Source organism: Bradyrhizobium sp. STM 3561 (assembly GCF_045571455.1).
GTDB classification, from domain to species: Bacteria; Pseudomonadota; Alphaproteobacteria; order Rhizobiales; family Xanthobacteraceae; genus Bradyrhizobium; species Bradyrhizobium vignae.
The window spans coordinates 692,060-749,730 of sequence record NZ_CP120695.1; the positions used below are offsets into that span (position 1 = coordinate 692,060).

Sequence of the window (57,671 nt, forward strand, 5' to 3'; positions counted from 1 at the left end):
CGAGCCCGCTAAAGTCGAAGGAGTCGTGGAGCACGATTGTCCCGGTGGCTCCGGCATCAAGCGTTATCTTGGTCGATGAGGCGGCTCCGAATTCGAACGTGGCTACGCCGTCCATCAAGGCGGTGCCGCCGCCAGTGACGCTGCCATTGACGGTGATGTTGGCTCCATGCGCCCACAGCAGCCCAGAATTATCGAGGTTGCTGTCGATGACCATCCCGCCGCTTCCAGTCGCCTCAAGGGTTCCGGAATTGACGATCGCGTTTGTCCCGGTATCGATATCGAGCACATTGACGCCGGTGGCGACAATCGTGCCTTTGTTGACCAGTCCCATCATCCCGTCCCCGAGGTGGCCCGCGCCGGCGATCGTGTTGTCCACATTCGTCAGCGTGACGTCGGAGGTCGTTCCGGTGATCAGGTTCTGATCGCTGTCGGACAGCGCGACCTGCCCATGCCCCTGGAGCGTGATGCCGTGTTCGATCAGTTCCAGGCTTGTCCTGTTTCCGGTCGAGTTCAACTCAATTGTACCCCTGTTGTCGATGGTGCCGCTCAACGGAAGCAACGCGCCGTCGCCTATCACCAGGCTGCCGGAATTTTCCGTAACGGGGGTTTGATCGAACATGAAATTGCTCGATGTGAGCGATGTCGGATCCAGACCTTGCAAAGTGATCGATTGGCCTTCTCCCAACTCGATCACGGCGTTGCCGCTGGCGTCGCTCACAGTATGCGCCTGAACGTCGGCGAACGAGGTGAAGGTGGCGTAATCGATCAGATCGATTTGGTCATGCATCGCGTCGAAGTTATAAACCACGTCATGACCGATCGGCTGCGCGAACACCAGCAGGTCGTTCCCGCTCGAAGCCGTCAGATGATCGTCGCTCGACACAGCAAAGATGGGTGATCCCTTCGCATAGGCTTCGACATTGTCGGCCACGGTTGCCGTTCCCGTAGTGCCATCGGTGTTCGTCCAGGTCTGCGTGACGTTCAGCACCACGGCGCCTGCGAAATCCAGCGGCGAAGTGATTGTCATCGACTGCACATCATTTGTGTGAGCAGTCCAGGTGCCATCGCCGTTGTTCGTAGCGTTACTAAGGCTCCAGCCCAAGGGCACCCCGCTGATCGTGACGGTGATGACGTCGTTGGGATCATCTGAGGGATCGCTCAGAGCCAGGTAGATGGCCTCGCCAGCAATACCGGCAGGCGCAAGGACAGTGGCGCCGCTCCCTTTCACGATCGTGACGGTGTCAGTATCGGCGAGGCCTCCTCCGTCGGTCGTTGTCATGGTCAAAGTCCGCGTGGTGTTGTTTGACCCGCCACTAAACGTCACGCCAGCCAAGGCCGCGTTGATGTCGGAGATCGAACCGGAGAACGTCATCGTTTTGGTGCCGTTGGCACCGGAACTGAATGTAAGGCCTGATGTGGTGGAGAGCGTCAAGATGCCGGTCGATGTTTGCGAAGAGCTGCCCAGTGAGAGTGAAACAGTCTCGATGCCGTTGTCGACATCATTGACTCTCAGCGTGAAAGTGGCTGTTGAGCCACCACCGCTACCGTTTCCAACGGCCTGCTGCCCCGGAACGGTGTTGACCGGCGCGTCATTGGCGCCGCTGATGGTAACGGTTAGCACCGCTGTGTCGGTTAGGCTGCCGTCAGTTACGGTGTAGTTGAAGGTGTCGGTCGTCGACTGGCCGACGTTGAGCGCCTGCACGGTTGCGTCGTTCTCGTTGACCACGTACGTGTAGCTGCCGTTAGCGTTGAGTGCCAGCGTGCCATGCGCGCCCGCCAGGCCGACGCCCAAAGTGCCGGCCGTGCCGGCCCCCTCGATGCCGCCGGTGCGGATCGCACTGACCGTCAGGCTGCCGCTGTCGACATCGGTGTCATTGGTCAGCACATTGCCACTGCCGTTGATGCCCCCCGATCCGTTCGCCGTGCCGCCTTTCTCGGTCGCTGCCGTGGCACCCGGACTGGCACTGGTGTCATTGACGGCGATCGGCGCATCATTGGTCCCAGTGATGGTCACCGTCACGGTCCCGGTGGCGGTGCCGTCCTGGCTCACCACCGTGAACTGGTCCTGCACCTGCTGGCCGGCGGAGAGCTCATTGTGGGCGCCGTTGCCGGTGTAGCTCCAGGTGCCATTGGCATCGATGTTGAAGTCGCCGTAAGTGCCGTGGACGTTGGTCTGCGCCAGGACATGGGCCTGACCGGTATCCGGATCGGTGATGGTCAGCTGGCCGGAAGTGTTCAGCGCGGCGGCAGTATTGCCTTCGGTGACGGACTTGGAGTCCGATGAGACCGTGGCCGCATCGTTGGTGCCGGTGATCGTCACCGTGACGGTGCCGGTGGCGGTGCCATCCTGGCTCACCACCGTGAACTGGTCCTGGACCTGCTGGCCGGCGGTGAGCTCGTTGTGGGCACCGTTGCCGGTGTAGCTCCAGGCCCCGTTGGCATCGATGCTGAAGTCACCGTAGGTGCCATGAACGTTGGCCTGCGCCACGACGTGGGCTTCGCCCGTGTCCGGGTCGGTGATGGTCAATTGCCCGGAGGTGTTGAGCGCAGCGGCGGTGTTGCCCTCGGTGACGGACTTGGAGTCGGACGAGACGGTCGCGGCATCGTTCGTGCCCGTGATCGTCACCGTGACGGTGCCGGTGGCGGTACCGTCCTGGCTCACCACCGTGAACTGGTCCTGCACCTGCTGGCCGGCGGTGAGCTCATTGTGGGCGCCATTGCCGATATAGCTCCAGGCGCCATTGGCATCGATCGAGAAGTCGCCGTAGCTGCCGTGCGCGTTGGTCTGCGCGATGACGTGGGCTTCGCCCGTATCCGGATCGGTGATGGTCAGCTGGCCGGAAGTGTTGAGCGCGGCGGCAGTATTGCCTTCGGTGACGGACTTGGAGTCCGAGCTGACGGTCGCGGCATCATTGGTCCCGGTGATGGTCACCGTGACGGTGCCGGTGGCGGTGCCATCCTGGCTGGTCACGGTGAACTGGTCCTGCACCTGCTGGCCGGCGGTGAGCTCATTGTGGGCGCCGTTGCCGCTGTAGCTCCAGGTCCCATTGGCATCGATGTTGAAGTCGCCGTAAGTGCCGTGGACGTTGGTCTGCGCCAGGACATGGGCCTGACCGGTATCCGGATCGGTGATGGTCAGCTGGCCGGAAGTGTTCAGCGCGGCGGCAGTATTGCCTTCGGTGACGGACTTGGAGTCCGATGAGACTGTCGCCGCATCATTGGTCCCGGTGATGGTCACCGTGACGGTGCCGGTGGCGGTGCCGTCCTGGCTCACCACCGTGAACTGGTCCTGCACCTGCTGGCCGGCGGAGAGCTCATTGTGGGCGCCGTTGCCGGTGTAGCTCCAGGTGCCATTGGCATCGATGTTGAAGTCGCCGTAAGTGCCGTGGACGTTGGTCTGCGCCAGGACATGGGCCTGACCGGTATCCGGATCGGTGATGGTCAGCTGGCCGGAAGTGTTCAGCGCGGCGGCAGTATTGCCTTCGGTGACGGACTTGGAGTCCGATGAGACCGTGGCCGCATCGTTGGTGCCGGTGATCGTCACCGTGACGGTGCCGGTGGCGGTGCCATCCTGGCTCACCACCGTGAACTGGTCCTGGACCTGCTGGCCGGCGGTGAGCTCGTTGTGGGCACCGTTGCCGGTGTAGCTCCAGGCCCCGTTGGCATCGATCGAGAAGTCGCCGTAGGTGCCGTGGACATTGCTCTGCGCCACGACGTGGGCTTCGCCAGTATCCGGGTCGGTGATGGTGAGCTGGCCGGAGGTGTTGAGGGCGGCGGCTGCATTGCCCTCGGTGACGGACTTGGAGTCCGATGAGACCGTGGCCGCATCGTTGGTGCCGGTGATCGTCACCGTGACGGTGCCGGTGGCGGTGCCATCCTGGCTCACCACCGTGAACTGGTCCTGGACCTGCTGGCCGGCGGTGAGCTCGTTGTGGGCACCGTTGCCGGCGTAGCTCCAGGCCCCGTTGGCATCGATCGAGAAGTCGCCGTAGGTGCCGTGGACATTGCTCTGCGCCACGACGTGGGCTTCGCCAGTATCCGGGTCGGTGATGGTGAGCTGGCCGGAGGTGTTGAGGGCGGCGGCTGCATTGCCCTCGGTGACGGACTTGGAGTCCGAGCTGACTGTCGCCGCATCATTGGTCCCGGTGATGGTCACCGTGACGGTGCCGGTGGCGGTGCCGTCCTGGCTCATCACCGTGAACTGGTCCTGCACCTGCTGCCCGGCGGTGAGCTCATTGTGGGCGCCGTTGCCGGTGTAGCTCCAGGCGCCGTTGGCATCGATGCTGAAGTCACCGTAGGTGCCATGAACGTTGGCCTGCGCCACGACGTGGGCTTCGCCCGTGTCCGGGTCGGTGATGGTCAATTGCCCGGAGGTGTTGAGCGCAGCGGCGGTGTTGCCCTCGGTGACGGACTTGGAGTCGGACGAGACGGTCGCGGCATCGTTCGTGCCCGTGATCGTCACCGTGACGGTGCCGGTGGCGGTACCGTCCTGGCTCACCACCGTGAACTGGTCCTGCACCTGCTGGCCGGCGGTGAGCTCATTGTGGGCGCCATTGCCGATATAGCTCCAGGCGCCATTGGCATCGATCGAGAAGTCGCCGTAGCTGCCGTGAACGTTGCTCTGCGCCACGACGTGGGCTTCGCCGGTGTCGGGATCCGCAATCGTCAGTTGGCCCGAGGTATTGAGTGCCGCGGCCGTGTCGGCCTCGGTGACGGCCTTCGAATCCGAGCTGACCGTTGCCGCGTCATTGGTCCCGGTGATCGTCACCGTGACGGTGCCGGTGGCGGTGCCGTCCTGGCTCACCACCGTGAACTGGTCCTGGACCTGCTGGCCGGCGGTGAGCTCATTGTGGGCACCGTTGCCGGTGTAGCTCCAGGCGCCGTTGGCATCGATGGAGAAGTCGCCGTAGCTGCCGTGGACATTGCTCTGCGCCAGGACATGGGCTTCGCCGGTGTCGGGATCGGTGATGGTGAGCTGGCCGCTGCTGTTGAGCGCGGCTGCGGTGTCGCCTTCGGTGACGGACTTCGAGTCAGAGCTAACCGTCGCGGCGTCGTTCGTGCCGGTGATGGTCACCGTCACGGTGCCGCTCGCGGTGCCATCCTGGCTGGTCACCGTGAACTGATCCTGCACCTGCTGCCCGGCGGTGAGCTCATTGTGGGCGCCATTACCGATGTAGCTCCAGGCGCCATTGGCGTCGATCGTGAAGTCGCCGTAGGTGCCGTGGACATTGCTCTGTGCGACAACGTGGGCTTCGCCGGTGTCAGGATCGACAATCGTGAGCTGGCCGCTTGCATTGAGCGCGGCGGCGGTGTTGCCCTCGGTGACGGACTTCGCGTCGGACGAGACGGTCGCGGCATCGTTGGTGCCGGTGATGGTCACGGTCACGGTGCCGCTCGCGGTGCCATCCTGGCTGGTCACGGTGAACTGATCCTGCACCTGCTGGCCGGCGGTGAGCTCATTGTGGGCGCCGTTGCCGGTGTAGCTCCAGGCCCCGTTGGCATCGATCGAGAAGTCGCCGTAAGTGCCGTGGACGTTGGTCTGCGCCAGGACATGGGCTTCGCCGGTGTCGGGATCCACAATCGTCAGTTGGCCCGAGGTATTGAGTGCCGCGGCCGTGTCGGCCTCGGTGACGGCCTTCGAATCCGAGCTGACCGTTGCCGCGTCATTGGTCCCGGTGATCGTCACCGTGACGGTGCCGGTGGCGGTGCCGTCCTGGCTCATCACCGTGAACTGGTCCTGCACCTGCTGCCCGGCGGTGAGCTCATTGTGGGCGCCATTACCGATGTAGCTCCAGGCGCCATTGGCGTCGATGGAGAAGTCGCCGTAGCTGCCGTGAACATTGCTCTGCGCCACGACATGGGCTTCGCCAGTGTCGGGGTCGGTGATGGTGAGCTGGCCGCTGGTGTTGAGCGCAGCCGCGGTGTTGCCTTCGGTGACGGACTTGGAGTCAGAGCTGACCGTCGCCGCATCATTGGTCCCGGTGATGGTCACCGTCACAGTGCAGGTGGCGGTGCCGTCCTGGCTGGTCACCGTGAACTGGTCCTGGACCTGCTGGCCGGCGGTGAGCTCGTTGTGGGCACCGTTACCAATGTAGCTCCAGGCGCCATTAGCATCGATCGTGAAGTCGCCATAGGTGCCGTGCGCGTTGGTCTGCGTCACGACGTGGGCTTCGCCGCTATCCGGGTCGGTGATGCTGAGCTGGCCGGAGGTGTTGAGCGCGGCGGCGGTGTTGCCCTCCGTGACGGACTTCGAGTCCGATGAGACCGTCGCGGCATCGTTCGTGCCGGTGATGGTCACCGTGACGGTGCCGGTGGCGGTACCGTCCTGGCTCACCACCGTGAACTGGTCCTGCACCTGCTGGCCGGCGGTGAGCTCATTGTGGGCGCCATTGCCGATATAGCTCCAGGCGCCATTGGCATCGATCGAGAAGTCGCCGTAGCTGCCATGAACGTTGCTCTGCGCCACGACATGGGCCTGACCGGTATCCGGATCGGTGATGGTCAGCTGGCCGGAAGTGTTCAGCGCGGCGGCAGTATTGCCTTCGGTGACGGACTTCGAGTCCGACGAGACCGTGGCCGCATCGTTGGTGCCGGTGATCGTGACTGTGACCGTCTGGGTAGCTGTCGAGCCGTGGCCGTCATTGATCGTCACCACGAAGCTCTCGGTGACGGTCTGGCCCGCAGCGAGGTATTGGGCAGCCGCGTTGTTCAAATTGTAGTGCCACTGCACCGAGCCGTTCGCGGCATTGGCCGCCTCGTTGACCGGATCGAGCGAAAACGTGCCAAGCGAGGTCGTATTCGCGGGCGACGCTACAAACGTCGCTGTGTGGGTATCACTCAGATCCACATCGGTGAAGCCGATGCTGCCTGCGGTATTCAGGGAATCCGACGGGTCCGGTTTCGACGGCGCGTCTTCCACCACCGAGCCGCTCTGCGGGCTGGAGGTCATATAGACCGCGTCGTTCACGCCATTGAACTGGAGCGTCACCGTCGCCCAGCTCAGCGTGCCGTTGCCCATCTGAATGGCGTAGGTGAATGTATCGGTCAGCGTTTGTCCGGCCGCCAGCGCTTGAAGCTGAGCGTTGATATCGCCCTTGTCGTAATGAACGGTGCCGTCCGACTCGATCCAGATGCGCGCACCGAGCGCGCTGCGGTCACCGGTTCCGGCCATGCCGGCCGCGTCGCTGCTGTACGCCACATCCTTGACCAGCAAATCCGCAGGGGCGTAGCTCTTGGTGGACGCGGAGGCGCTCGTTCCGTCGTCCAGCGAGAACAGCGTCTTGGCCGCGCCGCCAAGATCGTTTGCCAGCACGTTCAAGATGAGAATGTTGCTGGCGTCTTCCGTAAACGAGAAAACGTCGGCGTTGGCCTGCGGAGTATTTCCAAACGAAACCGTGCTGCCGCCGCCCGTGGTCTGCGTCGCCATAGCTAAATCCTCCGGATGATACGCCGTCCGCGTTCACGGACCTGGAATTGCACAATTGCGCGGTGATAGTCGGCCGATGCCTTGCCTACACCGTTGAAGAAAAATGCTCTGCTGCCGAGCAAGACTGTCGTCATGCTGAGGGCTGAGAAAATCTGCAAAGAATGCATGCGACGAACTCAAGCTTGTCTGGAGCTGGCGTCGCTCCGAGCTCGCAATAGGAGATCGCGGCCTGACAGGAACGAGAGATTGTCCTTGGGCGCCGGACCGTGCGCGACGGGATCGTTCGCGAACGGCACCCTGCGCGCGTCGAAGGATCACACGCTGACAGAAAAGAACGTGGAATCGCCTGAAGATCGGCTTCAATTTGAGCCCGGCCGAAGATGGTCTCGGACTCCCACACAAAACGCACGCGTCTCAATCTCATTCGCGGGCCCTCGTCTGCCAATGCAGAGCAGAGAGTGTCGCCGCCACATCAATTCACGCAACCGCGAGCGTTCGCTCGGACGAATGACATGTCCGCTCGTTAGCGCCGATCTGGCCCACCTGCTGCCAAGTTACGCGAAAAGATTTAGAGCTGTATTCCCCCTGCCCATTCGTGTGCGGTCCTCGTCCGCCCACGTTGACAATATTGATCTGCAGCATTCTTCATTGATCTGCAGCATTCTTCAGCTCCCGAGTGCCGTCCGTGATCAGGAGCGATCACGATCGTTTGGCTCGGGATTTAATTAAACCTAGATTAAAATAATGCGACGGTCCATTTATTTATTCATCCCCTGCATTTAATGATTAATGCATGAGAATCAGCAGCAAAGAGACGCTTGCGTCGCTTCCGGCAGGAAACACCGGATTCATACGGGCGTTATCCGACGTCGCGGTCGCTGCTCGGACCAACGCCGGCACAGGATCTTGCGAGGTCGTGCAAGCCGACGACATCGCGCTTAAATGATAAACTCGAGCTTGATTGATAATGGTGCTGACCTCGGCATATAATCAAAAAATATGCTTGGGGAAAATGGGAGGTTGGAATGGAAGCTGCCCGCCGCTTTCGCGCCATGGCGCTACTTTGCCGACAGACCGCCGCGCGCCAACCCGAGAGAAGCTGGAAACTGCTCGCCGAGGCAGAGTACTGGGAGCATCTGGCGGCTGCGGCCTTGACTCAGTGAGCTTGGAGTGAGCGATTTTTCGTTGCTTGCCCTTTCATCGCCTTCTTAGTTCAAGTCATAGTTCGAGGCGGTCATGTCCAGTCCGCGTCAGGTTTACAGCTGTGCCGTTCTGAGTGAACGTCGCCAAGCGCTTGTGGTGGAGCTTAGAGAAGTGGAGAAGCTTCGAACCAAGCTCCGGCGTGTAGAAGCGAGAACAATCGGCAGAAGACGGTGTGTCAAAGCGGGCAACAGAACAAGCGCCGTGTACTAACTCGGCGGCGAGACCGGCCTTTTATTCAGGACAGAACGGCCGCACCGATTTCCGTTCGACGCGGCACTTTGAAAAACCGCAACGAGCCGGTCACCCTCCCAAAGCTCCACGTCGTGCTCGCCAGACATTTGCCCGGCTCGATGCCGTGCTGCCTGCTCGTCGATGCAGTCGAGCTTTGCGGCGCAGATCACTCGGCGGCTGCTGTCCACCACGAACACTTTGTACCGCATGATGGTAGTCCGATCCCAAGAAAGGGGACCGTCATCGTAATCGAATGTCCGTCCAAGTCAGGGAGAAACTCTGTGGCGGTGCGCGGAACCTTTGTACGTGTGGCAATTCAGCTATAGCCCGCGTGAACTCATCGACTTCGCGGTGAGCGTCAGGGTCAGCAGTGTGGCACGCTTCAGTGGCGCAATCTCACCGCCTGTCGAAGCGTGCGACTCGCGCTTAAGAGCGAGAAGCCCCCGAGCGTCATCAGCAGCACACCGAGCCAAGTTACCGTCCGGCTGCGCGCCTCGTCGGGCGCCTCTTCATCGCGCGCGCCCATCGGCATAGCTGGAGATAAGTCGGCTCGCGCGGCAGCGGAAAGCTTCTCCACGTCAACTTGGGGCGGCGTGGAACGCTTGGGCGTGAGTTGGTCGCTGGAAGGATCCGAGATGGGTGCCGCCGGCATCAGGATCGGCGTGCCCGCATCGACGACAGAAGCAGCATCAGCCACCCTCACCTCGCGTGCCGGCGGAGTCGGCTGAGCCTCGCCGGCCGTCGCGGAGCTTAGTACCTCGGCGCGCGCATCGCTCACCGGGCTCCGCCGTTGCCGCGCGGCCACCTTCTCGTCGGGCCTGACGGTGCGGTTCGCGATGCGACTATGAACCGGTTTTCGCAGCGTCGCGACGCCCTCGGCCAAGAACCAGCATTTGCGGCGGCCGTCCCGCCGATAGACCCAACGCTGGCCGGCGCCGGGCGGGTTGCCGGGCTTTGCCAAGCATTCCGGCTGCGCCGAAGACGTTGCAGCGGGCTCGCGAGCAGGATCGAACAAGTCTGTGAATGGATTGGAGAGCGCAGGTGTCGCGGCAAGACCTCCAAGAAGAACCAAACTGGCGAAATAACATCGCAAATGACCGGACATCGGAAACTCCCGGTGATACGCCCACCCGGCACGAGCCTTCGCAGCGATATGGGCTCCGATACGACTTAAATCTGGCAGCGCAATGAATTAATTGTGTTGCAGGCCGGCCGAATTAATAAGCCCGCCCAGCACTCCCGGGTTGCAGCACGGGGCTACGAGCCCAATTAAAGGGCCAAAGCGCAGCTGGCGGGCCGCAAGTTTCTGGATGTCATGATCCCGATCGCGGCCTCAACGCGTTACCCCTCACGGTAAATTAAATGCTCCGCCATGATGTTACCGCCGTCGGCCCCGCTCTCTGCAATCTCCCGAATTTAAATGTGGATTATGCGGCTTGGATCTAACTGATGGCTTGTCTGCGCCGTCATTCCCGATTTGTCTGCCTGCGCCTTCTCTCAGGAATTCGGATCAAGCCATGAATACCGCGCATTTCAATTCGCTCTCTCTCGAGGAGCTGTGCATACTTCACCAACAGGTGGCCGCCAGCCTCGTTCAAAGAATTTTGGTGCGGCACGCACGGCTGGAGGAACGGCTCCAGAAGATTGGACGGGCCGACGAGGCCACACGGTTTGATCGCAAGCGCCGTCCCTATCCGCCGGTGCGTCCCAAATATCGCAATCCGAAGAACCCGGCGCAGACATGGTCGGGCCGCGGCAGGCTGCCCCGCTGGCTGCGGCCGCAACTGCGAGGGGGGCGCAGGCTGGACGATTTCCTAATCGACCAGGCTTTGGTCCAAAAGCGGCAGCCCAATTGAGCGCCGCAGTCGCGATCGCGCCGGGAACAAGGCCAGAATTGATCGCCGGCGGCCTCTTACATTTTGGGGCGGGCGTTCTTGAATTTGGATGTGAATAAAATAAAGGCGCGTCATTTAATGTGGTCGAAACGGAGAGGGCTCGCGTGATCTGCGGCTGCTGTCCGTATTATTCCGGTGAATCTCAATGATTAATGGTTAATCCGCGTAAGCAACTGTAACAAAACGAATTTATGGATCACCTGTCAGATTCGCCTGGTGAGGGACTCGAAAATTTAAAATCAGCAACATATTAATTATTGACTAAATATAATATTTAATGAAGAGTTTTCGAGTGGCGGCGTTGTCGTTCGCAGCCGCTGAAATTTGCCAAGGGTGTCCTGCAATCCATCTTCAAAGAAAGGCTTTCCCTATGCTGCACTATTATATCAAGACCACCGAAGCCATGAAGCGTCTGCGCGCCGACCAGGAGGGCGTGGTTTCGTTCGAGTACATTATCGTCGCGGTTTGCATCGTTGGCGCAGTCGGCGCTGTGTTCGGCGGTGGAGCTGGCGGTCAGATCGGCTTGGCGCTGCAGAACGGGATCGGCCAGATCACCGCCACTTTCGCTAATGCGATCGCTGGTTGATACGGCCATTTGAACCCGGAAGGGGGGCAACCCAGTGCGCCCCCCTTTGCTCGAACTCCCCCTATCTCGTGCGCGTTCCACTTTTCTGAGGCGTGCATTTCATGAGTTGGATTGCTCCCACAGCCTCGTTTCTTGAAATCGTATTGTTGCTCTACGTCGCAACGATCGACGTCGCGACGCGGCTGATCCGAAACGAAATGTGTCTGGCCCTGGCGGCCCTCGGGATCGCCAGTCAATTGGCCAATCCAATGCAAGTTGCCGAGTCGCTGATATCGGCCGCGATCCTCTTTCTGCTATTGTTCGTCCTATACGCGCGCGGAGGGATTGGCGGCGGCGATGTCAAATTGCTGACTGCGTTGGCGATCGGATTTCCCCTGACCGGCCAGATTCAGCTCGTGACCATAACTGCGCTGGCCGGCGGCGTTCTTGCCATGGTGCATCTGATGATGCGCCACCTCCCTCATCCGAAACTGGCACCCACCAGATCGTCACTCCCACGCCGGGTTTACGCGATCGAACGTTGGCGCCATTTGCGACACGCCCCGCTGCCCTACGGAGTTGCAATAGCGTGCGGCGGCATCTGGACGATTTTGAGCAAAGGATTGTGAGATGTCATCTGCGTTGCGTCTGTCGATCATCATGGTGCTTCTGCTCGCAACCACGGCGTTCGCGCTCGTCGCCTATAACATGAATCTGCCGAAGGCGCCCGCTCCGGCCCCGGCGCAAGTCACGGAGACGGCTCCGGCACCGGCGCCTGCCGGCGGATACTTCGTCGCGGCGCGTTCCTTGCCGAAGGGGACTTTGGCCCGCGAAGAAGATTTCACCGTGCGGTCGGTGCCACCGGAGCGCATTCCCCAGGGCGCGATTCTTGAAACACCGGAGTCCAAGGCCGGACTTCCCGGTTCTCTGATCCGCAGGTTCGTTGAAGCAGGTAGTCCCGTGACGTTGCAGGACATCCTGCGTCCGCGGGATCGAGGCTTCCTGGCCAGCGTCCTGGCACCGGACAGCCGTGCCATCAGCATCAAGGTTGACGAGGAGGCGGGTGTCTCCGGCCTGATCAGGCCGGGTGATCACGTGGACGTCGTGTTGACCCAGGTGTTCGAGAAGGCCGACACCGCACGTCGAGCCCTGAGCGAGACCGTTCTGCGCAACGTTCGGGTCATCGCGATCGACCAGGAGATCGTGCAGGGTGCACGACCGATTGGCGGAATGGCAGGCAAGCAAACGCAAACCGTGTCCCTGGAGCTTGCACAGGAGCAGGTCAAGAAAGTCACCGTGGCAAAGCAGCTCGGAACACTGTCTCTGGCCGTGCGTGCAGCAGTCGATCAATGGGACAAGGCCGACACTGGCGCGATGTCCAGCTGTGATGTGTCCCCGGAACTGGCTCGCCAGTACGCAATCGCACGTCAGAGAACGGCAGTCGTCATTCATTCGGGCGGCGAAGCCAAGCAATACACGGTCAGGAAGCAGGACGAGGACGCTCTCGTCAGCTGCGAGGGGACCCCGGAAGTCGTGCACCAGACCGCAACGGCCGAAAGTTATGACAACAGGTTTTCGGAGAAACGTTGATGAACATTGCCCTAGCCGTTCCGCCCGAAGAATCGACATCGATCGTCACGCGTAACCGCATCGTTTGTTTCGTAAACGACGAGATCAGCGCCGCGGCCTTGCGCAAGGGCCTCGAAGGCGCCAACCTCTCGATCAGGCGCGGCACGATCCGCAATGCGATACGGATGCTGGAATCCGACACAGACCTGTTCGCGCTGGTAACAGACATCAGCGGCATCGATGATCCCTTCACTGAACTGGAAAGGCTGGCCGGCGTCTGTCCGCCCGACGTCCGCGTAGCTGTGATTGGCGAGAACAGGGAGATCACCTTCTACCGTGAGCTTCTGGAGCTCGGCCTGGCCGAGTATCTGCCGCGGCCGCTCACGCGCGATTTGGTGCTGGACCAGTTGCGCCCCAAGCTGCTGGGCGACGTTGCCGCCAATCAGATCGATCGTGGCGGTCACGTGGTTTCGATCTGTGGGGCGCAGGGCGGGGCCGGCGCCACGAGCATCGCGATCAATCTGGCACTGCAACTCGCCGAAACCACCAAGGCCAAAGTGGCGCTGCTGGACCTTCACCTGCAGGGCGGCGAAGCCGCCGTGATGCTGGGTGTCCGTCCCGGGCCGGGGCTGCGCATCGCCCTGGAGAACCCGATGAGGGCGGACACGCTGTTCCTCGAGCGGGCGGCAATCGAAGTCAACGAGCGGGTCTGTCTGGTCTCGGCCGACGAGGATCTCGATGCGCAGCTCGAAATCACGGAAGCCGGCGTACGACACGTGCTGGGTCTGCTCCGTCAACGATTCAACTACATCGTCGTCGATGTGCCCGTCCCGTTTCCCCCGTCGATCTATCCGGTAATCAAGCTTTCCCGTCACGTGATGGTGCTGCTCGAAGCCGAGGTGACCGGACTTCGCAATGCCCACGCACTGCGCACTGCCGTCGTCAACATCGCCGGCAAAGATCGGGTCTTTACCTTGCTCAACCGCGCCGGTCGTCCCGGTGGACTCCCGAGGGAGGCAGTTGTCAAGGCGATGGGCGCAGAGCCGGACATCGTCGTTCCCGATCTCGGCAAGGGGATGACCGAAGCGCTCAATCTCGGAATTCCCGCTCTGAAGCACGTCAGGAAATTGCGACGTCACCTGGCACCGATTGTACGGGAGATCAGCGGTGTCGGCGCCGAGCGGAAGAGCTGGTGGAGGAGGGTGCTCACAGCACATCTGCGATGAAAATATTTGGAAGACGTGAGGAAGAGGCGTCCGTTCTTGTAGCTGCATTGGGGACTGAGCTGCCTGGTCCTCCGGCAGGCTTGCCTCCGTCGATGCCCAACGTTGCTGTATCTGCGCCAAGCGCGCCTCCACCTGTGTCAAGCCTGCCCGCATCCGCGTCCAGGCGCGACGAACTCCCGATCCACCACCCGATAATACCGGATTCGTTGCGTGAACGGGTCATCGAGCAGATCGAGCCCGCGGTGGCGGCAACCGTCTCGCGCGAAGTTCTTCGGCGGCAGATCGAGGAAATCATCCATCAAATCGCCAACCAGGAGCGGCTCGAGCTATCGGGGCGCGAGCAGCTTCAGCTCGCGGACGAGATTGCCGACGACATGACGGGGTACGGGCCGCTCCGTCCGCTGCTGCTCGATCAATCGATCAGCGATATCATGGTGAACGGTCCCAGCAACGTCTACGTGGAGCGCAGCGGCAGGCTGGAACGAATTGCGGTGCGATTCCGCGACAATGACCATATCGCCTCCGTCGCTCAGAAGATTGCCGCGCAGGTTGGCCGGCGCGTCGACGAATCCAGCCCGATGGTGGACTGCCGCCTGCTGGATGGCAGCCGCGTCAACATCATTCTCCCGCCGCTGGCGATCCATAGTCCGTGCATCTCGATCCGGAAATTTCCAAGCCACCGTTTGGATATCGCCGGATTGATCGAAAATGGCTCAATGACCGCGGCCATCGGAAAACTGCTGGAGATCGCCGCCCGGTCTCGGCTCAATGTTCTGGTCTCCGGCGGTACCGGCTCCGGCAAGACGACGCTCCTGAACGCGATGAGTCAATTCATCGATCACAGCGAACGCATCGTAACGATCGAGGATGCGGCAGAGTTGCAGCTTCAGCAGCCGCACGTGATCAGCCTGGAGACCCGGCCTCCCAGTCTGGAGGGCACGGGGCAGGTGACGCAACGGGATCTGCTGGTGAACGCCCTGCGCATGCGTCCCGACCGGATCGTCGTTGGCGAGGTCCGCAGCGCAGAAGCTTTCGACATGCTGCAGGCGATGAACACCGGCCATGATGGTTCGATCTCCACGGTCCACGCGAATAGTACCCGGGATGCCCTGACCCGCATCGAAAACATGGTGCAGATGGGACAGGTCAACCTGCCGTCGCGCGCCATTCGAGCTCAGATTGTTGCTGCGCTGGATCTCATTGTGCAGGTCGAACGCATGCGGGACGGACAGCGCCGTATCGTTCAGATCAGCGAGGTCATCGGCCTCGAAGGGGAGGTGATCACCACCAATGACATCGCAGCCTTCGAATACAAGGAGGAGGATGAGCAGGGTCGCCTATCGGGCACCTACAGGTGCAACCTTGCCACTCCGAAATTCAAGAGCCGTCTTGTCTATTATGGACTGGATGGAGCATGGGCCGAGGCAATGAGGCAAATATGATGCCGGAGTCGGTAATCGCGTCTTTTCTGGCGCTCGCGATGTGCGCAGCAGCCATTGCGCTGTGGCTCGACGCTCGGGAGCGACGCATCAATCGCCGGCTGGCGGTTGCTCTGCCAGCTTCCCATCCGGCCAACCTACCATCCATTCGCCGGTTGGAGGCCGGGTCTCCGTCGCTGTTGCTCCATCGGTTGGCCAATTACAATCGCGAGATACCTTACATCTGGCATCCAGCCTATGTGTTGCTGGCCGGTGCCATCGCAGCAGCAGCGATCCTCTACACCAATCGCCTGCTGGGATTCTCCATTCTCTACCTGTCCGTCGCGGCGGCCATTGCAGCCATAGTCGTGGTTCGCGGCCTCTTTGGATGGCAGCAGCGCCGCTTTGCCAGGCAACTTTTTCGACAGCTGCCTGATGCGATCCAGCTGGTGACGAGCACCGTTCGATCGGGTCTGCCCGTGCACGAAGCTTTTCGCGCCCTCGCGCGCGACATGCCACAGCCAACGGCTGGGCAGTTTGCCATCGTATGCAGCGAGGTGAATCTCGGAAGATCTCCCGAGGACGCCGTCCAAAGTGTCTATCGGCGAACCCAAGTGGCGGAATATGCGATGTTCGCGGTGACCCTTGCGGTTCAGTTGAAGTCGGGTGGTAGCCTTGCGGAGACCTTACAGAACCTGGGAGACACCGTGAGGCAACGCGTTGCACTGGCCGCGCGGGCCAAGGCCCTGGCGGGAGAGGTGATCTTTTCCTCGCGGGCGCTGACAATCTCGCCCTTGCTCGGGGGCGGGGCGCTATACGCAGCCAATCCGCAAACGGTCGATCTGTTGTTCACTGATCCGGTTGGAAACAAGCTGCTGGCTTACGCGGTGGTCTCGGTGCTTGTCGGGGCCTTGGTGATAAGTTGGATGGTCAGACGGGAAACGGCACTATGACTCTTGGCCTTGGTCTGGTGGCCCTCGCATTCGCAGCCGGTGCTGCGAGCTGTGTGTTGATCATCCGCGAAATGCACATTCGCGCTTTGGACGTGCGGGTGTCGAACGCCGTGATGGGCGTTGCCGGACGATCGGCGCCGTTCCAAGACATGACGGGTTGGTTCTCGTCGCTCGGCATGCGGTACCGCCGCTTCTACGCGGAGGAAAATCTGGATCAGCTACGCGCGATTCTTCAATCAGCCGGTTTCAATCATCGTCGAGCCCTGCCGACCTGGATCGGCGTCAAGGCCGTCAGCATGTTCTTGTGCCCGATCATCGCCGGAGGGGTCGCTCAGCTCCTGGGAAAGCCGTTGCTGGACGTGCTGGTCTTCACGCTGATCGGCATGGCGGTCGGAATCGTGGGACCGCGGTTGATCCTGGCCGCACTGAAGCGGCGGTTTGATGCTGCCATTCGTCTGGGCACCCCGGATATGATCGATTTGCTGGTCGTGTGCAGCGAAGCGGGAATGGGCCTGGAGAGCGGGCTGGCACGCGTTGCGCAGGAAATGGACGAGACCAATCCCTCCATAGCTGGGGTCTTGAGGAATCTTCTTGATGATCTCCGGGTACTGCCTAGCCGCAGCGAGGCGTTCGAGAAGCTGGGAGCTACGTCGGATGGGCTGCGCCGGTTCGGAATCATGGTCGCCCAAAGCCTGCAATACGGGACGCCGATCGGTCAGGCGCTGCGGAGCATCGCCGTCGATCTCCGCCGAGAGCGTATCACCAAGCTCGAGGAAAGAGCGCACAAGTTGGGCGCCAAGCTGACCATTCCGATGGTGTTGTTCCTGCTTCCAGCCATGTTCGTCATTCTGGGAGGCAGCCCCATCCTGCACCTCGTACGTTCATTTGCCAGCTTCGGTAAGTAGCCATGAGCACAATCGTCCTGTCGAAAACCTCCGCTTACGACCGGGCCATGCAATTGTTCGGCGGCATGTGGTTCATGTTGCTGGCACTTGGCGTGGCCATCAAGCTCGGATCGTCGGCTGGGGATCCCTGGCCGTCGCTCCTGTCGAGTTTTTGCCTCGCCGTCTTCTACGTGCTGCTGGCGCTGTTGACCATCACGCGGTCGCCGGCAAAGGCGCAAGCGGATGGCCTCCTCCCGAGAATAGCGGCGTTCGTCGGCACCTACATGCCGTGGACAATCGCCTTCTTCGGCAAGACCGACCAAGCGCTGCCAAACCTGGCGTCCACCGCTTGCGTGCTGATCGGCATGATCATGATGCTGATCACCATCAGGCATCTCGGCAGGTCGTTCAGTCTGGTGCCGCAGGCGCGTAACGTGGTGCAAACGGGTCCGTACCGATGGATCAAGCACCCACTCTATCTAGCCGAAGAGGTTGCACTGTTGGGTGTGGTGCTGAGAAGTCTGACGCCGCTGACAGTGATCCTGCTCGTCCTGCATATCGGCGTCCAGATCTGCCGAATTCATTACGAGGAGGATCTGCTTCGGCGTAACTGCCCTGAATATTCCGGTTACGAAGCATCACGCTGGAGACTGATCCCTTACGTTTGGTGAGTGCGGTCGACCCGGTCGACGACCGGAGTGGCGAGTAACGGTCGAGGTAGGTTCATGAGCCTCAGAAGATGTTTGATCAGGGATCAGCGTGGCGCCGTCGCGCTTGAGACCATGATCGTTTACATATTCCTGGCTTCCTTCCTGCTTGTGCCGCTCGCCGACGTCGCCGCCGCGGGCTTCCAGTTCATTTCGGCGTGGAGCGCGTTGCGCTCCTTCGGGCAGTACGTCCAATACTACAATCCACTCGGCCCCGACGGCACAGTGACCTGGAGGTCAGGGCTACAGACGACAGTTGCGGGTCACTCAATCAGTAACCTCCAGGTAAAATGCGGAGACGCGGGCGCTACCTGCTCGCCGAGCAATATCGCGTCGCCGAAGTACATTACTTTTTCGACAACCATCACTTTGGCCCCGATAGGGGCGCGCGTGCCATTTTGGAAGTCCGTGTTGTGTCCCACCAGTTGTACATACACGCTAGCGTACTCAGAACGCTTCCAGTAGGTGCTTCCATGCGCAATCTGCTCCGTTCCAGGCGAGGGTCAGCGGCATTCGTAACGGCGATCGCGCTCGTGCCGCTGATCGGCGTGGTCGCGCTCGGGGCCGAGGCCGGATCGTGGTACGTCACGCGCAAGCACGCACAGAACGCCGCCGACTCGGGAGCCTATTCGGGCGCCTTGCGGCTTGCATGCACGATTGCTGGCGCGAGCTGCGACGCGCAGTCAGTGGATTACCGTGGCAAGGAATTCGCGGCACAGAACGGGTTTTGCAACTCGAGTCCGAAGGACAGCACGCCCTATCCCGACAGCCAGTGTCCGCCCAGCCTTCCGACCAGAGTCTCGCGAGCCGTGCAGATCGATATCGGTACCTACAGTGGAGGGACGTTCACAACGCCACCAACAGGCACCGGCAACGCCGTTCGCGCCAGGGTCAGCCAGCAACAACCGGCCTACTTGTCGGCGGTGCTGGGGTTCTTGACCATCAACATCCCCGCCCAAGCCATAGCTCTGGTTCAGCTGCCGAGCAAGGTGTGCGCCTTGGCGCTTGGACCTAACCCGACCGCAGGGAGCGGAGCGCTTAAGATTTCTGGTAGCTCCAGCAACAACGGAACAGGTTGCCCGGTGATGTCGGACGACACCGTCCAGTTTGCCAGCACTCCTTCGTTCACCGGTTCAGGGTGGGCCGTCTTTGGTGCAAATGGCTGTTCTCCAACCAGCACCTGCACCGACCCCGGCGTAACGCACAACTACTTCATGCCTCCTGCGATGGATCCGTTGCAAGGACTGAAAACTGCGTCGTTCAACACGAGGACGAGCCCATCAACCAAGCCATGCGGTGGCAATGTTACCAACGGTCAAACCTGCTCGCTGAACCCGAACAGCGCTAGCGGGGTCTACGGCGACCTGAAGGTGAACTCCGGAGGCACGGTAAACTTTGCCCCAGGCACGTACTTTTTCTACAATGCAACGATAACTTTTGGCGGAACGGTCAGCGGCACAGGCGTAACGCTTGTCTTACTCGGGACTTCCAGCCTCACGATCAATGGCGGGAGTGTCAATCTCTCCGCCCCAACGACCAACACTTTCTCTTCTGCTTTGAACGGGGTTCTGATTGACGATCAATCAGCCGCTGGTGTCAGCATCGGCGGCAACGGCGTGATCAAGCTGGCGGGCGCGATGTACTTTCCCAAGGCAGATGTGTCGTATGGCGGGGCGACTCAACCTGCCAATACGACCTGCTCCAGTGTGATCGCAAAGACACTCAACCTCAGTGGCGGCGCGTACTTGAGCACGGATGGATGTGCTCCGTCCACGGTTGCGTTCACCCAGGTCGTCTCTTTGGTGCAATGATGAAAAAGCTCGACAACCGAGGTACCGCGGCGTTTGAATTTATCATGGTGTTCGTGCCGCTTTTCACATTGATGTTCGTTATCTTCGATCTCGGACGTTATGCAATCACGATGCAGTCCTTGCGGACGCTCGCGAGCGCCGGTGCCCGGGCGGTCATGATTAGCTGCTACACGCCTGCCATGCTTCAAAACCCACCGCAGTCGCCGGCCGGCTGCACCGGAGATCCCCTCTCCACAGCGGCCAAGCAGAACGCAGCGCCGTTCTTGTATTTGGGCCACCTCACACCAACGCTCACCGTCGGCGCCAGCGCCAACAACTTGACCGTTACAGCTTCCCAGGCCCAGTTTACCATGCTGATGCCGATATGGGGCACGGCGCTCGATAAGCCGAGCGCGTCAACGCAAATTCCCTTTTAGTGCACTTCCGAGCACCAGCCGATGACACCTACCCGCCTGGCCATGCGAGAATGTCGACACTTGTTCGACCGAGCGGAAATATGGCAGTGTAGCTTACCTTTTTTGCTATACAGCCTTGTGGCTGCGCCGGACGAGTCGGCGTGGTGGCCTCGGCGTGATGCAACGACATCCGACAACAGCAGCAGAAGAATGATGCTCGCTGGCAACATTGGAAAGTTTTCTTTGCCGCTGTAGACATCCGGTAAGCCTCCCTTGTTGCAAGGAGACCCTTTTAGGGACGATGATCTTGGAAGCACATAGTAACGAATTGTAGTGGGACAGCTTGTAAACTCTGCGGCGTGGTGCGCAGAGGAGAAGCGTTGGGGAAATCGAGCACGTAAATTTGCGGTGATAGCCGCGGATTACGTTGGGGGACTCGAATGGGTGGTAATTACGTTTCGGGTGCGAAGGTAGAGTGGCTTCTCGCCTGCGGTGCGATGGGGCTGTGCACGGCGCTCGCTTGGTCTGGTTGCGCCGATCGCGCCACGGCTGCAGACCGGCGGGGCCCCTCCGGTGGCGTCATCGTCAGCGAGATGAGCGACGTCCAGCGCGTCAAGCTCGTCGTCAACAAGTCCCGTACCTTCAAGGTCGACACACCCTTCGCGACCATCGTGGCCGGCTCGTCTGACATCGTGGACGTGAAGTCGCTCAGCGATCACCTGATCTACGTCCAGGGCAAGCAGACCGGCACCACCAATGTCATCCTGCTCGACTCCTCGATGAAGCAGATCGGCATCCTTGACGTCGAGGTCGTGATCGATACCGGTAATCTCCAGCAGAACATCCGGACCAGCACCGGCGGACAGGGTATCCGCGTGTCGGCTTCCGAGGGCCAGGTGGTGCTCAGCGGAACGGCCGCGGATGCGGTTACGGCCGAGCGGGCCATGGCGATCGCCACCAGTACGGTCGCGAAGGGGGGAACGGTCGTCAACGCGATGAGCGTCGCGGCCCCGCAGCAGGTGATGCTGGAGGTGCGCTTTTTGGAAGCGAACCGCATCGCCGGTCGCGAGCTTGGCATGAACCTTTATGCGGCAAATGCCAGTGGGTCGAATATTGCCAATTCAGGGCTTGGCGGGGCTAGTTCGATCAATACGAAGAGCGGCCGAGTCGCGATGCCCAACGTCGGTCCCCCACCGGGCTCAATCCCGTTACTCGGAACGGCGGGGACGCTCATAGGGGCCGCGGGCGGTGTCTCCCCTATCCCGTTCGGAAGTTTATTGACCAGCATCCTCCGAACCAGCAATGGCAGCTCAGTGGATTTGCTGATCACCGCATTGGAGACGAAAGGGCTGGTTCGCCGACTGGCCGAGCCAAACCTGACCACGCTTTCCGGCGATGCCGCCCGCTTCCTGGCCGGCGGTGAATTTCCGGTGCCGATACCGACCCAGACGTCGAATGGCTTTCCCACCATCACGATCGACTACAAGAAGTTCGGCGTTGAGTTGTCCTTCGTGCCTACCGTTCTTTCGCGGGGTGTGATCAACCTTCGGGTCGAGCCCTCGGTCAGCGAACTTGATTTCTCCAATGCGATCACCATCCAGGGGACGACAGTCCCAGCATTGACCCGTCGCGACGCGCGCACCACGGTCGAGTTGCGCGACGGTCAGAGTTTTGCGATCGCCGGCCTTCTGCAGACCCGCAATCGGCAGGATGTTTCGCAATTGCCTTGGATTGGCTCGGTGCCTGTGCTCGGGACGCTGTTCAGCAGCAAGTCTTACCAGCAGGAGGAAACTGATCTCGTGATCGTCGTGACGCCGCGCCTGGTCGCGCCGGCGGCACCCGGCCAGCAACTGGCCTCGCCGCTAGACTCGCGGCTGCCGGCCAACGATGTTGATTTCTTCCTCAACGGGCAGATGGAAGTCCGCAAGCGTTACGACGATTATGTCAATTCAGGTGGCGACGTGAAGGGTCCGTACGGTCACATCATCGCTCCCGAGATTAGGGCACCTGTCGTCGCCCCTGCCGCTGCTGCCGACCAGCCGGTCGTGAAAACCCTCAACTAAAGAAAGCGGGAAATGAGCATCAGGTATCCGGCTCTGTTCGCACCCCTCCTGCTCGGGGGATGTTATGGCCTCGCCGGCCATGACGAGATGGAGCGTTACGTGCAGCGTTCCGACACTCTCACGATGAGCGCTGGCGATGCCAAACAGGTCAACGCTGTCACCCATACGATCCACCCATGGCCGCGATACGTCGGCGATCGCAGGCTCGCCTACGACGCCCGGCGCGTGGGTGCCGCTGTCACACGCTATGGCAAGACGCAACAGCCGGTGGATCAGCTCCCCGATAACGGTGATCCGACGAAACAAATGGGCGTGCGGACGTTGCCGACGCAGAACGTCAACATCGAGGGATTGGGGGCAGGTTCGTCAGCCGGAGTGTCGGTACCGGTCGGCGGAGCACCTAATAGGTAGGAGCGAAGGGGGCCTTGGCTTTGAACGTTCTAGCGATGATCTTTCCATGAGTTCGCCCAGCCGGACCGGGACAATTGTTATGCGGCGCGTCTTCTTGATACTGACCTGTTGCTGCTTGGGGACAGGCCTTGCTGCGTGCGACTACACAACTAGGGAGGCAGCGATCGTGGCTCCGGTGGATCCGCCGGGTGGCGACCCCGTGCAGGAGCCGACCGACGTCAAATATTACCCGTCGGACGAACCCGTGCGGCTTGGGCTGGAGCACTACAACCGTGGTAGCTACGGCCTCGCCCAGCGCTATTTCAAGGACGCCGTCGAGAAATCGCCGAAAGACATCACCGCTTGGATTGGCCTGGCTGCAAGCTATGATCGGATTCGTCGATTTGATCTTGCCGATCAGGCCTATGCCCGAGCGATCCGGCTCGGCGGCGAAACTGTGCAAGTCCTGAATGACCAGGGATATTCGTACATGTTGCGCGGCAATCTGGGTGCGGCGCGCCGAAAGTTCGAGAAGGCTTATTCGCTCGATCCAGGTAATCCGGTCATCGCCAATAACCTCGAGCTTCTCAATGGCAGCCGGCGGTTCATTGAAAGACCACCAAACAACCAGCCCTAGCGGTCTACGTTATTCCATGGTCTGCAAGGCGGCTCAATGATCCCCCGCCAAAACCGCCTCCATATCCCCGCTGCCAAGTTGTCGAGGCTGTCGTGCCCCCGGCGCATTGGCCTGCACCCCTGGACGATCGTAGCGTAATGCGGTGCAAGGCTCGGGTCTGCGCTTTCGAACATTCATGCACCTTGCGGCCGTGGCATTCCAACACATCACCGCTGGTGCGCTATGGTCCTAGTTCGCATCCTCGTGGCCGCGTCACAACCGCCTGGACCCAGCACGCTCCCAGAAATTTCCCGTCGATCGAGGAAAGCATCGGCGGTGGTTCGGGCAAAGAGATGACGTAAATTGCATCAGAAGCCCTGATGGATGATCGTGCTGCTTATGGTGTCGTCCAGAATGCGCAGAGCGGGAAACAAGTTTCTCACTGGGGCGAACATTCTCGGATGTGAAAGACAGCAAATTAGCGTGATGATATGCGCGCCGACAAGTATATAACGAAAGTGTTAAGGGCCTCGCGATCAAGACGCAATTAAAGGCCCGGCGGTCGCAAGCCAACGACCGCCGAGATCGCCGCGCTGGGATTACTGTTGATAGTGTGCGGCGCGTGCCGTTCGGTTTACGACTCTCATTTGCATTTGACAGCTATTTTTTGCAAGCGTGGAGCTTGGAGAAAAGGACGCCGAGCAGCACGTCTAGCGATCACGAATAGCCGCTAGACTAATGGTTCTTCACCGTGGCATCGATAATTGGAGAACATAGTGGACGCGTGGACGCTTATTCCGTTTCCCTGTTCAGCGCACGCTCATTCCCTGATCACATCAGCAATTTCCCTGTTATTGATTTGCGCATGCGTTGCCGTTATACTTTGGAGTCGCAGGCGTTTTCTGGGATTCCGTTGGTCAAATCGCCCGCCACAGAGCAGGATTTCCCTGTAGAATTCCCTGTTCGCAGGGAAATTCACCGGCTGGATCGGCTTGGCTGCAAGCTATGATCGGATCCGTCGATTTGATCTTGCCGATCAGGCCTATGCCCGAGCGATCCGGCTCGGCGGCGAAACTGTGCAAGTCCTGAATGACCAGGGATATTCGTACATGTTGCGCGGCAATCTGGGTGCGGCGCGCCGAAAGTTCGAGAAGGCTTATTCGCTCGATCCAGGTAATCCGGTCATCGCCAATAACCTCGAGCTTCTCAACGGCAGCCGGCGCTATCATTGAAAGACCACCAAACAACCAGCCCTAGCGATTGTCTCGGTAAGTACACGCGTCTGCATTCGGTCGAGGCGCATGTAAGCCGCCTGCCGCGTTGGGCGCGTTTCTGACGCTTGTCCAGCCCCAGCTGACCGCAACGGTAGTGTCATCGATGCGACCATCATAAGGTGGTGCAATTTGGCGCATCGCGCTCGACGCAGGCGGGGTTGGCCGCGAGGTATGATCTGATACGCCGGTCCTTTCAGGTCAGGCTCGACAGGCTGGCAACGCAGGCCCGAGTCGCCGCGCTCGCCTTGGCAATCTTCTCAGCCGCCCAAATGAAAAGCGCCGCTACCGTTTGCTCGGCGCGGCGGTTGATGGTTGAGGGCGTCTGGGTTGCGGTTAGCCCGCCGCTCCGGCACGTTACCGCACGTACCAATATCCCCACCAGCGCTGGGACACCGGCCGCGCCGCTGCCTTCATGGCTGCGACTTCCTCGACCGGGCGCAGCTGGGGGCCATAGATCGCGGGCGGATAGACATCATCCCACAGCACGAGTCCGCCTTGGACGGCGGCCGCCCGATGATGGGCCGGAGCAACGGAGAGCTCGGCGGCGGACGCCACGGATGCCGACAAGGTAAGGCCGAGAGCAGACAGGGCAATGGATGGAATAAGGGCACGGAAGTTCATTGGATTAATCCCTCTCAGAATGAGATGCGAAATAATGCGACGGGTCCCTTACGGTTGCAAGAGCATCGGCCGACGGATCGACCCCAATCTCCCGTTGCGGAGGCGCGCGGTCTCGCGACGCACGCCTGCTCGGCCGCGACGGGTCTGGACATGTCAGGCTGCGAGAAACGTCTCTCTTGCGTCTCTCTTATATGGAGCGGCACTCATATAGAGCGTCCGATGATTGCCGCCGGGCGAGGCGAGATGCAGCAGTGCCGCCAGACCTGGCTGCCTAGAAGAGATCGCAGGTTGAACAATCTTTCGGCGTCGAGGAGTCTTCGAGAACCATGATGTCGACACACTGCTCGCTCTTGATAGGAGGCGTACGATCCAGGACGACTCCCATGACTTCTGCGTTTGTCTCCGCTTCCATCTTTGGTGCTGGCCTCATTCTGGGATACGCGCTGCGCGCCTGGCGCGTCCAACGAAGAACCGTGAACTCATCCTGCGGCGCCTCACGCCGTACGTCCGAGCCCGCTCCCACCTCGACGTTCGGCCACGCCCGACGAGCCTTCTAGGCATCGTCCAACTCGTTGCAGCATCCAGCCTCATACTGGAACGTTGGGACATGATGAAATGAGTGGGCCCAAGAAGGATGCGCCGCGACGCTATATCGTGGACGGCGCCGGACAGCGCGTGCTCGTTGGTTTGACGATCTCGGAAACGATCGAGTTCGAAGCGCTGGACAAGCCGGACACCCGCCCCGGCGCAGACTTGCTTGGAGAGGCGGCTCGTGTCCATGAGGCCAAGCATGACAAACGTTGGATGGAACTCTACGTCAAGCACGAGCGAGCCTGGAGCGACTGGATGGCCCAGACGCGTGAGCGTCTGGAGAAGCCGCCTTTGCTCAACTAGAGCACGATAACACCAAGGCCACTGCATCGTTGCCGCGAAGCCATCTCGCCCGTTAGTGGCAGGTAGGGGGCCTCATATCACACCGCGATCATGCGGCTTCCCTGGATGCTCATCAGGGTGAGGTTGCCGGTCGCATAGGCGCCGGTGTCGATGTTGACGCGATTGGCCATGAACTCCGCGCTGCGGACCGGCGTGTGACCATGGACGATATACTTGCCGAAATGCTCCTCGCTCCGCAGGAATTCCTCGCGTATCCAGAGCAGGTCGCGCTCGGTCTGCGCGGCCAATGGAACGCCGGGGCGCACGCCAGCGTGGACAAAGAAGAAGTCTCCGCAACTGAAGCTCAGCCGCAGATTGTCCAGGAATTCCAGATGCTCGGTCGGCATGGCGCGAATCAAATCGCGCAGGATCGATGCCGGCTCGTCGCGCTTGAGATCCGGCGGCGCAAGCCCGTATGACATCAATGTCTGGGTCCCGCCGAAGGCAATCCAGTCCTCGAACAGTGAAGGATCTTCGAAAACCCTCACCAGAAAGGCCTCGTGATTGCCCTTGAGGAAAACCGCATTTCCCCGGCGGCTCCGCTCGACCAGGATGTCGAGGGTGGAGCGCGTATCCGGGCCGCGGTCGATGTAATCGCCCATGAAGACTTCGACGGCATAATGCGGCCGGCTGCGGGCGACGTCGGCATCGACCACCCGCAGCATGGGCTCGAGCAAATGCGCGCAGCCGTGAATATCCGAGATCGCGTAGATGCGAACTCCGTCCGGCAATTGCGGCTTGGGGATGGAGGAGTGTGGTCGCGCGAGGGATTTCATGGCGCTCATCGATCGGGTGGTCGAAAAGTTATCCCCAAGTCGCCGGCACCGGAGAGCTTCCATCCAACACGAACAACGTGAATTCGGTGGGGCCGCGACCTCGTTCTCCGACCTGATCATGCCAAAAGAAGGGCGGCATTTTTTGCCGACCTTGTTTGTGGCGGACTGCAGGAACAAGATCGGTGCGCAGGAATTGCATCACTGCCCCGAAGTGTGCAGCAAAGCTGCATGACTCGTGGAATCTTCATATTCAGCCACAGATAGAAATCCGAAGAAATTCTCGCAGCCGACTCTGTGTGCTTCGGCGGGAGCAATGCAGCGCCTCAAAGTTGAGCGGAGAGGCGCATCGGATGCGGAACTTGAGTCAAAATAGGGCAGTCCGTTCACTCGTATGTCAGCACTGTGACGACATTTTCAGCGCGTCGAATTTCGCTGCGTACTTCGACACGACGCATCGTCCGTGCGCCGCAAAAGTTTTGCGTGCAGCGCCACAATGTCGCTGCGATCACTCAACACTTTCGCGCGGGGAATTGACGAGTCTTCAGCATCACGATGAGCGTCAGGCACTCTCTCGATAGGCAGAGGTTCGAATGGCTGTTGCAACTTATGGTTCTGAAAACGCCCATGCGCTTTCATCTGCGCGCGGCAGCGCTCTTCAGAGGCCTTTTCAGATCGTCGTCATCGCTACTGACTTTCTGTTGATCCTGTTGAGCTATGCGGCGGGAGCTTCGCTGTATGGTGGGGCTGTCGCTTCGCCTGCCGACGGCGCATCGGTGGGAGCCGGGTTGTTCGTGGGCGTGGTGTTCGTCGGGATCGCCTATTTCCGCGACGTCTATTCCACGCACCGCCTGCTCAATCTCGTATGGCAGCTTCGAATGGCGGCGTTCATTTGGCTGACGTCGCTCACGATCCTGGCCGTTGCGGCCTTCCTGCTGAAATCGACCGACAATCTATCGCGCGGCACCGTCATCGTCTTCGCCGTGATCGGCGGACTTGGCCTGATCAGCCTGCGCTTCGTCTGGCAGGCCGTGTTCGGCACGAGCTTTGCGCGAAGCCGGTTGGTCGATCGCAAGGTGATCCTGCTCAGCCTGAAGCCGCTCGACTTCACCTCGAGCCGCTTCAAGGATCTGCGCAGGAATGGCTTCGACGTCATGCGCCATTTCGTGCTCGGAGACGACCGGGATGATGGCCAGTGGGAGCGACAGATTCGCGACGTCATCCGTCAGTCGCGCTCGGCTGACGTCGATGAATATCTGCTTGCGATCGACTGGAACGAATTGCCGATGCTGCGCAAGCTGGGGCCATACTTGCGCGCCGTCCCGCAGCCCATTCGCCTGCTGCCGGACGACCCGGTTGCTGACCTCGTGACCCGTCCCTTTTTGCCGGTCAGCGGAACCGTCGCGGTCGAGATCCAGCGACCGCCGCTCACAATTCTCGAACGGCTGCAAAAGCGCTGTCTCGACGTCGGCGTCGCTCTGTTCGCGCTCGTGCTGCTGACGCCGCTGCTGCTGACCGTTGCCATGCTGATCAAGCTGGATTCACCTGGAAACGTCATATTCCGGCAGTCGCGCCGCGGCTTCAACGGCCGGCCGTTTGAGATCTGGAAGTTTCGAACCATGACCGTTTGCGAGAATGGTGAGACGGTGACACAGGCGACGAAGAAGGACGCCCGTGTCACAAAAATTGGGCGTTTCCTCCGCATGACGAGCATCGACGAGCTGCCGCAGCTCTGGAACGTGCTGCGTGGGGACATGTCACTGGTCGGACCGCGTCCGCACGCGCTCGCCCACGACAACTACTACGACGAGCTCATCAGCAAGTATGTCTACCGCCATCACATGAAGCCGGGCTTGACGGGCTGGGCCCAGGTGAACGGATTCAGGGGGGAAACGCCGACGATCGATCTGATGGAGAAGCGGGTCGAGTACGACGTCTGGTACGTCAGCAACTGGAGCATCTGGCTCGACCTGAAGATCATGGCCCGCACCGCGTCCGCAGTGATGTTCCAGGAAGCCTACTAGTCGCTTGATGTCTCAACCGCCTGAGAGCGCTGACCCGAGGCGCCTCAGGTTCCATTGCGCGGCGGCTTGCCGAGGAGCCGCATGATCGCATCCCGCAGGGCAAGAAGCGGCGGCACGAGCACGAAGAAGGCTCCCATTGCAAGGGAGAAGATGACATGGCGGATCGAGAAAGGTTCGTCCTGCTCGATCTCGCGCCGGCTTGGCTCGATGGGCGCCGGTGAGAGCGTCGTTGCCATGGGCTGCCGAAGCGGCTTGCGCGGGGGGATCACGACCAATACGAAGAGAATGTTGAGCAGAACCCAAATAGTCAAAATCGTAAGGACGATCAGCATCCGAGCCCACCGGAAAAGAGCTGTGAGTGAGTATGGGCCGAGATTAGCCCCGGGGAACCGAGAAGGAAAGATGCCTAAAGTTTCGTCATTTTGAGGCATCAAGCCCGGATTGTCTCGTCTTAGCGACAGATGGTTGCCCATGGCGCACCGTCTTGGTCAATCCTTGCTTTTGGCTAGAGCAATAACCGCAAGTTGTGGATTCCGGATGAATACGGACGTCCAAGCAGCCCGGCTGTGCCTGGGCACGATCTCCGTCCGTCCGACGGGCTCGGGCTGTCTCGCGTGCAAGGCGCGCTCGCTCGCCTTCAAGCGACAATTCCACGAAACAAGAATAAGGTCCGCTGCCAAATGGCAGCGGGCCCGAGGTCGTTCCAGTTCGGCTGGGCGCGTCGCCGCGCCTCCGCCTAGGCGTGCTCGACGTAGTAGCTGTTGTGGTGCTTACCCTTGTAGGCCTCGATGCGCTTGAGCATCTTCGGATTGGCGCGGTTGAGCACGGCACCGAGCAGTTTCTTCTGGAGCACCTCCGACCCCGAAACCGACTCTTGAAGAGCGCTTCGTGTCGTCTGCCCCCATTCGATGACGTAGACCATGGCATCGATCAGGAGGCTGACGGCCTTGGAGTCCGCCACCGGCATCACCGGGGCAAGATCGATCACGATATACTCATAGTGCTCTCTCAGCACCTTGAGCAGCTCGGCCATCGCCTTCGATCCAATCACGTCGGCCGAATTCACCATGCGGGAAGCCACGACGGAGGGAAGGAAATCCAGTCCCGTCTCCTTGCTCCGCTGCACGTGGTAGCCGAGGCTCGCGGGGTCGTTGAGCGCCTCCACAAGTCCGCTCTTGGCGTTGGGCGCGAGCTCTCGCGTCAGCGAGCGCGTGTGCAGGTCGCCGTCGATCAGCACCGTGCGATGCCCCGTGAGAGCGATCAATTGCGCGAAATTCGCCGCGACGGTCGTTTTTCCTTCCTTGGGAAGGGAAGAGACGATGCCGATCACCTTGATCTCGCGGGTCAGGCGCGCAACGTCGATCGACACCTTGATGTTGCGCAACGTCTCGGCAAACCGCGAGAACGGATGATCGACGACATAGCGAGATATATCGGATGCGCCGGTCTTCGCGGCTGGACCGATATCGGGCAGGACGCCGAGGCACTTCACGCCGAGCTCATCCTCGACCTCGCCGGGGGTCCTGAGCACGTCGCTCAGCAGTTCACGCGCAAATGCGACACCGAAGCCGAGACAGAGGCCGCCCACCAGGCCGCCAACGAGCGCCAGGACCGTGCGCGGTGAGCTCTTTTGGTCCGGATTCGTGGCGGTGCTGATGAGACGCGCCTCGCTGAGCGGGAAGCTCTGGTTTTGCGTCGCGCTTTGCAGCTTTTCGAGGAAGTTGTTGTAGAGATTGCGATAGGTGTCGGCGGCGCTTTCGAGATCGCGCAGCTTGACCTCGGCCTGGCCGGTGTGACCGGCCTGGGCAACGAGGTCCTTGACGTTCTTCTCGAGCGACGCCTCGCGGCTCTTTGCGATCTCATAATCGCTGCGATAAGCATCCCCGATCCGATGCAGCTCGTCGGCGATGTTCTTGCGCAGCTCGTCCATCTTGTTGGCCAGATTGACCGCCGCAAGGTGAGTCTTGCCATAACGCCTGGACCAGTCGGCATATTGGGCCTGGAGGTCGAGATATTGGGCGCGCAGGCGGGTGATGACCGAATTGTTGAGAGCGTCCGTCACCGTCGGCTGCGCGAGATCCTGGTCGGAGATCGCCTCGATCCGGTCGAGCCGGGCCTTGGCCTCGGCCGTCGCAGCCCGCGCTTGAACCAGCTGCGTATTCAGGTCCGACAATTGCTGCTCGGACATCAGGCCGCGGCTGGTTCCGACGATGTTGTGCTCGGCCTTGAAGGTCTGCACGGCGCGGTCGCTGGCCGTTGCCTGCTCGCTCAGCTCGAGGCTGCGCTGCTGAAGCCATTCGGTTGCCCGCTTGGTGGACTGATATTTGGCTTCCAGAGCGCCGACAAGATAGGCATTGGCGATGGCGTTGGCGATCTTGGCGGCCTTGTCGGGGGTCCGTGCGCGATAGTTCAACGAGAGAACATATGTCGTCAGGACGCGCTCCGTTCTCAGGTTCTTCTGAACCTGCTCGACCACGGCATGTTCGATTCGTTCCTGGGTCGGCGGTTCACCGGAGCCAAACAGCGAACTCACCTTGCCGATGATGAGGGAGAGAAGGCCCGGATTGGAACCTTTGAACTCCGGATCCTCCGTGAGCTTCAGACGACGAACGACGGACAGAATCAGGTCGTCCGAGTTGATGATTTCGACCTGACTGTCGACATAGCCGGTGTCGATCAGGGCGCTGTTGGTATTGCTGTCCTTGTCCAGCACCTGTGCCTGACGCGTGTCCATCATGATGCGGGCATTCGCCGTATACATGGGTTGCGCCGTGATCAGGTAGACCATCACCAGCGCCAACGAAGCGCCGGCGCATGCCGCAATGATTGGCCATTGGCGGCGTAGCACGTCGGCCACGCGCTCGAAGCTGAGCACGGCCCCGCCGAATTCGATGCCGAACCGGTGTCCCGACTGGAAATGTTCTCTAGGCTGGTACATTTGCTAATTCGCTGCCTTTGACGATCACTGATCAATTCGGAAGGGGAACGGGCTTGAAGGGGTCGGCCAACTTGGTCTTCCATTCGCCGTCGAGCAGCGCTCCGCCTCGCGGCGGCCGCGCAAGACCCTTGCTCTGCGATTGGGCCTGCTGGGGGCCCGAGTCCTCTCCCGCTGCGGAATAGCCTGATTGCACGTTGAGATCGCCGATCCGCTGCGCGAAATCCCTGATCTTGCGGGCTGCGTCGGGCTTCGTCGACGTGCACCGCTCTTCGGCAATCCGCAGCGCGGCGCCGATGGCCGACCTATCGCTTGAAGCCGATGCGGAGATGAGCGTCTGCACGGAGGGCAACACCGATGGATTGGTCGCGATGAGAGCCGAGAGCCGATATCTCAGCTTCTCCTTGTCATTGCGCAGTCGCTCCAGAAGCGAAGACGGCGACTTGACGAAGGTATCTAGTTCGAGCTGCGAGGCGCGGTCAGAGAATTCGACGCACTGGGCGCGGCAAGCATCGCTGCTCGAAACGATCAGCGCAGAACCTATCAAAACAGTCGATAGCCATCGCGGCTGTGCATGACGACGTGTTAGTCCGCGGCCCATCCGTGTTCCTTGCTTCTGTTGCAATAGGAGAACACGCGAAACTTGGCAGGTAACTGTGTCATCTTTTTGTGCGGCGCAAACTGATGCACGATCGTCGACGACGAACAACGTTGCTCAAACTTTGCGCCGGTTGCAAAAGCACGATTTGCAATGCCTGCGAGATTGGCATGTCGCGCTCATGGATGTTGCAGCTTGAAAACATATCAGGCACTCGCAGACCCGCGGGTCGCAAAACCGACACAAGTCACGGCGCGCTTGTATTGTTCCCTCGGACAAAAGAATTTTTGCTGCGACATCCATACGCAGACAGACCAATGTCTTGGGAATGGCCTCTACCGCAACAGCGCCGAATTTCGCGCACACTTTCCACGCAAATACTCGCAATCATCACAGCTGATGGAATTTGCGCCCGAAGCACGCGGCGCCTCAAACAAAAAGTGGCGTGAAGTTGGCGCTCACATGTCTGAATGATCTACGAGCATTGAAAGTATCGTCGGTCGTCATGCATCGCGTGCGAGTCCGTGAATCGCAGAGATTGAACACGCGCGAGACCTGATCCACACTGCTGCGGCGCAATAGCTATGGAATGTTGATGTGACGGAGTTGGTTCATCGTGAGAAGGCGCATGTCCTGCCCCTCGACAGCATTCGGGGGATCGCCGCGACTTCGGTGGTGATTCACCACCTTCTGCTGATGCCGACTTTCCTCGCGGCGTTCCCGCACAATGCGTGGATCAACTGCTCGTTCTTCAGAAGCGCCTGGCTGCTGGTCGATTTGTTCTTCGTTCTCAGCGGGATCGTCATGTCGCTCAGCTACGTCGAGAGCGACTTCGGGCGCTTCTCGCTGCGCGAGTTCATGGTGCGGCGCCTGGCAAGGGTCTATCCGCTGCACATCGTCATGCTGATGGCCAATCTGTTGTTCCGCCTCCTGCGCATCAGCCTGGTCATGGCGGGTGTCGTGGTGGCTGCGCCGGCGGCCTTCGAGGTGAACAACGCCTATTCCTTCGTGCTCAATGTCCTGCTGCTGCACTCCATGGGGTTCATCGATTATCTCAGCTGGAATGCGCCGAGTTGGAGCATCAGCGTCGAGTTCTACACCTATCTGGTGTTCGGCCTGGTCGTCCTGTTTGCCCAGCGCATGCGTTCGCTGTTGTGGTTCTACGGTCTCTGCGGGCTGCTTGCGGTCGGGAGCCTCGTCTTCATCATTTTCGGGCTCGACAAGAGCAGCCTCGGGCTTCAGACCGACTTCGGCATCCTGCGCTGCTTCGTGAGCTTCTTTCTGGGCGTGCTGACGGTGCGGATCGTCGATCGGCTGCCGGCCATGCCGGGCCCTGCGGTCCAGGGCATGGTGCAGTTCGTCGCCATGATCGCCAGCATCGTCCTTGTGTCGGTGGCGGAGACCAATCCCGCGGCGACCTTCCTCGCGCCGGTGACGTTCGCGATCTTCCTCGGCAGCTTACTCGCGTTTCCGGATGCGATGCTGGTGCCGCGGTTGCTGGTGGCAGGACCACTGGTCTGGCTCGGGCGCCGCTCCTACTCGATCTACATGGTGCACGCGGTCGTGGTGCTGCTGGCCGAGTATTTCGTGCGCGCGCTCGGGGCCGGGCGGATCGCCGCGCTCGATTCGGTCTGGGCCGGTCTGCCCGCAACGCTGAATCTCGTCGTCTCACTTGCCGCCGTGCTGGCGGTGTCGCACTTCACCTATCTCTACGTCGAAATCCCTGGCGGCAGGCTGATGCGGAACGCTCTTGGCAGCCGGTCCGATTTCTCGGCTTCCCCGGCGCCATCGGCGCGGCCGACGAACTGAGCGGGACATGACCATCCTCGCGCTGAACCGTCCCCGAATCACGCTGATCAGCCTCAACATCGAGGCGATCGCGCTCGGCGTCTATCTGGTCCGCGACGCCTTCGGCGGCGTGATCCGCTACTACACCAGCATCTATCACATGGATCCGCTGTGGTATCTGCCGGACGCCGTTGCGCTTCTGTGCCTCGTCCAGTTCTTCGTCCATTGCATCCTGCGCAATCGCAGCACCCTGGCCCTGCTGGTCTTCGTGCAGATCATGCTGTCGCTCGTGCTCGGCTATTTCATGCTGGGGACGATGAACGCAGCGATCTCGTCCTTCAAGATGATGCTGCCGGTGTTCGTCGGATTCTGCTTCTGCGATTCGAGTCTGGGCTCATACCGAAAGCTTCTGTCGGTCATCGCCGTGACCTTCTATCTGTCCGTGATCGGCGTTTTCCTGACGAAATTCTACGCGATGCCTTGGGTGGGCTACAAATACGAATCCTTCGGCGCGGTACGGGAGGCCGGCCGGTTGTGGTGGGCCTACGGCGGCGACGACCAGCGCCTGATGGGCTTTGCGGCCGACAACACCATGGCCGCCTTCTTCATCCTGGTATCGTTCGCAATCACGTCAATCCGCAAGAGCACGTCCTGGTGTATTGGGGCCGGATCGATCGCTATTTATGTGGTTTGGCTGACCACCAGCAAGACGACATTCATTGTCCTGTCGTTCTATTTGTTGCTCCTGCTTCTTGTACGAATGTTGCCGGAGCGGTCTCGCTTTTTGGCTGTTCGGGGCATCGCGTTGTGGTCGTTTGCTGCGATCCTGATTCCGCTCTTCATGATCCTGCTCGCGTCAGGCACGCCGGCGGTCCCGCACTCGACGCTGTACAGCATTCTTGATCGCATCAACAACAGCTGGCAATTGCCCTTCGTCTACATGACTCAGCTGATGCCGATCGGGTTGGTGACGGGTTGCGGTGCGGGCTGCTTCAACTATCCGCAGCAGCTGTTCTCGCCGCTCGCGTCGTTTTGGGTGCCCGTCGACAATTTCTACATCGGGACGTACCTGATGTTCGGTCTCCCCTTCGTCGCGTTCATGGTGATGGTGTTCCGGGCGACGTTCGGTGCGACCGACGTGTACAAGCTGACGCTGCTCTTCGTCGTCAACCTGTTCACGATCACGGTCTTGAATTACGGCCCGGCCTCCGGCCTGCTGATCATCGCATTGAGTTTCAGCGAAGTGTTCTCGCGGCGCGCGACCTCTGCACGTGGGGCCGACGCCGTGCCAATCGTCATGCGGCCTCCGATGCGGCCACTGGATGGCTTCAGCCCGGATCTACCGGCGGCGAGCGGAAGCAGGTGAGAACGAACGATGCATAGACGGCTCGCATTCATCGACACGCTGCGCGGCATTGCCGTGCTGTCGGTCCTGGTCCAGCACGTGTTCGAGTTGATCGTCGAGAAGCACCCGACGGGCGCCTATTACTGGCCCATCCACGACGTGTTTGGCTACTACATGAACTTTGGCCGGTTCGGCGTCGTGTTGTTCTTCTTCGTCAGCGGCTTCGTCATTCCGTTCAGCTTTCCGGACAGCACCACGCCCGTGCGGGATTTTACGATCAGCCGCTTCTTCCGTCTCTATCCGGCCTACTGGACGTCGCTCCTGGTCGGGCTCGTGACGATGCAGCTCTTGGAGTCGAAAGTCTATCCGCTGGGGCAGGTCGCCGCCAACGTGACGATGTTGCAGACCTTCGTGAACGTCCCGAACCTCTGGGTGTTCTACTGGACGCTGGCGATCGAGCTGCTGTTCTACGTCGGGTGCACGATTCTCTTTGCGATGGGGTTGCTGAACCAGCGCTTCACGGCGGTGACGATCGTCGTTGCGGCCGCGCTGGTCGGAACCACCGCCGCGCTCATGATCGAGAACAGGACCGTCTCCTCGGTGATGGAGGTCGGGTTGAACCTGTCGGCCATGTTCCTGGGCAAGATCATCCGCGACACCGTCGTCGGCGGCAAACTGCGCTGGACCCACGTGGCGGTCTGCACGCTTCTGTATGCGATCTTCGCCGCCACCCTGTCCGATCGGCGGTTCGGAGGCGTGTATCACGAGAATTTCTTCTACAGCTATTCGATCGGATCGGCCTATGTCTGCGCGGCGCTGGTCTTCATCGCCTTTGCCGTGTTCGGCGAGCGAATGGCGTGGCGCCCGATGGCGTTCGTTGGCGTGATCAGCTATTCGGTCTACCTGATGTCGCCATTCGTGATCGTCGCCGTCCATCGCCTCGTTTGGTTCGGCAACGGGCCGCTGGGATGGTCGCTCTTCCTGGCCGTGATCCTGGCGTTGTCGATCCTGGTCAGCTGGATGACTTACGCCTTCGTCGAGAAACCCTGCATTTCCTTCGGGCACAGGTTCCGCTCGGCGCGACGGAAGCCGGTCGTGCTCGAGCCCGCCCTCAGCACCCAGGGTGCCGCGGAGTGATCAAGACACCGCACCAGCCGGGCGCCGCCTATGACGGATCGTTCGTTCCGTCGGTCCAGGGCCTGCGGGGCATCGCCGCGCTGAGCGTGCTGATGGATCATTTCTACGACATGCCGAAGGGCGGCATGTACGACATCCCGGACCCCGGCTTCCTGCCACCGCTCTGGTCCTGGCTGCAATCGGCGATCAATGTCGGCGGGCACGGCGTCGAGCTGTTCTTCATGATCAGCGGATTCCTGATCCCGGCGAGCCTGGTGCGGCACGGGTCGCTGTCGCGGTTCTTCTTCGATCGCGTCCTGCGCATCATGCCGGTGTTCGTCGTGCTGCATCTTGCGTTGTTCGCGATCGGTCCGATCGTGGCCTACAAGTTCTTCCGCGGCATCGATCTGAGCAGCTATCTCGCAATCTTTGCGGCCAATCTGTTCTTCGTACAGGACGCGCTCGGCCTGCCCATTGCCCAGCAGAATGCCTGGACGTTGACCTATGAGTGGGCGTTCTACATGTGGTTTGCGCTGACGTTCTCGACCTGGCGCACCGGGGGCAGATTGCTGGCGGCACCTTTGCTCTTGCTTGGCATCGCCTGCCTGATGCGCTGGCCGATCACCGCCTTCTTCTGCATCGGCATGCTGTTCAGCGCCACCGGATTCCGCATCTCGATTCCGGGGCGTGCCGGCTTGCTCGCCGGCCTTGCCTGCGGAGCGGCGCTGTATGCGAGCCTGGTGCTGTTTCATCCCTTCGTCGGTCTAATTCCCGGATTTCTGCTGTTCGGCATGGTGCTTGCTCCGGACTCCGGCATCGGCAAAGCTCTGAGCACACCGGCCCTGCAGTATGTCGGCAAGATCAGCTACAGCCTCTATCTCGTGCACCCCTTCGTGCTCTTCCCCTTGCAGATGATCGGCCTGAAGCTGGTCGCCGTCGGCGTGGATCGCTGGCTGCTGTGGGCCGCCTTCATCGGGCTCGGGCTCGTGATGTCACTCGTTGCGAGCGCGATCAGCTATGAATTGATCGAGGTCAGGCTGAGGCGATTGCTGGACGGTGCGATCCGCAGCATGTTCTTTCGACCGCAGGTCGAGCAATCGGTTTGAGAGGCCGCCTGTCGCGGTCAGCTCACGGTGCGGCCAGCGAGCCGGTGATAGGACCCGAGTAGCTGCTCGGCGATGCGATCCCAGTTCAAGAGTCCGGCTGCGGTCTGCCGCGCGCCTTCGGTCAATGTCGCGGTTAGAGGCTTGGAGGTCAGCACGCGTTCGAGGGCGTCGGCCAATGCCGTGGCGTCGCCGGGCGGAACCAGCAGTCCGTTGACGCCATCCGTCACGACGTCGGGAATGCCGCCGGTCGCACTGGCGACGACGGGCCGGGAATTGCCATAGGCGGAAGCAAGCACGCCGCTCTGCGTTGCGTCCTTATAGGGCAGGGCAACAACTGTGGCGGACCGAAACAGTCGTCCGGTATCTGCGGGCGAGATATAGGCGTTGATGGTCTTGACCGTCGGCATCGCCTCCATTCGCGCGCCGAGCCGTGTCATCTCGGGGCCGCGGCCGGCGACGATCGCTTCATGGGCGACACCGCGCTTGGCCAACATGTCGATCGCATCGATGAAGACGTCGAGGCCCTTGTAAGCCCACATCCGCCCAAAAAACAGGATGCGTGCAGCTTCAGGCGCAGTGACCGCACCTCCGGCCGGCGGCACCATGAGCACGCCGTGCATGCTGGAGACCGTTTCGCCTTTGAAGTCGGGCGAGGCGCGGCGAAAATCGGCAATACAGCTCTCGCCATGCGTGGTGACGACCGATGCGGCTGCGCGCATGCGCCCGCGCCAGGCATCTTCACGTGGCGAGGTGCCGGAGCCGCCTTCCGAATGCGGAATCGCATCGTGAACCGTCAGCACCAGCGGAATGCCAAGCGGACGGAGAAACTGGATCAGCTTGGACGTGTAGATCTCCGGAACTTCGTGACAATGAATCACGTCGGGACGAAACGAAATTATGTCCAGGAACGAGGCCGGGATGCCGATCGCGCCGCCGCGGCGCAGGCTCAAGTCACGAATTCTCGTCTCAAACGGAGCCGTCACGGCGATATCGGCCAGTTCCCATTGCTGATTGGCGTCTTTGCGATTGAGCACCAGCCGGACGTCGCAATGGCGGGCCAATCCCGACGCGAGACGGTAGGAATATTCCGCAAAATGTGGTGCGTAGATCGCCACACGCAAACGTGGACTCTGATGGGCAACTGTGCCGTGCACGGTGATCTCCTGGTTCCCTGACCTTCCTAGATCAGATGATCCTCAACGCCTGATGATGCCGCAAGATTGGGAGGTCAGTGTTCAATTATCGGCAAAGCGCATGCTGACCCTCGTCTTGGTCCATCCGTGCGAGACGTACCGATACATCTCACGTCGCGCGGAGGGGAACATCGCGATGACAAGCAGCGATACCGCGTAGGATAGGCCAAAGCAGGCCAGCAGAGTTGGCAGGTCGCCAGAGAGCCGAGCCATCATCGCGTCGCGCAGCAGGTGAACGCTGATGATCGATGCGATCGCGCCCGCAAGGTGTGGCGCGATTGATTGCATGACGTCGCGATGGCCGACGGGACCTCTGCGTCCGACGAACCACCACAGAATGGGTGTTCGCAGGCATTCGCTGACCGAATATGCCGCCGCCACGCCCGCCGGCCCGTAGTGCAAGCCGCAGACGAATGCGATCACGGAGGTGATTGCGACGAAGAGCCCCCACTTCATGTATTCACGCGATCGTCCCTGGCTGAGGAAGAGCCAGTTCGCCGGGCTATTGGTCGCTTGCAGGAGTGCGGCGACGCTCAACCCTACAAAGACCGGAGTCACTTCCTTCCAGCGATCTCCGAGCAAGGTCTCAACCAGAGGGCCGGCGGTCGCAATCATGAAGGCGACCCCCGGCAAGACCACCGTATAGGCTGGCAACACGGCACGGCGATACGACTGACGGTAGCGCTCGGTTTCGTTGAGCAGGCTGGACAGGGTCGGAAGCATGATCCGGACCATCGGATTGGTGATTTGCTGAAGCGGAAAGAGCAGCAGCCTGTAGGCCCGATTATAGACACCAAGGGATGCCGCGCCCCACACCTGCCCGATCAGGACGCTGTCGATGTTGCGGGAGAAGAACTCAGCGAGGTTGTAGCCGGTTACGCCGAGGCCAAAGCTCAGCATCCCCCGCGATTGCCCGATGGACCCTGGCCGCGACGGCAACCATCCCGAGCTCAGCCAGGCGCCGCTTGCGAGTACCACCCCGGACGTCAGGCTGCCGGCGAGGATCGCCCAGTAGCTGTGGTAGATCAGGGCCATGGCGATCGATGCCGCAAGTCCGGACAAAGCCGCCATGGACTCGATCGCGGCGAGCGTCCAGAACCTCATTTGTCTGGTGAGGAGCGACAGGTGTTGAACGTCTGCACCGCTGAGCAGGAGGGTGAGACTCATGCTTGCAGTGAGCGCCGCCAGCTTGGGCTCGCCATAGAACTTTCCGACCAGGGGGGAGAGCACAACAAGCGTCAGCGCCAGTGCCGCTCCGATGGATAAATTGACCCAAAACAGCGAACTCAGGTCGCGTTGGCTGAGCGAGTCCTTCTGAACGGTGGCATGTCCAAGCCCGAGGTCCTGGAACAAGACTGCGAAAGCGAGCACCGGAGATGCCATGGCGAAAATGCCGAAATCAGCGGGAGTAAGCAGCCGCGAGAGGATGATCACCGAACCGGCCTGCGTTCCCACGCGCACGATTTGGGTGGCAATGGCGGCCATCGCGCCCGCGCGAACTCGTCTCGCGTGGGTCTCCTCCGAGTAGCGTGGATTTAGCTCGATCAATTCGATTGCCTCTGCAAATCGCTCGCGGCGAGTGAGGTCAAAGCATGAATGCCGTCAGCGGGCATTCGCGGACTCCACAACGGCGGTATCGAGCGAGGCTGTGGTCAAGACCTGCCGCGAACGCGGTCGACCATACCGATTGATCCAGTCGCGTGCCGGCCTTTCAACATAAGCATACGTGACATCGGCCGTGATCATGAGCAGGAGGCAGCATGCGAGCACGAACATCGGAAAATCCTTTGGGCCCAATGAGAAGTGCCGCCAGATTGGAAGGAAAACGAGAATGATCAGAAGCTCATGCAGCATGTAGACCGAGTAGGATGTGTTGCCGAGACGGCCCAACCATGCAGCACCGGGAACCCGATCAAGCGCGCTCTCACCGACCGCCGTCAGCAGGATCGCCAGCGAGAACAGGATGATCGCAAGATCGGGCTTGGCGAAGATGTTGAGGATCAGGACCGCCATCGCGAAAACTGCAACGCCGAGGAAAATGACGACTCTCTTGCGGTAGCTCCCTGATAGGCGGAAAAGAATGGCGAGAAGAATGCCGTTCAGGAAGCTAGGCAGCGCCCTCAGCATTCCATAGTCGAAGTTCGCGCCATACATCTGCGATCGTTCATGCCAAATCGGTAAATGGCCATGGGCAAGGATGCCGTACGATGCGGCGACGATCAGCGCGAGAAGCACGGGCGATACGCTCCTTGCGAGATACATCAGGAGCGGGAACAAAAGATAGCAGAACAGTTCCGCGCTGATCGACCATGCGGGCGTGTTGAAGCTTAGGTGATCGGTGACGCCCCAGGCCTGAACCAGGAACAGGTTGTAGATGAAGTCCGATACGCTCGTATGTGAGGCGGAATCGTGAATGCCGATGAACGCGACGCCCCCGAAAGCCAGCAGTGTCAGAAGATGCAGCGGATAGATCCGGGCGATCCGGCGAAGCATGAAGCGGAGATAGGAATGGCCCTCGCCGGAGTTGGCCGGATAAGAGTACGAAATGACGAAGCCTGAGAGGATAAAGAACATGTCGACGAACAGGCCGAATGATCCATTCCAGGCCGGAGAAATGCCGGGGTCAATGTTTTTCAGGTGAAAGACAAAGACTCCAAGCGCGGCAACGAACCTGTAGAAGTCGAGGACGACAAAGCGTCGCGGTTCATTGCCATCCATGTCGCCACATCGCGCTGTTCAAGACCGAGCGCAACGGTAAATGCAAATTGTGACGCAAGTTCGGACCATGCTGCATCGCGACGCAACGGAGCATTGCGCCGATCAGAGAGTCGAACAGGCTGTGCCTGCTCAAACGCGAGGCAAGGGCCTAAAGCTTGATCGAAGGGTCGGATCGCAAGCGGCGATCCAACCCTTCTTCGTCAAAGAGAAGCCGAAGATTAGCCGTCCGCCAGTTCAAACGAAGGCAAAGTCATGGCTGGTAAGATTGGTGACGTAATTGTTCTTGATCAGGATCGAGTCGTTTGCCGACAACTGGATCGCCACGTCCGTCCCCCATTGCGACATTTGGAGGTGGCCGTAATCGGACACCAATAGCTTAGAAATCGCAATCGTATCGTGATTTGCCGTGTCGCCTGCCTTGAAGTTCAGGATCTGATCATGGCCATGATCGTAGAGGATAGTGGTTGAATTTGGCGCCGACGAAAACAGATCGTCACCATTTCCGCCCTGGATGCTGATTCCGGCGGCGACCGCCGTCACGTTGTGGGTGCCATCCGGCTTCACGTCGTCGAAGGACTGCAGAGCACCAGCCGAGTTGTACTTCTCGTGCTGCGTCGTGCCGGCCTGCCCGTTGAAGTTGAAGAGAAAGATGTCCTTGCTGGCGTCGGCATGTTGAGCGATCTCCTGGGTCTTGGTCCCGCTGCTGTCATAGATGTCGGTCAGCGTGCTGCCGTCATTGTTGAGCACCTGGGTGTAATCCAGCGTGCCGTCCGCGTGAGTCCGGGTGATTGCTACTACATGCCCGGCAGCATCCAGATGCTGGTGCTGGGTGGTGTAGCTTTGACCGGTGATGTTGTAGCTCCAATTGTCCGAGGTTCCGTCGGGGTTAGTGATGTAAGCGGCGCTTTTCACGCCGCCGGTATAGATCGTCGTCGCGCTATAACCGTCGGATCTTGTCGTCACCTCGCTCGTCAGCGTTCCGCTCGCGTCGTACCAATCGGAGGTCTTCGTACCGCCGGACGTCTGCACCAGCGTGAAGGCCAGGCTGTTGTCGGCGTGGGTCCGGACGATGTTGGTGAGAAAGCCCGTCGAATCGTAGGTGTCGTGCTCGGTGGTATAGTTCTGACCGACGACATCATACAGGAAGACATCCTTCGACCCGTCGGCATGATGATCGGTCTCGTCCGTCTTGTTGCCCCTGGCATCGTAGTTGCTGACAGAGCTGCTGCCATCGGCATTGATGTGCTGGACGTAATCAAGCGTGCCGTCAGAATGCGTTCGGGTGACGTCGGTGATGTGGCCTGCTGCGTCGAGGTGTTGATGCTCGGTCGTATAACTCTGGCCCGCGATGTTGTAGCTGTAGTTATCGTGGCTCTGGTCGGCATTGGTGATGTAGGCGGCCGTCTTTACGCCATTGGCGTAGACGGTCGTCGAACTCGAGCCGTCGGCGTTTTGCACGACCTCGCTGGTGAGGGTGCCCGTCCCATCATACCAGTCGGATGTCTTGGCGCCGCCACTGGTCTGCTTCAGCGTGAAAGCCAGGGTGCCGTCGGCGTGGCTGCGCTCGAGCAAGGTCAGAAAACCCGTTGCATCATAATGATCGTGCTCGATCGTGTAGTTCTGCCCAGTGATGTTGTAGAGCCAAAGGTCTTTGCTGCCGTCGGCGTGTGCATCCGTCTCGCTAATCTTCGTTCCCGTGCTGTCGTAGTTGACGACGACGCTGCTGCCATCGTTGTTGATCACCTGGGTATAGTCGAGCGTTCCGTCGGCATGCTTCCGGGTGACGGCGGTCACCTTGCCCGTAGGATCGACGTGCTGGATCAGCGTCGTGAAACTCTGACCCGTTATGCCGTAGCTGTAATTGTCCTGGCTGCCGTCCGCGTTGCGGACGTAGGCCGCAGTTTCGGCCCCGTTGCTGAAGAGTGCGGTCGAATAATAGCCGTCGGCCTTCTGGACCACTTCACTCGTGAGATGTCCGGTGGCGTCGTACCAGTCGGTTGTCCTGGTCCCGTCGGTGCTCTGGACCAGGCTGAACGCCAGGCTGCCGTCGGCGTGGCTGCGCTGCAACGAGGTAAGAAAGCCGGTGCGGTCGTAGACGGCGTGTTCGGAGGTATAGCTCTGCCCGACGATGTTGGAGGTCCAGACATCGATGCTGTGATCGGCGTGATAATCGGTCTCGACCTGCTTGACGCCGGCGGCGCTGTAAAGCGTGATCGCGCTGCTGCCGTCGCTGTTAAACAGCTGCGTCGATTCCAGCGTACCGTCCGCATGGGTCCGGGTCACACTCGTGACATGCCCCGCCGCATCCAAGTGCTGAACCTCGGTCGTGTAGCTCTGGCCGGTGATGTTATAGGCGTAGTTGTCCTGGGTGCCATCGGCATTCAGGATGTAGGCCCTCGTCTTCACCCCATCGGTGTAGAGCGTCGTGGAGTAGGCCCCGCTGGCCTTCTGCACCACTTCGCTGACGAGAACGCCCCCGATTGTATAGGTATCGGTGGTTCTCGTGCCATCGGTTGCAAGATGGATCAGCGCCGTCTTGATTCCATTGGTATAGCCGAAGGAATCCTCCGAGCCGTCGGAATAGTCTATGGTGGTCGTGAAGGGGCGGCCGCTGTCATCCAGACCGGTATTGGAATTCGCGGTAAGCGTTCCGGTGGAATCGTAAGTGAGAGTGTTGCTCCAGGTCGCGGCCGTGTTCGTCACCGAGAAGGAATATCCACCCTGGATCTTGGACAGCGCGCTGCCGTAATGGGCGATGATGTAGTCCATCGTCGCCTTCGAGGCGACCGGAAGGACGTGCGAGTCGGTCAGCGTGATGCTCTGCAGCGCCGTCGACTTGCTGAGGTCGGACAGTTGCGGCGCGATCTCGGCGGCCGTGCCGCTGACGCTGGTCCGGGTGTCCGGGGGAGTCGGGGTGGTCGCAGGCGCGTCGATCTCGATGACCAGCGGATGATCGCTGACCGGAACGGTGATCGTGCTGACGTCGGTATAGCTGGCGATCGCCGTAGTTCCCGTCAGCGTGTCGTACACCTTGACCGTGTGATGGACGGCCCCGAGGTTCACCGTGACGGTCTGGGTCGGATTGGATATCTCGGTATCGGTCGCATCGTTCCAGAGCTTCGGCTCGGCCCAGACGACGAGCTCGTAGGCGCCGTTGCTCTTGCCGAGCACCATGCTGTTGCCCGAGGCCGGCATGTTGCTGAGGGTGTAGTTCAATGGATCAGTCGGCTGCAGTCCGCCCTTGCCGTCGTCGGCCAGAATGGTCGTCAGGTTATGAATCGCGGTCGCGGCGAGCTTTGGCGTGCCGTCGGAGTTGAACAGCCCGAAGTTCGCTTCCGGATCGGTATTGGCGGCGGAGGAATCGCGGTCGAACATCTCGTAGAGATAGGTCGCGCTCACGCCGGCCTTGTAGGCATCGACCAGCGTGTTCAGGATCGACTTTGCCTGCACCGTCTCGTCGACGCCGAGATACTGCGTGTTGGCTTGCGTGGTGTAACCGGTTTCCGTGATGACGACAGGCTTCCCCGGCGCCGCGGTCGAGACGGCGCTCAGCGTTGCCGCAATGGAGCTGCTCGGAGTCAGGCTGGTGCTGACATAGGCGTGCGCGTTGGCGTAGTCGACCGAGCCCGACATGTTGCCGAGCTGGCTGTAGCCTTGCGGATCGTTGTAGGCCAGCGACAGATTATAGACGGGGGTGTTGGCGAGCGCGGCGTTGGAATTGACGGCCTGATAGAGCGCGCTCTGGAACTGAGCCGCGGCACTGAGGCTCGAGCTGCCATTGTAGCTGAAGGGCTGGTGATTGGCCTCGTTGAGACCTTCGATGGCGCTGATGCTTCCCGGATGGCTCGCCGCGAACTTCTCGAGCGAGACGATGTAGTTCTGCAGCCCGGTTGCGCCTGTCTGAGGCAGGGCGGACGATACCAGGAAGTCGAACTTGTAACCGGCAGCGGCCAAGCCATCAACCATAGGTTGTGAAGCCGGGCTGGTTCCCATCGCGTCGCGGAGATGGGTGACGCCAAGGTACTTCAGGTTATCGACCATCAGTGCGAGATTGTTGTAGTCGGTCCACCCGAAGCCGGCGTGCGTGTTGACGCCGATGGAGTTGACGAAGCCGCTGGCGGACAGGATGGTTTGATCGGACATTGCACACTCTAGTTTCATCGCGAGCGAAATTGCTCGCAGGGATTTGCGTTCAAGCTTCTCTATCGAGTGTGAATTTCAGATAAAAATGAAAGCTACAAATCGCGAGCGAAGGAAGTTCCTTGTGCAGGAACTGATTTGCTCATGTCGTAGCAGAATATTGATGCGATGCCGGTGCAGGATGGCGTGAGGAAGGCACTTTCAAGATTTTCGCGTTTTGCACTGCTGAATGTGTATGCGCAAGCCGTACGAACACGACGAGCTTGCAATGGAACACGCGGCACTCTTGCAGTGCTCGATGCCGGCTAAGGGCGCTCTGCCGTGTCCGCAATCCGACGGGCATCTTCACCTGCAGTCCATAGTTTCTGCACAGGACGTTTGCAAATGCCGTTTCTACGGGCGGTTAAAATATAGGGTTTGCACGCAGCGGTTGTGGTGCCGTTCATGAGGTGCACGCACGCACAGCGGGAATCGGGACGCGAGGCTGGTTCCGTGCCGCAACCACGGGTGCGGCGAATCAGCTGCGGCGGCTGAGCATGAGAAAGTCGCCGCGCCATGCGATGATCGCAGTCGCGAGCGCGGCGATCACGATCTTGCCGCCGAGCCATGCCGCAGGCTCCGTCGGCATCGAACCGAGCGAGCCGATCAGGATTGCGGCCACCAGCGCCTGCGCGACCAATGACCCGCGCGGAAATGCCTCAAACCGCAGCGTAGGACCCAGCGCGACCAGAATCGTTGCGAGGGTGGCGAGCGAAGCGCAGTTCACCGCCCCCCGCGGCGACAGGCCGGCCGACGCCGCGACCAGGGAGAGGGCCACGACGATGGCGAGCTGGCCGGCCGCGACCAGCACCAGCCTGGTCGCCAGCTTCTCGAGGTGGGGGACAACCGCGATCGTCGCCTGCAAATGGGTATGCAGGAAATAGAAGGCCGCGATCGCCGGCGCCGTCTCCAGGAATCCACCCAGGCTCTCGTGCGGCACCAGGATCCGCGCAGCATCAGGAATGAAGCCGACCAGCCCGCCGAGCAGCACGAGGGTCGTGCAGATCATGAACTCGAACATCCGGCGCGCCGATTGCACTGATTTTGCGCCGGTCCCGTGCTCGAAATCGTTGACGACTTCGGGATAGCTCACGGTGTGGATCGCCGCATTGAGAACCCAGAACGGGCGCTGCAGCAGGTCGAGCGCAATCGAGAAGCCGGCGCCAGCCCCCGTCGCACCCAGCCGGCCAATGACGATGATCCGGAGCAGCACCGGCACCGACAGATGGATGACGGATGCGGCTGCGGCGAGCATGCCGTAACGGGAGAAATCCCCCCAGTCGGCGAGCATCGTCTGCAGCGAAACGCGTTCCAGGGGGGTGCGATAGGCCGCCAGCGCCGCGACAAGGCCCAGTGCGTGGCCGGCGCTAACGCCGAGCAGCGCCGCTTCGGCCGTTCCTGAAATCGCTGCTCCCGCGGCGGCCCCGGCCAGAAGAGCGGTAGCCCGGAACGCAAGAAGAAAGGACGCGATGCCCAGCCGATCGGAGAGGCGGACCGACAGGAAATAGAGATCCGTCAGGCCCTGAAGCACGGATATGCCGAGGCCAAGCGCGATGATCCCTGTCGGGAGCGCGCTGGCCAAGGATGCACAGCTCCCGATCACGACGAGCGCGCCCGCACTCGACAGGCCTGCGGCAAAGAGCGACCATCTCAGCCGCGCCGCCTCCTTCTCCCTCGCTGCCGCCAGAAAGCGCAGTCCGGCAAGCTGGAGCCACTCGAACATGAGGACGCAGAGCAACTGGCTAGAGGCCAGGGTGAAGGAGAAACTGGTGTAGGCGGCGGCGGGCAGCAGATGGCTGAGCGCGAAGATCAGGATGATCGCCGCGGCACTCTGGTAGACGTAGCCCGCCATCGCGAAGAGGCGTGTCATCTCGGAATGAGGCGCTCCTTGCCGACGGTCGATCCCTGTGGCGCTTCAGTCATTGCTGCGCGCATGCGCGACATCCGTTGCTCGCGCAATTGCTCATACAGGTTCTTGTATGAAGACAGCACGTCGGCAAATATCCATTTGTTGGTATCGGCGATCAGGCGTCGGCTGATCTCGTCGATCTTGTGCGGATCCGACGCGACTGCGAGCATGCTCCTGGCCAGGGATTTGGGATCTGCGTCGGTCAGCCAGCCCGTCACGCCGTGCTTGATGACCTCGGGCATGCCGCCAAAGCGCGTTCCGAGCAGCGGCCTGCCGGCCGCCTTGGCATCTGCAACGACGAGTGGACCGGGGTCGTGCCAGATCGACGGGGCTATCACCACGTCGACCTGCCTGTAGAAATCGTCCGGCGAGACAAAGCCCATGAACTCGATGCGCGCGTCCGGAGCGAGCGCCCTGAGGCGTCGTTGCTCCTCGTCGCTGACCCGGCCGGCGATCAGCATCCGGATGCGATCACGGGGCAGCATAGCAAGGGCCCGCATCAGGTTGTCGATGCCCTTCTCCTCGGTGAGGCGGCCAATGAACCCGAACGTCACTTCCGTGGTGCAGATCGGACGAGGGTAGGGCGCGCGCGGCGGCTCGGTCGAGGCGTTGCGGATCACGGTGCGGATCGGCGTCTCCGAGAACATGCCCATATCGGTATGAATCGACAGCACACGCTCGCTCACGCCGACCACGGCGCTCAGCCAATGTGTGGCCCGCTTGCGATGAAAGCTCAGAATTCCGCAGCTCGTGCAGGTGTGCTCGCAAGACCGTCCCTTGTCGAAGCGGGAGCAGCGTGGACAGGTCAGATAGTAGTCGTGAAGCGTATGCAGCACCGGCACGCCGAGCTGGGCGGCAACGCGCCAGATCGCGGTGGTGAGACCCGACAAATTGTTGGAGTGCAGCACGTCCGGCTTGAAGGCCCGGACTCGCTCCGCGATCAGGGGCGCCTGCATCTGCCAGTCGTCGATCGCGTGCCAGACGCCGCGTAAAGCGGCGTTCTTCTGCTCCATGAAGGGCAGATAGATGTTCCGCACCGGCGCGGAATAGACGTTGATGCCGTTGCAGCTTTCGCGCTCCTGCCCAGGGGACGATGCGGTCCGTATCACCTCCACCTCGTCTCCGCGCTGCACCAGGCCTTCGGCGAAACGTCGCGCGAAGATCTCTGCACCGCCAACGATCTTTGGTGCCTGAGGCGTCGGATAAAGCGTGGACGTCAAAAGAACTTTCATCACGTAACCTCATGTCTTCAAAAATCGCGCCTACCGCGCCGGCCTTATCTCCAGGGCGGGAGCGGCACCGTTCTTGGCTGCAATCAGAACCGGTGTGCTCGAAACCGGAATCCAGGCCCCGGATGCAGGTGTTGCGGCCGCATCGCACGGCAGTGCATAGGTAGCGCCCTGCTGATCGCCTTTGAGCCGGATTTCGTAACGTCGATCCGGAGCCTCGGACCAGACCGCGACTCTGCCGCCGGACGTCGTGGATGCATTGATCGAAACGACGCCGCTGGCGAGCTCGCGTCGCTCGGCACTCAGGCTGGAGCGAATGAAGGCCCAGGCGCCCTGGGCTGCACAGGCGACGGGCTTTGGCGAATTGTCGAAGCGATAAAGGCCAAAGTTATGCTCCAGCTCCGATGGATTCTTGCCGCTGTCCTTGAGCTCGTAAATCCAGATCCCCTTGAGCCAGCGCGTCGCGGTCGACGCCCACAGGATGAGCTGCGCCGTATTGTCGGCCTGGGCCTGTTCGCTGACGCCGCATTTGTTGGTGGGCGTGGTCCAGCCCGTCTCGGTGACATAGATCGGGAAGTCGGCATTTCCGCTCGCCTGGCCGACGAGCCGGTGAAACGCCGTGAGCCGCTCGATGATTTCGGCCGAGCTGCGTTTGCTCGGGCCCATGCAGAAATTGTAGAGATGGATCGACGCGCCGTCGGCATATTGCAGAATGCCGGTCCGCAGCATCTTCTCCGTCCATGTCCAGCCCGGATCGTCGCCGAGCGCGCCAACCAGGAAAGGCGCGTTCGGCGCCACCCGCTTGACCGCCGGTCGTGTGGCCTCGGCAAGCGCCAGATAGTTCTCCGGCGAGAAGGCGGCATCCTTCTTCGCCGCCAGGTTCCACTCGTTCCAGAGCTCGAACAGGGGATGCTGCGCCACGACCGATTGCGCCGCCGCGGCAGCATAGTCCGCGAACCGCTGCCGCGCCTCATCGGTCGTTGGCGGCGAGGAATTCGGAACGAGATGATGGCCGAAGGCGAGGATCAGGAGGGGACGCGCGACGCCAGATTTGACTTGCGCTTCGAGCCTGCCGAGCCTGGGCGTGAAGCCCATCCGGCGTCCGCCGACCTCGAAATCGGACCAGGGAAAATCGTCGCGGAAGGCGTTGAAGCCGAGTTGCTTGATCTGGGCGATGTTCTCTGCGGGCACGTATCCGCGCTCGCTCACCGGCCCGCCCAGCCCCTGATGGGTGCCGACGCCGAGCAGGAATCGCGTGTCGAGCGGTTGAGCCTGCTGAGCGCAGGCAGGGACCGACAGAACAATGGACGAGATGAGGCCCGCGAGGCGGAGGACACTGTCGCGGACCAAGGTGCGTGGGCGTGTCATGGTCTAGATCACGCGCGACGCACTGGCGGTGACATCAAGCCCGGCCCAGGGCATTGCCATCGCGATCTCCTGCACCTGCAGGGGCAACCGTGCATTTTGCTCATCAGAAATTCTTTGAGAGATCCGACTGCAGTCCCGCTTTCGCTTCGACCGGTGTCTGGTCGTCCTGAAGGAGCTCGACATAGACCTGCTGCAATTCTCCATGCGTCTTCTGGACGTCATACAGCTGCTTGAAGCGGTCGTAGCCGCGCTGTCCCAGCACCTTGAGATCGAGATCAAGCGCTCGCCGGAACCCGTCGACGAGCGGCTGAACGCCGACGGGCTCGCAGAGCACGCCGGTGACGCCATCGACGACGATCTCGGGCAATGCGCCGCTACGGAACGCCAGGATGGGCTTGGCTGCGCGCATCGCTTCCAGGGCAACGAGACCGAAGGCTTCCCATCGTGATGGAATCACGACGAGGTCGGCGGCCTCGAGCTGGGTCTCGATGGTCGGGCGGTCCAGCCAGCCCAGCAGGCTCACGTTGGAGGGGACCGTCGGGCCTTCATACTTGTTGACGACGGAGGCACCGACCATGCGGATGTCGAGCACATCCTCGAGCGAGCGCGCCGCTTCGATCAGGAGATCAAAGCCCTTCTGCCGGTCAAGGCGTCCAATGAACAGCACCTTGACTTTCTTGGATGTTGTCCAGTCCGCCGCGACGGGCTGCGGCGTGCGGCTCTTCGAGATGCCATTGTGGACGATGGTGAGGCGCTCGGCGGGAATTCCCGCGCGGACCGCCTCATTATACTCGTCACCGGAGATGCAGATGATCCGGTCCGACGTGCGCGCGAGAAGATTTTCTGCTGCCTTCGTGATGAGATGGCTGAGACGACCGGTCTCGCGCGAAAATGCCCAGCCGTGTGGGCAATAGACCACACGCGGGCCGTTCGAGCGGGCCGCCAGCACGGGCCGGAGCACGAGGCCTGCAAAGGAGGAATGCAAATGCACCACGTCCGGCCGGAAGGCGTCGAGGGCTTGCATGCTTGCGCGCAACATCTGGAACAGCCCGGAGACGCTGCGGCCGGTCCGCTCGAACGTCGTAATCTGGCTGTCATCGATCGCGCCGAGATCGCGACGATGATCCGAGGGCACGACATAGTGCACGTTGTCGGCGCCGAAGCTCGCCTGTTGCTGCGGATGCAACTCGTTCAGATAGCTGGCAATCCCGCCGCGGATCGTCTCGGCGACGTGCAGCACTTTCACCGTCTGCCTTGCGTAGGGCCGCGTTGGAGAGCCGGACATCGTGTATCCCTGTTCTGAGTTCGCTACTGCGAAACACAGTTCCTCGAATACGTAGCGATATTGGGGCAGCGATGTGGTCATGTTGCGCCAAGCTCTTCGTGCGTGCGATCACCCGCAAGAACGAGAAATTTTCATGGAACTATGCAAGGAGCCCCGAGTTGCAAATCGTTTGTGCAAAAACCGTTGCGCGCGAGAGGCGAGCTGCGTCGAATTTCAAGCAGCGCTGGCGACGTTCGCCGGCGCTGCGAGGTGATCGAGCAGAGCCTTCGCAGATTTTTTCCACGAATAGAATGTCACGCGATCCTGTTGCCGCATGCGTTCCTGGTCCGAGATCGCGCCCGCTGCCAATCTTTCGAGCATGAGCTGCTTCAATGCTTCGGCATCGGTGGCGCGAAAATACGCGGCCGCGTCACCGCACGTCTCCACGACGGCATCAGCCGTCGAAGCGATGACCGGGCAACCGAAGATCATGGCTTCGAGCGGCGGCACGCCGAATCCCTCATAGAGCGAGGGAAACACGAATGCCGATGCATGCGCATAGAGAGCTGCAATCTCGCCGTCGGTCAGACGGCCAGCAAGCAGCAGGCCTGCAGCCCCTACGCCCGAATTGTCCTGAAAGACTTTACTGTTATCGCCGCCGACGATGACCAGGGGAACGTCAGGCCGATCGAGCAGCTGGATGGCGCGGATCGCGACGGAAAGATTCTTGTTCTTGGTCCTCGAGCCCACATAAAGGAAGAATTTCTGCGGCTGAAGGCCGAGCCGGGCAATGATGCCGGGATCTGGTTTCGTCTTGGCGAAGTGCTCTGCGCTGTTGGGGAAGACCGGGATCTCTGTTGCCGATAGATTCAACACCTCGGCGAGCTCTCCGCGCGAAAAAGCCGATACGGTTGCGATGCTTGCGCGCCGGGCGAGCAGCCGGCCCATGGTTCGGTGAACTGCCAGATAGCGCCAGTTGAAGAAGTCGGGCCGGCGAAAGACCTGGGCGTCGTGGATCACGACGAGGTGGTCGCGATGGAAGACGGGACCGGAATTGGCCAGACTGATCAGGCGGCCTCCGGCGGCGGCGCGCGCGAGATCGATTTGATCCCACGCATGTCCATGCAACCGGCCGACTGCGCGGATCTTGATCCGCTCGAGATCAAGGCTCTCGCTTGCATCCGCAGGCGTCAGCAACTGCCAGTCCGCATTGCGCAGCGAGGCTGGAGTCTGCTCAGACGCCAGCAGCACGTCGATGGCCTTGACCACTTCAGCGGCATAGCGCTGAACGCCCGTGAGCTTTTGCGACAGAAAGCGGCCGTTGATGAAGAATTTCAATTGGCTACCACGATGGTTCATGGAGTCCCGGCCGGGGTCCCGGGGAGCTCGCGGTGGAGGAACCGCAAGTGAGCAATCGTTAGGTACAGAAATATGACGCAGCTCGGCATGGCTCCGAGGCGCCGCCTGCATGGCCGGCGCCGCCTTGCTGCGTCTGAGTCCGCGGTGTAGAGGTCGGCAATGACCGACACCCACTCCCTTCGCAGCGGCTCCCTCACCGCCACCATCAAGGCGCACGGCGCCGAGCTGTGCTCGCTGAAGGACGGCGGCATCGAATTCCTTTGGCAGGCGGGGCCGGAATGGCCGCGTCACGCGCCGCTGCTGTTTCCCATCGTCGGGCGTCTTGCCAATGACGAATTGCTGCACCAGGGCAAATCGTATCGGATGACCCAGCACGGCTTTGCCCGCGACAGCCGTTTTGTGTGGGCAGAGCGCGGCGAGAGCCGCTGCACCCTGGTGCTCCATGACAATGAGGCGACGCGCGCGCTCTATCCGTTCCCGTTCCGGCTCACGGCCGCCTATGCGATCGATGATTCCGGTCTCGATCTGACGCTCACGATCGCCAACACCGGCAAGGAGACATTGCCGGCTTCGATCGGCGGCCATCCCGCCTTCAACTGGCCGCTGCAGTCCGACGCGGCAAAGCAGGACTATGCGCTGACCTTCGCGCGCGCAGAGTCGTCTCCCGTCCGCCGTCTCGATGGTGGACTGCTGCGCCCGGCAGTGCAGCCGAGCCCGGTCAAAGGTGCCGCGCTGCCCTTGTCCGAATCCCTATTCACCGACGACGCCATCATCTTCGACCGGATCGAGAGCACTTCGGTCCGCTATGCCGCGGGGCAGGGGGCATCGATGGGGCCCTGGCTGAAAATGTCCTGGCGCGGCTTTCGCGAACTCGGCGTCTGGTCGAAACCGTCAGGTGCGCCGTTCCTCTGCATCGAGCCCTGGCGCGGCTATGCCAGTCCCGCCGGCTTCGACGGCGAGTTCACCGACAAGCCGGGCCTGATGCACATCGCGCCGGGCGCTGAAGAAGAGTTGTCCTACCGGATCGAGGTCGGATCGTCCTGACGCCGAACAGATTCCGCACGCATGTTTGCGGCGCGCGTGCTTCGATGATGCTCAGACCTCGATACGCGTGAGATCCTCGCCGAGCACGACCGGCCCCGCATAGTCCTGCCTGACATCCTCGAGCAGCGCGTTCAACATGGCATCATCGCTGCGCGGCCGGTGGTGGGTCAGCGCGAGCTTCTTGACGCCGGCCTTGGCCGCGATCTTGCCGACCGTGTCGCCACAGGCGATCGTGTATTTCGCAAGCCGGCGCAAATGCTCGTTGTTGATCTCCGGCGTGGCGAGAAAGCAGCACTGGACCAGCAGGTCGGCTCCCTCAGCCAGCCGCTCGAGCCCGGGGCAGGGCACGGTGTCGCCGGAAATTGCGATGATCTTGCCCTCCGCTTCGAAGCGGTAGCCGAGACACATCCAGCGCGCGACGAAGGCCGGCGGCATGTCGAGGCCATCGCCATGCGAGACCAGCTCGGCACTGATCTTCCAGCGCCCGGTGTCGAGAACAGGACCCGGCACGATGTCCGTTGCGACGACAGGCTTCCAGCCGCCGAAGCTGGGTTCGCCCTTGTCCCGCCACGCGATGTCCTTGTCGTAGACCTGCGTGATCAGCGTGCTGACGAGCCGCTCGGTATCCGGCGGTCCATAGACGCGCAGCTCGTCCTTGCGCCCGTCCATCCATGAATTCAGCATCACGTCGTAGAGGTCGCCGATGTGGTCGAAATGGTGATGCGTGAGAAAGACCGTGTTGATGGCGCCGAGCGGCACGCCGGCCTTGCTGAGCTGCACCACGACGCCGCGGCCTGCGTCGAACAGGATATTCTCGTCGCCTAGCCTGATCAGCGTGGTGGTCGCCATGCGGCGCGGGTCCGGGCGCGGACCGCCGGTGCCGAGCAGTATGACCTCCATGACGCCACCTCCAAGTGCAGGCTTTTGGAGCACAGTAGATGCGAAGCGTGCGGCCGAGCAAGCTGCGGCGGGCTGCCGGTGGCGTGGATCGCATCCTCGGGCTCGAGGTCGCCGGGCGACCACTACGTCACCAGGCCGATCAACTTGCGCGATCTGCTCGCGCGCGCAGAGTTCGCGCTCAGTGAGCGGTTGTAGGACATCATCGTCAGCGAGACGCGACGCGCTTCCATCGTGCTTCGATGCGTGCCTTGATCTGGCTGATGCGGGCCTCATGTGCGGCCCAATAGGCGCGGCTGGCGGCCGCGGTGCCTTGACGGTAGCGGGCATAGACCGCTTTGGGCTGCACCGCGATCTTCGGGCGGCTCGCCGGTTTTGCCGGAGCCGGAGCAGCGACCGGGGGCGGCGGATCCGGAGCAGCCGCAGCTTCGGTCCCCGCCTGCATCGCGTTCATGGCAACGAGACGGTTGCGGGCCCGGTTGCAATAGACCTGCGACCGCGCGGTCATCTCCTCTTCGCCATGACCTGCCCGGTATTTCATCAGGGCGCGGCAGAGGTCGCCGCCCGCCAGCTGCCAAGCCCGGCTGAGATAAAGCACCCCGTAATGGATGTTGATATCAGGCTCCGCCAATTCCGCATTGCTCCCGCGGAAGCCCAGCATCGCGGCCGTCTCGGGGCGCACCTGCATCAGGCCGATTTCGCCCGCGCTGCCGATGATCGCCGGGTTATAGCCGCTTTCGACGAAGACGACCGCTTCGGCGATATCGGCTGGTAAATCGGTGCTTTTGGTTTCTCTCTCGATGATCTTCCGGATCATGGCCCGGGATGACGGCGTTTCGCCGGCGCCGAGCTCCATGTTGGCGTTCGCGATCGTCGAGGTCGTGTGCGGCCCGTCGATATCGCCGTCGCCGGCATGTGCGCCGATCGGGGCCGACAAGAGCAGGACGACCGCGAGGTGTCTCCACATCGCGCCGAGTATGAAGCGTGCCCGATCCCACAGCATGGGTTTGTCATAGCGCTCCGGAGTTAACAAACCGGCCTCTGGCGCGAGGTCACTGGCGCGCGCGGGCGCTCTGATCAGTGGACCTTGCTTGCGAAGGCTCCGTCAGCTGGTCATCGACCGCATAGAGCGTGCAGACGGGCGACCATTTCATGCAGGCCGCCAGCGAGTCGCGCCCGGCGTCGTCGGCTGAGGCGCGACCCGCGCGCCAGCCGTAGCCGCCGTTCGGCGACACGGCAAAAGCCTTGTGCGGCAGCATGCTTGCGAGATAGCGCGCGAACTCGGCCCGCGCGGCCTCATTGAGCTGGTGCGGTGGCGGCAGCGGATCTGGCGGGCTCAGAATGCCGTGGCTGAGATCCGGAGCGGTTGTCCCGCATGTCATGCGAACCACAACCCAAGGAACGCCTTCCCCCTCGCGCGTGTTGTGCCCTTGGCGGGGGCACGGCCGATGCTATGGTGTCCCGCACTCACGACAGAACGAGGATATTTCAGTGGCTGATGTTCATCCCGCGGCGGGCAAGCAGGCTTCGCCGGACGCGCTCACCAATATTCCGCGGCTGGTGACGGCCTATTTCGCCGGCAAGCCGGATGCGTCCGATCCGGCGCAGCGCGTGGCGTTCGGCACGTCGGGCCATCGCGGCACCTCGTACAAGAACACGTTCAACGAAGGCCACATCCTCGCGACCACGCAAGCCATTTGTGATTACAGAAGAGAAAAGGGCCTGACAGGTCCGCTCTTCATCGGCATCGATACCCACGCGCTGGCTGAGCCGGCGCTGGTCAGCGCCATCGAAGTGTTCGCCGCCAACGGCGTCGACATCATGATCGACAAGGACGGCGGCTACACGCCGACGCCTGTCATCTCACACGCCATCCTCACCTACAACAAGGCCCGCACCAGCGGCCTCGCCGACGGCGTCGTCATCACGCCCTCCCACAATCCGCCGGAAGACGGCGGCTACAAATACAATCCGCCGCATGGCGGCCCGGCCGATACGGATGTGACCGGCGTCGTCGAGAAGCGCGCCAACGCCTATCTCGCCGGCGATCTCGAGGACGTGAAGCGCATCGACTATGCCAAGGCGCGCAAGGCGGCGAACGTCCACGCCTACGACTTCGTCACCCCCTACGTCGCCGATCTCGGCAATGTCGTCGATCTCGATCTCGTCAAATCCGCCGGCGTCAATATCGGCATCGATCCTCTCGGAGGTGCCGCCGTGCAGTACTGGCATCCGATCATCGAGCGCCATGGCCTCAACGCCACCGTCGTGAACCAGGCGATCGATCCGACCTTCCGCTTCATGACGGTCGACTGGGACGGCAAGATCCGCATGGACTGCTCCTCGCCTTACGCGATGGCGAGCCTGATCGGCATGCGCGACCGCTTCGACGTCGCCTTTGCCAACGACACCGACGCCGACCGCCACGGCATCGTCACCCGCACCGGCGGCCTGATGAATCCGAACCATTATCTGGCGACCGCGATCTCCTACCTCTTCGCGCATCGCCCGAACTGGGGCAAGAGTGCTGCGATCGGCAAGACCGTGGTGTCGAGCTCGATCATTGACCGCGTCGCCAAGAAGCTCGGTCGTAGGCTGGTCGAGACGCCGGTCGGGTTCAAATGGTTCGTCGACGGCCTCCTCACC

Annotated in this window: 43 protein-coding genes and 2 pseudogenes (2 of these 45 running past the window's edge); 26 read left to right on the plus strand and 19 right to left on the minus strand. The window is 61.2% G+C overall.

Translation table 11 applies throughout. The annotated features are described in order from the left end of the window. On the minus strand, positions 1-7,426 hold the 5' portion of the coding sequence (locus P6U28_RS02935; RefSeq protein WP_407121704.1) for a VCBS domain-containing protein. The gene continues 233 nt to the left of window position 1, outside the view; the window shows 7,426 of its 7,659 coding nt (coding positions 1-7,426); it begins with the start codon at positions 7,424-7,426; its stop codon lies off the left edge, out of view. Positions 7,427-8,451: 1,025 nt separating this feature from the next. Between P6U28_RS02935 and P6U28_RS02940 the strand changes: the two genes are divergently transcribed. Further along, positions 8,452-8,589, plus strand: coding sequence for a hypothetical protein (locus P6U28_RS02940; protein ID WP_164937090.1), 138 nt, complete (start codon positions 8,452-8,454; stop codon positions 8,587-8,589). A gap of 653 nt (positions 8,590-9,242) precedes the next feature. Here P6U28_RS02940 and P6U28_RS02945 read toward each other — a convergent pair. Next, positions 9,243-9,821, minus strand: a complete 579-nt coding sequence (locus P6U28_RS02945) for a hypothetical protein (protein WP_245509602.1) — start codon at positions 9,819-9,821, stop codon at positions 9,243-9,245. Positions 9,822-10,377: 556 nt separating this feature from the next. On the opposite strand from P6U28_RS02945, the gene P6U28_RS02950 reads away from it, so the two are divergent. The 15 genes from P6U28_RS02950 to P6U28_RS03020 all read left to right on the plus strand — a co-directional run bounded on the left by P6U28_RS02950 (position 10,378) and on the right by P6U28_RS03020 (position 24,584). Beyond that, positions 10,378-10,716 carry an H-NS family nucleoid-associated regulatory protein gene (locus tag P6U28_RS02950; RefSeq protein ID WP_129144938.1) on the plus strand — a complete coding sequence of 113 codons (339 nt, stop codon included), beginning with the start codon at positions 10,378-10,380 and terminating at the stop codon, positions 10,714-10,716. A gap of 331 nt (positions 10,717-11,047) precedes the next feature. Continuing rightward, entirely contained in the window at positions 11,048-11,341 is a 294-nt protein-coding gene (locus tag P6U28_RS02955) for a hypothetical protein (RefSeq protein WP_347338815.1), read from the plus strand. A 101-nt stretch (positions 11,342-11,442) separates the two neighbouring features. Continuing rightward, entirely contained in the window at positions 11,443-11,949 is a 507-nt protein-coding gene (locus P6U28_RS02960; RefSeq protein WP_164937091.1) for a prepilin peptidase, read from the plus strand. Position 11,950: 1 nt separating this feature from the next. After that, entirely contained in the window at positions 11,951-12,910 is a 960-nt protein-coding gene (gene cpaB / locus P6U28_RS02965; protein WP_407121705.1) for a Flp pilus assembly protein CpaB, read from the plus strand. Then, positions 12,910-14,115, plus strand: a complete 1,206-nt coding sequence (locus P6U28_RS02970; RefSeq protein WP_122404943.1) for a pilus assembly protein CpaE — start codon at positions 12,910-12,912, stop codon at positions 14,113-14,115. The genes cpaB and P6U28_RS02970 overlap by 1 nt, the downstream gene beginning before the upstream one ends. Further along, entirely contained in the window at positions 14,112-15,557 is a 1,446-nt protein-coding gene (locus tag P6U28_RS02975; protein ID WP_129144989.1) for a CpaF family protein, read from the plus strand. The genes P6U28_RS02970 and P6U28_RS02975 overlap by 4 nt, the downstream gene beginning before the upstream one ends. Next, positions 15,554-16,486 (plus strand): type II secretion system F family protein, encoded by a 933-nt coding sequence (locus tag P6U28_RS02980; RefSeq protein ID WP_164937092.1) that lies wholly within the window; start codon positions 15,554-15,556, stop codon positions 16,484-16,486. Before P6U28_RS02975 ends, P6U28_RS02980 begins: the two co-directional genes overlap by 4 nt. After that, entirely contained in the window at positions 16,483-17,391 is a 909-nt protein-coding gene (locus P6U28_RS02985) for a type II secretion system F family protein (protein WP_129144942.1), read from the plus strand. Before P6U28_RS02980 ends, P6U28_RS02985 begins: the two co-directional genes overlap by 4 nt. Before the next feature lie 47 nt (positions 17,392-17,438). Continuing rightward, entirely contained in the window at positions 17,439-18,041 is a 603-nt protein-coding gene (locus tag P6U28_RS02990) for an isoprenylcysteine carboxylmethyltransferase family protein (RefSeq protein WP_245509603.1), read from the plus strand. A gap of 509 nt (positions 18,042-18,550) precedes the next feature. Then, positions 18,551-19,888 (plus strand): Tad domain-containing protein, encoded by a 1,338-nt coding sequence (locus tag P6U28_RS02995; RefSeq protein ID WP_129144945.1) that lies wholly within the window; start codon positions 18,551-18,553, stop codon positions 19,886-19,888. After that, positions 19,885-20,304, plus strand: a complete 420-nt coding sequence (locus P6U28_RS03000; protein WP_407121706.1) for a TadE/TadG family type IV pilus assembly protein — start codon at positions 19,885-19,887, stop codon at positions 20,302-20,304. The genes P6U28_RS02995 and P6U28_RS03000 overlap by 4 nt, the downstream gene beginning before the upstream one ends. Before the next feature lie 419 nt (positions 20,305-20,723). Beyond that, positions 20,724-22,346 (plus strand): type II and III secretion system protein family protein, encoded by a 1,623-nt coding sequence (locus tag P6U28_RS03005; protein ID WP_129144947.1) that lies wholly within the window; start codon positions 20,724-20,726, stop codon positions 22,344-22,346. 12 nt (positions 22,347-22,358) lie between these two features. After that, positions 22,359-22,757: a hypothetical protein gene (locus P6U28_RS03010; RefSeq protein ID WP_129144948.1), complete on the plus strand. Its 399-nt coding sequence runs from the start codon at positions 22,359-22,361 to the stop codon at positions 22,755-22,757. A gap of 166 nt (positions 22,758-22,923) precedes the next feature. Continuing rightward, complete coding sequence (locus P6U28_RS03015; RefSeq protein ID WP_245509605.1) at positions 22,924-23,373, plus strand: tetratricopeptide repeat protein; 450 nt, start codon at positions 22,924-22,926, stop codon at positions 23,371-23,373. Positions 23,374-24,461: 1,088 nt separating this feature from the next. Further along, positions 24,462-24,584: a hypothetical protein gene (locus tag P6U28_RS03020; RefSeq protein ID WP_407121707.1), complete on the plus strand. Its 123-nt coding sequence runs from the start codon at positions 24,462-24,464 to the stop codon at positions 24,582-24,584. A 396-nt stretch (positions 24,585-24,980) separates the two neighbouring features. On the opposite strand, the gene P6U28_RS03025 is transcribed toward P6U28_RS03020, so the two are convergent. Continuing rightward, complete coding sequence (locus tag P6U28_RS03025; protein WP_129144950.1) at positions 24,981-25,247, minus strand: hypothetical protein; 267 nt, start codon at positions 25,245-25,247, stop codon at positions 24,981-24,983. Positions 25,248-25,862: 615 nt separating this feature from the next. Between P6U28_RS03025 and P6U28_RS03030 the strand changes: the two genes are divergently transcribed. Next, positions 25,863-26,141, plus strand: a complete 279-nt coding sequence (locus P6U28_RS03030) for a hypothetical protein (RefSeq protein WP_164937093.1) — start codon at positions 25,863-25,865, stop codon at positions 26,139-26,141. 77 nt (positions 26,142-26,218) lie between these two features. Here P6U28_RS03030 and P6U28_RS03035 read toward each other — a convergent pair whose 3' ends face one another. After that, positions 26,219-26,956 (minus strand): metallophosphoesterase family protein, encoded by a 738-nt coding sequence (locus tag P6U28_RS03035; protein WP_129144952.1) that lies wholly within the window; start codon positions 26,954-26,956, stop codon positions 26,219-26,221. Here P6U28_RS03035 and P6U28_RS03040 point away from each other — a divergent pair. After that, on the plus strand, positions 26,955-27,188 hold the full coding sequence (locus P6U28_RS03040) for a hypothetical protein (RefSeq protein WP_129144953.1): 234 nt from the start codon (positions 26,955-26,957) through the stop codon (positions 27,186-27,188). The two genes, P6U28_RS03035 and P6U28_RS03040, sit on opposite strands and share 2 nt — an antisense overlap. A 358-nt stretch (positions 27,189-27,546) precedes the next feature. After that, the gene (locus P6U28_RS03045; protein ID WP_129144954.1) at positions 27,547-28,977 is read left to right on the plus strand and encodes an undecaprenyl-phosphate glucose phosphotransferase; all 1,431 of its coding nucleotides are present in this window, start codon (positions 27,547-27,549) and stop codon (positions 28,975-28,977) included. A gap of 44 nt (positions 28,978-29,021) precedes the next feature. Here P6U28_RS03045 and P6U28_RS03050 read toward each other — a convergent pair whose 3' ends face one another. From P6U28_RS03050 to P6U28_RS03060, 3 genes are all read right to left on the minus strand, one after another. Next, positions 29,022-29,309, minus strand: coding sequence for a hypothetical protein (locus P6U28_RS03050; protein ID WP_129144955.1), 288 nt, complete (start codon positions 29,307-29,309; stop codon positions 29,022-29,024). A 404-nt stretch (positions 29,310-29,713) separates the two neighbouring features. After that, a complete protein-coding gene (locus P6U28_RS03055; RefSeq protein ID WP_122404928.1) occupies positions 29,714-31,915 on the minus strand; it encodes a Wzz/FepE/Etk N-terminal domain-containing protein in 2,202 nt (733 codons plus the stop codon). Positions 31,916-31,946: 31 nt separating this feature from the next. Further along, a complete protein-coding gene (locus P6U28_RS03060) occupies positions 31,947-32,621 on the minus strand; it encodes a hypothetical protein (RefSeq protein ID WP_245509607.1) in 675 nt (224 codons plus the stop codon). A 486-nt stretch (positions 32,622-33,107) separates the two neighbouring features. Between P6U28_RS03060 and P6U28_RS03065 the strand changes: the two genes are divergently transcribed. The 4 genes from P6U28_RS03065 to P6U28_RS03080 are packed head-to-tail and all read left to right on the plus strand — an operon-like array spanning position 33,108 to position 37,865. Next, on the plus strand, positions 33,108-34,319 hold the full coding sequence (locus tag P6U28_RS03065; RefSeq protein WP_245509608.1) for an acyltransferase: 1,212 nt from the start codon (positions 33,108-33,110) through the stop codon (positions 34,317-34,319). Between the two features lie 7 nt (positions 34,320-34,326). Further along, positions 34,327-35,664: a hypothetical protein gene (locus P6U28_RS03070; RefSeq protein WP_129144956.1), complete on the plus strand. Its 1,338-nt coding sequence runs from the start codon at positions 34,327-34,329 to the stop codon at positions 35,662-35,664. Positions 35,665-35,673: 9 nt separating this feature from the next. Then, the gene (locus tag P6U28_RS03075) at positions 35,674-36,780 is read left to right on the plus strand and encodes an acyltransferase (protein WP_129144957.1); all 1,107 of its coding nucleotides are present in this window, start codon (positions 35,674-35,676) and stop codon (positions 36,778-36,780) included. Beyond that, entirely contained in the window at positions 36,777-37,865 is a 1,089-nt protein-coding gene (locus tag P6U28_RS03080; protein WP_407121708.1) for an acyltransferase family protein, read from the plus strand. The genes P6U28_RS03075 and P6U28_RS03080 overlap by 4 nt, the downstream gene beginning before the upstream one ends. A 17-nt stretch (positions 37,866-37,882) precedes the next feature. Here P6U28_RS03080 and P6U28_RS03085 read toward each other — a convergent pair whose 3' ends face one another. The 9 genes from P6U28_RS03085 to P6U28_RS03125 form a co-directional block, all read right to left on the minus strand. Next, on the minus strand, positions 37,883-39,019 hold the full coding sequence (locus P6U28_RS03085) for a glycosyltransferase family 4 protein (protein WP_245509609.1): 1,137 nt from the start codon (positions 39,017-39,019) through the stop codon (positions 37,883-37,885). 81 nt (positions 39,020-39,100) lie between these two features. Next, positions 39,101-40,543, minus strand: coding sequence for a lipopolysaccharide biosynthesis protein (locus tag P6U28_RS03090; protein WP_129144960.1), 1,443 nt, complete (start codon positions 40,541-40,543; stop codon positions 39,101-39,103). A gap of 117 nt (positions 40,544-40,660) precedes the next feature. Then, a complete protein-coding gene (locus P6U28_RS03095) occupies positions 40,661-41,776 on the minus strand; it encodes an acyltransferase family protein (RefSeq protein WP_407121709.1) in 1,116 nt (371 codons plus the stop codon). 234 nt (positions 41,777-42,010) lie between these two features. Next, positions 42,011-45,919: an RHS repeat protein gene (locus P6U28_RS03100; protein WP_407121710.1), complete on the minus strand. Its 3,909-nt coding sequence runs from the start codon at positions 45,917-45,919 to the stop codon at positions 42,011-42,013. A 514-nt stretch (positions 45,920-46,433) separates the two neighbouring features. Continuing rightward, positions 46,434-47,825: a hypothetical protein gene (locus P6U28_RS03105; RefSeq protein WP_129144963.1), complete on the minus strand. Its 1,392-nt coding sequence runs from the start codon at positions 47,823-47,825 to the stop codon at positions 46,434-46,436. Further along, positions 47,822-49,096: a glycosyltransferase family 4 protein gene (locus P6U28_RS03110; RefSeq protein ID WP_129144964.1), complete on the minus strand. Its 1,275-nt coding sequence runs from the start codon at positions 49,094-49,096 to the stop codon at positions 47,822-47,824. Before P6U28_RS03110 ends, P6U28_RS03105 begins: the two co-directional genes overlap by 4 nt. A gap of 30 nt (positions 49,097-49,126) precedes the next feature. After that, complete coding sequence (locus tag P6U28_RS03115; RefSeq protein ID WP_122404918.1) at positions 49,127-50,461, minus strand: hypothetical protein; 1,335 nt, start codon at positions 50,459-50,461, stop codon at positions 49,127-49,129. A gap of 103 nt (positions 50,462-50,564) precedes the next feature. Beyond that, entirely contained in the window at positions 50,565-51,746 is a 1,182-nt protein-coding gene (locus P6U28_RS03120) for a glycosyltransferase (RefSeq protein ID WP_407121711.1), read from the minus strand. Positions 51,747-51,959: 213 nt separating this feature from the next. Continuing rightward, positions 51,960-53,195, minus strand: coding sequence for a glycosyltransferase family 4 protein (locus P6U28_RS03125; protein ID WP_407121712.1), 1,236 nt, complete (start codon positions 53,193-53,195; stop codon positions 51,960-51,962). Positions 53,196-53,243: 48 nt separating this feature from the next. Between P6U28_RS03125 and P6U28_RS03130 the strand changes: the two genes are divergently transcribed. After that, entirely contained in the window at positions 53,244-54,128 is an 885-nt protein-coding gene (locus tag P6U28_RS03130) for an aldose 1-epimerase family protein (RefSeq protein WP_407121713.1), read from the plus strand. Between the two features lie 51 nt (positions 54,129-54,179). Here P6U28_RS03130 and P6U28_RS03135 read toward each other — a convergent pair whose 3' ends face one another. After that, entirely contained in the window at positions 54,180-55,028 is an 849-nt protein-coding gene (locus tag P6U28_RS03135) for an MBL fold metallo-hydrolase (protein WP_407121714.1), read from the minus strand. A gap of 83 nt (positions 55,029-55,111) precedes the next feature. Between P6U28_RS03135 and P6U28_RS03140 the strand changes: the two are divergent. Further along, positions 55,112-55,217: pseudogene (locus tag P6U28_RS03140) on the plus strand (DNA-binding response regulator); the annotation flags it as partial. 16 nt (positions 55,218-55,233) lie between these two features. Here P6U28_RS03140 and P6U28_RS03145 read toward each other — a convergent pair. After that, positions 55,234-56,028, minus strand: coding sequence for a lytic transglycosylase domain-containing protein (locus P6U28_RS03145; protein WP_407121715.1), 795 nt, complete (start codon positions 56,026-56,028; stop codon positions 55,234-55,236). A gap of 49 nt (positions 56,029-56,077) precedes the next feature. Further along, positions 56,078-56,380 (minus strand): annotated as a pseudogene (locus tag P6U28_RS03150) (dienelactone hydrolase); the annotation flags it as partial. A 136-nt stretch (positions 56,381-56,516) separates the two neighbouring features. Here P6U28_RS03150 and pgm point away from each other — a divergent pair. Further along, positions 56,517-57,671: the 5' portion of a phosphoglucomutase (alpha-D-glucose-1,6-bisphosphate-dependent) gene (gene pgm, locus P6U28_RS03155; protein WP_407121716.1), read on the plus strand. It continues 492 nt past the right edge of the window; only the first 1,155 of its 1,647 coding nucleotides appear in the window; it begins with the start codon at positions 56,517-56,519; its stop codon lies off the right edge, out of view.

Excerpts from the sequence above, each read along its gene's own strand:
- P6U28_RS02940 (WP_164937090.1), top strand. The coding sequence starts at position 8,452 with ATGGAAGCTGCCCGCCGCTTTCGCGCCATGGCGCTACTTTGCCGACAG.
- P6U28_RS02950 (WP_129144938.1), top strand. The coding sequence starts at position 10,378 with ATGAATACCGCGCATTTCAATTCGCTCTCTCTCGAGGAGCTGTGCATA.
- P6U28_RS02960 (WP_164937091.1), top strand. The coding sequence starts at position 11,443 with ATGAGTTGGATTGCTCCCACAGCCTCGTTTCTTGAAATCGTATTGTTG.
- cpaB (WP_407121705.1), top strand. The coding sequence starts at position 11,951 with ATGTCATCTGCGTTGCGTCTGTCGATCATCATGGTGCTTCTGCTCGCA.
- P6U28_RS02970 (WP_122404943.1), top strand. The coding sequence starts at position 12,910 with ATGAACATTGCCCTAGCCGTTCCGCCCGAAGAATCGACATCGATCGTC.
- P6U28_RS02975 (WP_129144989.1), top strand. The coding sequence starts at position 14,112 with ATGAAAATATTTGGAAGACGTGAGGAAGAGGCGTCCGTTCTTGTAGCT.
- P6U28_RS02980 (WP_164937092.1), top strand. The coding sequence starts at position 15,554 with ATGATGCCGGAGTCGGTAATCGCGTCTTTTCTGGCGCTCGCGATGTGC.
- P6U28_RS02985 (WP_129144942.1), top strand. The coding sequence starts at position 16,483 with ATGACTCTTGGCCTTGGTCTGGTGGCCCTCGCATTCGCAGCCGGTGCT.
- P6U28_RS02990 (WP_245509603.1), top strand. The coding sequence starts at position 17,439 with ATGCAATTGTTCGGCGGCATGTGGTTCATGTTGCTGGCACTTGGCGTG.
- P6U28_RS02995 (WP_129144945.1), top strand. The coding sequence starts at position 18,551 with ATGCGCAATCTGCTCCGTTCCAGGCGAGGGTCAGCGGCATTCGTAACG.
- P6U28_RS03000 (WP_407121706.1), top strand. The coding sequence starts at position 19,885 with ATGATGAAAAAGCTCGACAACCGAGGTACCGCGGCGTTTGAATTTATC.
- P6U28_RS03005 (WP_129144947.1), top strand. The coding sequence starts at position 20,724 with ATGGGTGGTAATTACGTTTCGGGTGCGAAGGTAGAGTGGCTTCTCGCC.
- P6U28_RS03010 (WP_129144948.1), top strand. The coding sequence starts at position 22,359 with ATGAGCATCAGGTATCCGGCTCTGTTCGCACCCCTCCTGCTCGGGGGA.
- P6U28_RS03020 (WP_407121707.1), top strand. The coding sequence starts at position 24,462 with ATGTTGCGCGGCAATCTGGGTGCGGCGCGCCGAAAGTTCGAGAAGGCT.
- P6U28_RS03025 (WP_129144950.1), bottom strand. The coding sequence starts at position 25,247 with ATGAACTTCCGTGCCCTTATTCCATCCATTGCCCTGTCTGCTCTCGGC.
- P6U28_RS03030 (WP_164937093.1), top strand. The coding sequence starts at position 25,863 with ATGAGTGGGCCCAAGAAGGATGCGCCGCGACGCTATATCGTGGACGGC.
- P6U28_RS03040 (WP_129144953.1), top strand. The coding sequence starts at position 26,955 with ATGGCGCTCATCGATCGGGTGGTCGAAAAGTTATCCCCAAGTCGCCGG.
- P6U28_RS03035 (WP_129144952.1), bottom strand. The coding sequence starts at position 26,956 with ATGAAATCCCTCGCGCGACCACACTCCTCCATCCCCAAGCCGCAATTG.
- P6U28_RS03045 (WP_129144954.1), top strand. The coding sequence starts at position 27,547 with ATGGCTGTTGCAACTTATGGTTCTGAAAACGCCCATGCGCTTTCATCT.
- P6U28_RS03050 (WP_129144955.1), bottom strand. The coding sequence starts at position 29,309 with ATGCTGATCGTCCTTACGATTTTGACTATTTGGGTTCTGCTCAACATT.
- P6U28_RS03055 (WP_122404928.1), bottom strand. The coding sequence starts at position 31,915 with ATGTACCAGCCTAGAGAACATTTCCAGTCGGGACACCGGTTCGGCATC.
- P6U28_RS03070 (WP_129144956.1), top strand. The coding sequence starts at position 34,327 with ATGACCATCCTCGCGCTGAACCGTCCCCGAATCACGCTGATCAGCCTC.
- P6U28_RS03075 (WP_129144957.1), top strand. The coding sequence starts at position 35,674 with ATGCATAGACGGCTCGCATTCATCGACACGCTGCGCGGCATTGCCGTG.
- P6U28_RS03090 (WP_129144960.1), bottom strand. The coding sequence starts at position 40,543 with ATGGCCGCCATTGCCACCCAAATCGTGCGCGTGGGAACGCAGGCCGGT.
- P6U28_RS03095 (WP_407121709.1), bottom strand. The coding sequence starts at position 41,776 with ATGGATGGCAATGAACCGCGACGCTTTGTCGTCCTCGACTTCTACAGG.
- P6U28_RS03100 (WP_407121710.1), bottom strand. The coding sequence starts at position 45,919 with ATGTCCGATCAAACCATCCTGTCCGCCAGCGGCTTCGTCAACTCCATC.
- P6U28_RS03105 (WP_129144963.1), bottom strand. The coding sequence starts at position 47,825 with ATGACACGCCTCTTCGCGATGGCGGGCTACGTCTACCAGAGTGCCGCG.
- P6U28_RS03110 (WP_129144964.1), bottom strand. The coding sequence starts at position 49,096 with ATGAAAGTTCTTTTGACGTCCACGCTTTATCCGACGCCTCAGGCACCA.
- P6U28_RS03115 (WP_122404918.1), bottom strand. The coding sequence starts at position 50,461 with ATGACACGCCCACGCACCTTGGTCCGCGACAGTGTCCTCCGCCTCGCG.
- P6U28_RS03120 (WP_407121711.1), bottom strand. The coding sequence starts at position 51,746 with ATGTCCGGCTCTCCAACGCGGCCCTACGCAAGGCAGACGGTGAAAGTG.
- P6U28_RS03125 (WP_407121712.1), bottom strand. The coding sequence starts at position 53,195 with ATGCAGGCGGCGCCTCGGAGCCATGCCGAGCTGCGTCATATTTCTGTA.
- P6U28_RS03130 (WP_407121713.1), top strand. The coding sequence starts at position 53,244 with ATGACCGACACCCACTCCCTTCGCAGCGGCTCCCTCACCGCCACCATC.
- P6U28_RS03135 (WP_407121714.1), bottom strand. The coding sequence starts at position 55,028 with ATGGAGGTCATACTGCTCGGCACCGGCGGTCCGCGCCCGGACCCGCGC.
- P6U28_RS03145 (WP_407121715.1), bottom strand. The coding sequence starts at position 56,028 with ATGCTGTGGGATCGGGCACGCTTCATACTCGGCGCGATGTGGAGACAC.